This is a genomic window from Arthrobacter sp. BGA-UO-ETr-C19, assembly GCF_059568005.1.
The window spans coordinates 1-56147 of sequence record NZ_JCAQPC010000021.1 but is presented as its reverse complement, the minus strand read 5'-3'; the positions used below and the strand labels follow the sequence as shown (position 1 = coordinate 56147).

Sequence of the window (56147 nt, the reverse complement as noted above, 5' to 3'; positions counted from 1 at the left end):
GTGCCCAGCAGGGCGACCGACGCTGGAACCCCGGACTTCATCTGGTCCTGAGTGTCTGTCACTGCTGTGTCTGTCACTGTGCTCATGTTGTTAGAAGGGGATCAGGCCGGCCATGGCGGGCAGGAAGGTGCTGAACCATGGAACGGCGGCTAGAACCAGCAGCCCGATGAACACGGCGATGAGGTACGGCCAGAAATGCTTCAGGCTCTTTTCCACGGTCTCGAGTCCGGTTGCGCAGGCAACGTAGAAGCCGACCCCGGCCGGCGGGGCGAATGAACCGATGCCCATGGAAATGATCAGCACCATGGCGTACTGCACCGGGTTGACGCCGAATTCGGTGGCGATGGGCAGAAGCAGCGGCGCGAAAATCAGAACGGCGGGCAGGCCCTCAAGCAGCTGGCCCATGATGATCAGCAGCACCACCGTGAACAGCATGAAGAGAATGGGTGAGTCGCCCAGGCCGGACATGAGGTCGTGGATCTGCTGGGAGACACCGGCCAGTGCCAGAGTCTGGGCCAGCGGCGACGCGGCAGCGATGATGAACAGGACCATGCCCGCCGTCGTAGTTGTTTCCCGGAGGGTATCGCCCAGCAGCTTCTTGCTGCCGCGCCGGTAGGCGGCGGCAAGGACGAAGGCATAGGCGACGGCGACCGAGGACACCTCGGTGGGGGTGGCGAAGCCACTCAGGATGCCCACCACCATGCCTACCGGAAGCAGCAGCGTCGGGATGGCGAAGAACGTGGCGGAGCCGCGCGCACGCCAGGTGGCCTTGGGGCTGGCGACGCCGCCCTGCTTCTTGGCGCGGAAGAAGACGAGCGCCATGACGACGAGGGCCAGGAAGGCGGCCGGAACGAAGCCGGCGAGGAACAGTGTGGTGGTGGAGATCGTGGTGATGGAGCCCATGATGAGCAGGACGATGCTCGGCGGGATGGTCTCACCCATGATGGCCGAGGCGGACAGCACCGCCACCACCTCGCCGCGCGGGTACTTTCGTTCCTCGAGCATGCCGCGCATGGTGGTGCCTACGGCCGCGACGTCCGCGACCTTGGACCCGGAGATGCCGGAGAAGATGTACATGGTCACGACGACCACCTGGAGAAGACCGCCCCGAAGGTGGCCGATGAGCGCGTCCACGAGCTTGGCGAGTGGCAGCGTCAGGCCGGCGGAGTTCATGACGGTTCCGGCGAGGATGAAGAACGGGATGGCCAGCAGCACGAAGCCCTTGGCCCCGGAGGCCATGCCGATCGGGATGGCGCTGACCTCGGAGATGCCGCCGAGGTAGAGGTAAATGCCGGAAGCCAATGCGAGGACGAACGCGATTGGCAGGCCCAGGAAGAGCAGGGCGAACAGGGCAACCAGGACCACGCCGAGCAGGAGGTTGGGTGAGGCGTAGTAGAACAGCGGCTGGGACAGAACAACGACGGCGGCCAGGGCTGCGGTGATCCCGGCGCCGACCAGGACGGCGCGGCGCGGTTGGCGCCAGAGTTTCAGGACGGCGAACCAGGCGATGAGCACCATGCCGATTGAGAAGGGCAGCGACACCCAGAAGACCGGCAGCTGGAGGATCGGTGTTTTTTCCTCGAGCTGCTGGACGAGGGTGGGAACGAAGAGCGCAAAGGCGCCCGCACTCATGACGAAGACAAGGCAGTCGACGAGGGCCGCCAGGTAGGGCTTCCAGTTGGCCGGGAGCCGCATGATCAGGGCCTGGACGGCCATGTGCGCGCCCTTGGGATAGGCGATTGCACCGCCGATGAAGGCGATGGTCAGGAGTGCGATTTCCGACACTTCCTGGGTCCAGAGCACCGAATCACCCGTGACGATCCTGACCGTGATGTTCAGCAGGATCACGACGAGCTCTGCGAGGATCGCCGCGCCTACGGTCCATTCCAGGGCCTTGTCCAGCCAGATGGCCCCGCTCCAGCGCGGTGCGACGTGCCCGTGATGGAGAATCTCTTCCGCATCAGACGGAAGGACCTCTTCGAGTTCCTTGGGGGCGAGTGTATGTTCCATGTTCTTCCAGACTGTCAACGTTGAGAGCGGGATGCTGAGTGCGGGATGCTTGCTGAGGGCCGGAGCGCCGGACTGCGCTCCGGCCTCAAAAGGGGCTACTTGGCTGCGGCGATCGCCTGGTCGAAGAATTCCTTGCCGATCAGCTTCGAGAAGTCCGGGTACAGGCTCTTGGAGACGGCCTTGAACTGCTCGAGTCCGGCGGCGGTGGGCTCGTTGGCCTTCATGCCCTTGGCGGTGAGCTCGGCCAACTGCTTCTCTGACTGCTCGGCGTCGTATTCGGTCTTGAAGGTGGCGGTCTCAGCCGACGCGTCCGTCAGGATCTTCTTCTGGACCTCGTTCAGCGAGTCCCACTTCTTGGAGGACAGGGCCAGGACCCAGGCGTCGTTGATGTGGTGCGTCAGCGAGACGTACTTCTGGACTTCCGAGAACTTGTTGGTCCACGGCACCTCGATCGGGTTTTCCTGTCCGTCGATCGTTCCGGTCTGCAGGCCGGTGAAGACCTCGGAGAAGGCCATGGTGGTGGGGCTGGCGCCCAGCTTGCCGAAGAAGTCCGTCCACAGCGGGTTGCCGGGGACCCGAATTTTCAGGCCCTTGAGGTCCGACGGCTGCTCGATGGGTCGTTCGGAGTTGGTGATCTGGCGCCCGGTCCGGGTGAGGAAGGACAGCGCGACCGTGTTCTTCTCCTTGAGCTTTTCCTTCAGCACGTCGCCCGGCTTGCCGGCCAGGAATGCGGCCTCTTCCTTCGTGTCGTCGAAGAGGTAAGGGATGCTGATGGCGTTCATTTCGGGCACCACGGACGCGTAGACCGACGTCGAGAGGATCAGCGCGTCCAGCGAGCCGCCCTGCAGCCTCGTGACGGCGGCGTTCTGGTCCCCGCTGAAGCTGGTTCCGTTCGGTACCACCGTGACAACCACGGAGCCGTTGGAGGTCTTCTTCACCTGGTCGGCGAAGTGCTGGGCGGAGACGCCCACCGAGGAGGTCAGCGGGTCCGGGATGGACAGCTGGATCTTGGCCACCGGGGCGCCCCCGCCCGGAGCTCCGGAAGCACATCCGGCGAGGAGCGTAGCGGCGAGGGTTGTTGCCAGCACTCCGGTGAGGGCACGGGTCTTGGTGTTCATGTGATGCCTTTCTTCATTGGAAGGAGTCTTGTGAATTGCTCGGTGAGTTAGGAGGTCAGGGCAGCTTCAGTAACAAGCGCCTCGGTTTCGCGGCGCAGCTCGAGGGCCTGGGAGAGGGACTCGTCCATGATGACGTCTTCCCAGCGGACGGTGGCACCCTTGGCGATGTCGGCGCGCAGCTCGACGTGGTGCGCCAGGGCCACCGGCAGGGCGCCGATTTCCACGGAATGCTTGGCCGAGACGAGCTTGCCCCAGACGGTGAAGCCGCCCTCGCCATCGAGGAACTCGCCGGCCTTCAGGTCCTTCTTGGCGGTGGCAACAACGTCACCGAAGAAGCCGACGGGCGAGCCGGTTGCAATGCCGCGGAGGGCTGCGTTGGCAATGGACATGTTCAGCTCGAGGCCCACGTAGTGGTACGGGCGGTACAGCGCTGCGTACTGGCCGGTGGGGTCCGGGTGCCACGGGTATTCGTTGAAGCAGCCGGAAACATAGCCGTTCGTCGCCTTGACGACGACGAAGACGCCCTCCTGGGTGTTGTGGCTGATCCAGCTGCCGTCGCGGTTGACGCTGGACATGACGTCCACGCTTCCCTCGTGCGCCAGGGCACCCCCGACGGCGGCCGGGCGGCAGATGGTGGCGATCTCTTCCACGTCGCCCGGGGTGAAGGTCAGTCCGGCGTCCGAGGGCGTGAGGCCGGCGCCGTTGGCGACGGCGGCCATCTCGATGGATGCCTTGGTTCCGTCACGGAAGGAAGTGTGCATGTAAGGGTTCAGCTGGCCGGAGTCGGTGAGCTCCTTGGAGAACTCCCAGTTTTCCCACACGTTGTCCGGGTTCATCTCGTGGTAGTGCTCAAGGTACTTGGCGCCCTTGCCCGCGCAGACCACGTCGAAGCCGCTGGTCCGGGCCCAGTCCACCAGTTCCATAATGAGGGCGGGCTGGTCGCCGTACGCCATGGAATAGACGACGCCGGCCTCCTCCGCGCGCTTGGCGAGCGCCGGACCTGCAAGGGCGTCGGCCTCGACCGTGACCATGATGATGTGCTTCTTGGTTTCGATGGCCCGCAGCGCGTGCTTCACGCCGACGATCGGGTTGCCGGTGGCTTCGACGATGACGTCGATGTCGACGTCGAACAGTTCGTCCGCGTTTGCCACGATGGTGGTGGAGCGGTTCTCCAGCGCGGTGGCGATGTCCGGGGCGATCTGGTGCTGGGGCCAGCCGACCAGCTCGAAGGCGCCTTCTGCCCGCTTCACATTGATGTCAGCGATGGCAACAACATGGATGCCCGGGATGTTGTTTGCCTGGGCGAGGTACATGGTGCCGTACCGGCCGGCGCCGATGAGTCCGACGCGGATGGGGCGGCCCTGGTTCTCGCGGTCGCTAAGAAGCTTGTGAAGGTTCATGGGGATCTCTCTGATTCATGTCTGACCGATAAGAGATGGCCGTCCACCCTGTGGCGGAGCAACCTCTTCGTCGCACGGTCTGTGATCTGGGTTAGCAGATGTTGTGATCTGGATTACCGGAGTGGAACCGGTTCCACTTTTGTACCAGTCAGTGTTAAGCTGTGTCAACAGATGTCGGTGAAAGCCCACCGGCAGCAAGGAGGAGCATTGAAGAAGGCGCCCACTATCCGCGACGTGGCGGCAGCGGCGGGGGTCTCGGTGTCCGTGGTGTCGCGGGTACTGAACCCGGACTCCGGCCCCGTCGCGCCGGCCAAGCGCGAACAGGTACTGAATGTCATCAGCGACCTCGGGTACCGCCCCCGCGCTGCGGCGCGCGAGCTCAGCGCCGGCCACGCCCTCACCGTCGGCCTGGTGGTCACGGACCTTGCCAACCCGTTTTTCGCCCAGCTGGCGGACCGCGTGGTCTGGGAGGCCCGCAGCCACGGCGTGCAGGTGGTGGTCATGACCACACAGGAGGACCCGCACCTTGAAGCCGAATCCCTGGACACCCTCCTTGACCGTTCGGTGGGTGGCGTCATTGCCACACCAACGGGCGGAAACGTCGAGAAATGGGACCGCCTGCGGGACCTCGGGGTGAACGTGGTTTTCGTTGACCGGGCCATTGCGGAACTCAGCGACGTCGACGTCGTCAGCATCGAAAACTCCGACTCTGCCTGGCGCGCCACCGACCACCTCCTCGCGCTCGGCCATGAGCGGATCGGACTGATCACCGGCCCTGCAAGCACCTCCACAGGGCGTTCGCGGATCGGCGGCTACCGGGCCGCCCTCGAAAGCGCTTCGATAAGCCTCGACCCCACGCTGGTCCGGGACGTCCCCTTCCGCGGAGACGGCGGGGGCGACGCCGTCGGGTCCCTTCTGGCTCTCCCCGATGCCCCCACCGGCCTGATAGTCGCCAACACCGCCCAGGTGCAAAGCTCAGTCCGGCGCCTCGTCCAGATGGGCGTGCGGATACCCGGCGACCTCTCGGTGATCGTCTTCGACGACAACCCCTGGACCGAACTGACAAGCCCCCCGCTCAGCGTGATCCGGCAGCCGATCGGCATGCTTGCGGTGCATTCCCTCGAACTCGTCCTCGGACGGATGCAGGGCCGGCTTCCCGCCGGTGCCAGAACCATCGAAGTGCAGGCGGATTTCGTGCCGCGCAGCAGCTGCGCGGCACCTGTCCGCAATGTCGCCCGCAAGTCCGCAACCAGATAAGGAAAAGGAAAACCCATGACCGTAGTTGTCACCGCCATGTTCACGCCCAAGGAAGGGGCCTTCGACGACGTCGTGGCCGCCCTTTCCCCCGCCATCGCCGAGGTGCACGACGAGCCCGGCTGCATCCTGTATGCCATCCACGAAGCCCCGAACGGCCAAATCGTCATGATCGAAAAGTGGGAAAGCGCCGAGCTCCTGGATGCCCACGGAGCCGGCGACGCTGTCAAGCGCCTGAACGCCTCGCTCGAGGGACTCCTTGAGGAACCGGTGGAGGTAACCCGGCTGGCCGCGATCCCCGCGGGCACCAGCGCGCAGGGCGCGCTCTGATTTTTTGAAGAACGACGGCGGCCCCTCGCCTGAACAGTTCAGGCGGGGGGCGCCGTCGAGCCCCTGACCACCAGTTCCGGGTCCACGAGCTCGATCCGGACCGGCAGTTCCGGATCCTTCATACGGTCCAGCAGGGCCTTCGCAGCTCCGGCACCCACCTCGCCGTTGCGGCCGTCGATGGTGGTCAGGCGCAGCAGGTTCGCCGAGGCGAGCGGCGAATTGTCGTAGCCGATCAGGGAAAGATCCTCCGGGATCCGCCGCCCCCGGTCCCGTGCCGCCGCCGCCACGCCCATTGCCATCACGTCGTTGGCCGCAAAAATCGCCGTGAGCGCGGGGTTTTGGTCAAGCAGCTTCAGCGCGCCCTCGTAGCCGTCCGGCTCCATCGTCAGCCCGTGGCCCTGCACGATGTCCGGCCGCAGCCCATGTTCGCGCATCGCGGCTTCGAACCCCTGCGCGCGCAGACGGGCGGCGCCGCCCCCGCCGGTCACATGCCCGATTTCCCTGTGCCCCAGTCCAATCAGGTGCTCAGTGGCCAGGCGGCCACCTGCCTCGTCGTCATTGGCCACAATGTCCGCCCCCGGGACAACTACGTCGCGGTTGCCCGCCACCACCGCAGGAACGTCGACGGCAGCGAACATCTCCTCCGTGGGCTCGGTCGCGATCACGATGCCGTCCACCCGCAAAGACATGAGCCCGTCCACCGGCGTCCGGTCCAGGTGGGCGTTGAAGGACGGGTCGGCGACGGCCACCCGGAAACCGAGCGGGGCGAGTTCATCGTGCAGCCCGCCCAGCAGGCCTACAAACCAGAGGTTCCGGTAGTCGTCCAGGACGACGCCGATGGTCCGGGACCGGTTGCCGGCCAGGGTCGCCGCCGCCCGGCTCGGGCGGTAGTTCAGCCGTTCAATGGCTTCCTCGACGGCGGCGCGGCGGGCAGCGGAGACGCCGGGCGCACCGCGCAGGACCAACGAGACCAGGGATTTCGATACCCCGGCCGCGGAGGCAACGTCGTAAATGTTCGGGCGTTTGCCGGTCTCCTGGGCCACCCTGCAATTGTCACCCATCAGCGGACCGTTTCGGGATATTGACAGGACAAAGTCGCACCCCTATCGTGTTTATGGAGCGCTCCATTTTACGTTACACATCACAGCGGCTGAGTCCCGCAAAGCCCGTTTCAAAGGAGAAAACCAATGCCCAAAGATCTCGGCGTAGCCGTCATCGGGGCGGGCATGGCCGGCAAGGCCCACGCCGCCGCCTTCCGCACCGCTTCCGCCCTGTACAACCCCGTCCTGCCGCCCATCCGGCTGGTATCCATCGGGGACGTGAACCCGGAGTTCGGCTCCCTCGCCGCCCGGCGGTTCGGTTACGAGCGCAACGACACCTCATGGCAGGCCATCGCCGAGGCCGATGACATCGACGTCGTCAGTGTTGTCATCGCCAACTCACTGCACCGGGAAGTGGTGGAGGGCCTCCTCGCCGCCGGCAAGCACGTGCTGTGCGAGAAGCCGCTGAGCGATACCCTGGACGACGCCCGGGCCATGGCCGACGCCGCCCGCAACGCCTCCTCAATCGCCCGCATCGGGTTCACCTTCCGCCGAACCCCGGGCATCGCCTACATCCGGGAGCTCATCCGCAACGGGACCCTGGGCAAGGTGCTGCACTTCAGCGGCCGCTACTGGACTGACTACGGCTTCAGCCCGGAGGCCCCCATGAGCTGGCGCTACAAGGGCGGCCCCGGCTCTGGTGCGCTGGCCGACGTCGGAAGCCACCTGGCCTACGTCTCCGAGTTCCTTTGCGGCGACATCAAGTCCATCAGCGGCGGCCGCCTCAGCACGGCCATCGACAAGCGGCCCCTGCCGCTGGGCGCCGTCATGGGGCACGACCACGCCGCCGTCAGCGACACCTTCGAGGCCGTGGAGAATGACGACTACGCAGCTTTCTCCGCCGAGTTCGAAAACGGCGCGGGCAGCTTCGAGGTCTCCCGCGTCGCGGCAGGACACGCCAACAGCCTCAACTTCGAGGTCTTCTGCGAGAACGGCTCCGCGAAGTTCGATCAGCGCCGCCCTGCCGAGATCCAGCTGTTCCTCAACGACGGCTCCGGCCTCGAAAACGGCTACCGCCAGGTCATCCTCGGTCCGGGCCACCCCTACATCGCCGGCGGCCTGGCCATGGACGCCCCCGAGGTCGGCTTCGGCCAGAACGACGCGTTCGCCTACCAGTCCCGTGCGTTCCTCGAAGAGGTCGCAGGCCTCAGCGAAGACGAATCCCTGCCGCGCTGTGCCACCTTCGACGAAGGCGTCCGCAACATGGAACTGCTCGCCGCGGTCACCGAATCAGCCCTGAACAACGGAAAGAAGATCACGCTATGAAGCTCGGCGTCTACAACGCGATCCTGCACGACCGCCCGCTTCCCGAAGCCCTGAAAGTCGTCGCCGACCTGGGCCTGACCGGCATCGAAATCAACTCCGGCGGGTTCCTGCCCGCGGTGCACGTCCCCACCTTCGACGACATCCTCGAGAGCGACGCCGCCCGCGATGATTACCTGGCGATCTTCGAGGGCACCGGCGTCTCCATCGCCGGGCTGAACTGCAACGGTAACCCGCTGCACCCCAACCGCGCGATCGGTGACAAGCACGCCGGGGACATCCGCCGCTCCATCCGCCTGGCCCACCGCCTGGGACAGAACCGGGTGGTCACCATGTCCGGCCTCCCCGGCGGAGAACCCGGCGCCACCGTGCCGAACTGGATCGTGAACGCCTGGAACTCCGCGGCACTGGACGTCCTGGACTACCAGTGGGGCGTCGCCGCCGAGTTCTGGAAGGAAACCGACAGGCTCGCCGCCGACCTCGACGTCAAGGTCGCCGTGGAACTGCACCCGCAGAACCTCGTCTTCAACCCCGCCGACGTGTACAAGCTCGTCGAGCTGACCGGCGCCACGCACGTGGGCGTGGAACTCGACGCTTCCCACCTGTTCTGGCAGCAAATGGACCCGGTGGCCGTGGTCCGCGAACTCGGCCCGCTGGTGTTCCACGCCGCGGCCAAGGATGTGCGCGTCAACAAGGAAACCGCCGCGGTCTACGGCGTCCTGGACAGCCGCTTCCGCCGGCTGTCCCCGGAGGAGAACCGGACCAACCTCGGCGGCGACGAGTGGGCCAACGAATGGCCCAAGCCCGCCGCCTGGGACTTCGTCGCCCTCGGCAAAGGCCACGACACCGCCTACTGGACCGAGTTCCTGCGCGCCCTCCACGAAGTGGACCCCGACATGCTCGTCAACATCGAACACGAAGACGTCGAACTGGGCCGCATCGAAGGCCTGGAAGTGGCCTCGAAAGTTCTCAAAGAAGCAGACGCAGCCCTGGCCGCCTCCCTGGTCAGCCCCTAGCGCTGGTAAACACCCGTGAGCGTTGCCGTGCCCAGCAGATGGCGGGCGAGTTCGGAACCCAGACCGGCAGGCTTCGCACCTGCCCCGCCAGGCAGCTCCTCGACGTCCAGTGCGTAGGCTGTGATGATGTAGCGGTGCCGGCCGTGCCCCGGCGGCGGGGCCGCCCCAAGGTAGCCGCGGAAGCCGGCGTCGTTCTTCAGCTGCACGGCGCCTGGCGGGAGCTGCGGGCCGCCCTCGGCCCCGGCGCCCTCCGCCAGGGAGGTGGTGCCAGCGGGGATGTTGAGGACCGCCCAGTGCCAGAACCCGCCGGCGCCCGGTGCGTCCGGATCAAACACGGTCACGGCGTAGCTCCTGGTCGCGTCCGGCGCCCCGCTCCAGCTCAGCTGCGGGGACTCGTCGGCGCCGCCGGCGTGCATCCTGCCACTGCGCTGCGGCGGCGGCAGGGTCCCGCCATCCTCGAAGGACCGGCTGGTGAGCCCGAACGTGGGGACGTCCGGCAGGTTTGAAAACGGGCCCGGCGATGTCATGGCTGCTCCTCAGGTGGTAGGAACTTCGGCTTCCTCGTTTGCTGCTTCCGCGTCTGCTTCGACCCGGTTGAGCTCCGCCCGGGTGGGCGGATTGGCGCCTGCACGGGACACAGTAACTGCCGCGGCGCGGGAGGCATGGGCCAGGAGTGCCGTGAGCCCCTCTGCCGGGAGCGCCCGCAGGTCCGCCCGGTTCTGGGCGCCGTCCAGGCCGCGGTCCACCACGCCGGACAGCAGCGCCGCCATGAAGGAATCCCCCGCGCCCACGGTGTCCGCCACCTCCACACGGGGTGCGGCAAACTCGGCCTCGCCCGCGGCGGTGATCCCCCAGGGCCCGGCCGCGCCGCGCGTCACCACCACGACGGCCGGCCCTTCGGCCCCGCCAAGCTTCAGCCAGCGGCGCGCGGACTCCAATGGGTCCACGCCGGGGTAGAGCCAGGCGAGGTCCTCGTCGGAGGCCTTGACGACGTCCGCGAGGGTCACGAACTTTTCCGCCTGCCGGCGGGCGTAATCGGCGTCCGTGATGATGCTGGGGCGGCAGTTGGGGTCAAAACTGATGGTCGACGCCGGGTGGGCATGTTCGACGGCGGCCAGCACCTCCGCGGCGCCGGGCGCCAGCATGGTGGCGATGGAGCCGGTGTGCAGCAGCGTGTTCGCCTGCAGCATGAACGGCAGCCGTTCCCCCAGGCCGGGGAGCTCCCAGGCGAGGTCGAACGTGTAGGTGGCGGCGCCGTCGTCGTCCACCAGTGCGGTGGCCACGCTGGTGGGCAGCCCGTCCGGGGCCTGCGGAAGCATGACGGAACTCGCCCTCAGGTGGGCGGCCACCGACTCCCCGTACGCGTCCCGGCCGTACCGGCCGACGAACTGCACCGGGTGCCCCAGGCGGGCGAGCCCGACGGCGACGTTGAGCGGGCTGCCGCCCACATGGGCTTCGATTCCAGAGCTGCGCTGGACCACGTCCACGAGGCCCTCGCCGATAACAGTGAGCATGGTCATACTCTGCCAGAGAACGCCGCCCGGCGCTCGGCTTCACTGCAGCGGCTAGGCCTTCTTCCCGGGCAGGGCGAGCTTGAAGACCTTCGCCCAGGACGATCCCACCTGCTTCAGCAGCGGCCCGGTGGTGTACGGCAGGCCGTAGCGCCGGCAGATTTCCTGCACCTTCGGGGCCACTTCGCCGTACCTGTTGGACGGCAGGTCCGGGAAGAGATGGTGCTCGATCTGGTGGGACAGGTTCCCGGTCATGATGTGCATGAACTTGGAGCCGGAAATGTTGGCGGAGCCGATCATCTGCCGGACGTACCAGTCGCCGCGGGTCTCGCCCTCCACCATTTCCTCCGTGAAGGTGTCCGTCCCTTCGGGGAAGTGGCCGCAGAAAATCACTGCGTGCGCCCACACGTTGCGGACCGCATTGGCGGTGAGCGTGCCGTAGAGGGCCTGTTTTCCCGAACCGGTGAGCATGGCCACGGCCGGGGTGGCAGCATAGTCCTTGGTGAACTGCTTGAGCGCCTTGACGCCGAGGGCCTTGAGGTCCCGGACCATGGCCTCCTTGCTCTTCTTGCCCTCCTTGTATTCGACGAGCTCCAGGTCGTAGACCGCGATGCCCCATTCGAATATCGGGGCGAGGATCGCGTTGTACAGCGGATTGCCCAGGGCGCGCGGGGTCCAGGGCTGGTCCTCGTCCATGCGCAGCAGGTTGTATCCGACGTCGTTGTCCTTGCCCACCACGTTGGTCCAGCGGTGGTGCAGGTCGTTGTGGGTGTGCTGCCACGAACGCGCCGGGGTCACGAAGTCCCATTCCCACGTGGTGGAGTGGATGTCCGGATCGCGCATCCAGTCCCACTGGCCGTGGAGGATGTTGTGGCCGATCTCCATGTTTTCCAGGATCTTGGCGAGGCTGAGCAGACTGGTGCCGGTGACCCAGGCGGCCTTGTTGCGGCCCATCAGCAGCGCCGCCCTGCCGGCAATCTCCAGCCCCCGCTGGATTTTGATCACGCGGCGGATGTAGGCGGCGTCGGAGGCTCCGCGCTTGGCCAGGATCTCATCCTTAATGGCGTCCAGTTCCCGGCCGAGCTCTGCCACCTGCTCGTCGGTAAGGTGCGCTGCGGCGGGCGGGCGCACGGCCGGCCGGCCGGAGGCGGCCAGGGCCCCGGGCCGCGGTTTCGGGACCGGCTTGCCGGTGGTGGACTTCGTAGTCGCGTCTGTGCGATCGGATATTGCAGTCATGCTTGTGTTGCTCCTCAGATGTCGAGGTTAACGGGCCCGGCAGCTGCCGAAACGCACGTCTGGATTAGTTGGCCCGGTTCACCGTGGACTTCACCGGTGCGAAGGTCCCGGACCTGCCCTGCACGCAGGGGCAGCAGGCAGCTGTGGCAGATGCCCATGCGGCAGCCGCTGGGCATGAGGACGCCGGCGTCTTCGCCGACGTCGAGAAGGGGGGTGTCGCCGTCGGCCTCCACCTCGCGGTCGGAAGCCTCAAAGGTGACCAGGCCGCCGTCGTGCCCCGCACCACCCAGCAGGCTGGTGTTGAAACGTTCGATGATGAGGTTGACGGGGTCTGCCGCGAAGGGGCCTGTGGCTGCGGCCGCACGGGATGATTTGGGGTCCTTGGGATGGGCGGCAGCTTCGGCGGCCCACAAAGCTTCTGCGTCGTCGAGGAACGCTTCCGGGCCGCAGGCGTAGGCGGCGCGGCGGCGCCAGTCCGGGCAGAGGCTCTCCAGCCCGGCGGCCGTGCCGAAGTCCAGCCGGCCGCGCTCCCCCGTGTACCAGTGCGTGACGCGGAAGTTGGGAAACTGGTCGGCGAGCTCGGAAAGTTCTTCGCGGAAAATACTGTCCTCCGGCCGGCGGGCGGAGTGGATCAGCACCACATCGGCGTCGGGACGGTGCGGCACGAGCGTGCGGACCATGGACATCACAGGGGTGATGCCGCTGCCGGCGGTGAGCATCAGGAGCGGCCGGGGATGTTCGGGGAGGACGAAGTCGCCCTGCGGGGGCGCCAGGAACAGGACGTCCCCGGGCCGGGTGTTACGGACCAGGACGCCGGACACGGCACCCATGTCACTGACGGTAATGGCCGGGTCCTCGCCCGCCGGGGCGCTCAGCGAGTAGGAGCGCCAGTGCCGGACGCCGTCGAGCTCCACGCCAATACGGGCCCACTGGCCGGCCTTGTGGGCCTTCCAGCCGCGGCCGGGACGGAAATGGATGGTGGCTGAATCGGCCGTTTCGGGAACGACTTTGGTGACCACGCCGCGCAGCTGACGGGCGGAAAACACCGGATCAAAGAGCGCGAGAATATCCTCCGGGGCTAGAGGAGTTGTCAGTACAGACGCGGCGCGGGCCAGCTTTCGAAGCCGAATCATGCTGTCCACCCGATGTTGGGTTCACCCATGTGTATCTCCTAGTGAAACCCGGGATCGTAATATACAAAAGTACCTCAGTCCCGTCCTACAAGCGTCCTCCATGCCGGCGCCGGTAGCAACCGACGTCCGGGACAGGTGCGCTGTTGTTGACAAGGCATGTCCCTCCGTTGTGGCGTGTGCTGGCTTAGCGGTTGATGATAAGCATACTTACCGCCGGCGTGCATAGCGCGGCGGAACCCATATCAATGCAACGAACGCACGACGAAGGAGTTCCCGCGCTCCGGGCAGACGCCTAAAGCTGCAGCAGCTCCTGCACCAACTCGCGGCACTTCCGGTAGGACGGGGCCTTCGGGTCGATCAGCGAGAAGTGGTCGCCCGGGACCTTGACCACCTGGACCGGGGCACCGGCTGCGCGGGCCGCCGTGGCGTAGGCCTCGGACTGGCTGACCGGCACGGTGTCGTCGTCGAGCCCGTGGACAGCGTAGACCGGGATGGTCAGCGGCACGGCACTCATGGGGTCGGCGTACTTGTGGCGCTTGGGGTACCGCTCGGCGGAGCCGCCCAGCAGGTTGCTGACAGCGCCGTTGCTGAGATCGGCCCACTCGGCCTGCGCGAGGTTGAGCAACCCGGACTGGCTGACCACTCCGGTCAGGTGGACGGCTTCACCGTTGAGGTTCCGGCCTACCTGCCGGTCGGCGTCTGCCGCACCGAGCCCCGCAAGCCGGTCCCGGCCGGCCGCCCAGACGGCCAAATGCCCGCCGGCCGAGTGCCCCAGCGCCACCACCCGGTTCAGGTCGAGGTCGTGCTCGACGGCCACCTCGCGGAGTTTGTCGATCCCGGCGAGGACATCCTCGAACGTCCGCGGCCAGCCGCCGCCGTTGCCCGCCCGCCGGTACTCCAGGTTCCAGGCCACGATGCCGTGCGCTGCGAGGTCCTTCGCCAGCGGCTCGCCGAGTTCGGCGCCGTACTGCGAGCGCCAGTAGCCGCCATGGATCACCACAACAACGCCGCGAAGGGATGGCGGCTTGCCGTTGCGTGTGGCAGGTGTCTCCGGCAGGAAGAGCTCGCCCCACTGGCTGGGGTGGTCACCGTAGTGGTACTTCTGCCGCTTCACTGCATCCTCCTAGGATCCTTCGAACGGGGCGCCGGGCCCCTCCTTGCCGCCTCCTGCGCCCGGGATCCGGGGTTGCAGGGCACGACGGCGCACAACAGCCATGTGCCGAGCCTACAGGGAGGCCGCTTCCATGGGGCGGAAGGGGCTGCAGTGGCGGGGGTGTCACCGGCGCCGCTGTCCCACCGCCTTGATAGTTTGGAACCATGGCAAGCAACTGGGATCGCCTGGACGTCACGCAGCGCGACTCCGTGCAGGAAAGCGTGGAACTCTATGAGCGCGTCCGGCCTGCCCTGAAGCTTGTCACCAGGGAAGTCCTGCAGATACTGCGGACCATGCTCAAGGACACCGAGGTCACCCCGCTGTTTGTCACCGGCCGGACCAAGTCGGTGGATTCCTTCCGGGAGAAGATCTCCCGGACCGAGGAACCGCTGGAACCCGGCGGACCGCGGCTCCTGAAGTTCCCGGACCCGTTCCGGACCCTCAACGACATGGTGGGCGTCCGTGTGATTACCAAGCTGCCGGCGGAGAACGCACTGGTTGCGAACCTGATCAAGCGCCAAAGGCACCTGTTCGACTGCCGCGGGGACCGCGAAAAGGACATTGGCTCGATCGAGTCCGGAACGTACGGGTACTCCAGCCGGCACCTGATCCTTCGCACCATCCAGAACGACGTGGTGAAGAACTACCAGCAGGTGTTCAACTCCGAGGTCCCGCCCAACGGCAGCTACTTCTTCGAATGCCAGATCCGCACCGTCTTCGCGCATGCCTGGAGCGAGATCGAGCACGACATCCGGTTCAAGGCCGAGGACCCGCGGGCCTGGACGCCGCACTTCGACCGCCAGTTCACCGCCACCGCCGCCATGCTGGAGACCGTGGAGACCGCCTTCGCGGACCTGCACGAACGCTACGAGGAGGTCCGGAGCTACTGGGACGTGGACGGTGAGGGCGCCGCGCAGCTCACCCCCAACCGCATCCGTGACGTCTGGCGCACCCTGCTCCCGCACGTAGACCGTAAAGTAGATGACGACTGGGGATGGGCGGCCGAACTCCTGGCGGCCCACGGACTCAAGCAGACCGTCCAGCTTGCCGGACTGCTCAGCGCCAACCGGATCACCGAGGTCCGCCGGGCCCTGGACCACCGCTACTCCCCCGGACCGGACCGCCTGCTGGATGACCTCCTGCTGTGGCAGTACGGCACCAAACACATCGACCTCACCGCCGAGGCGCCCGACGCCGTTCCCCACCCGCGGCGCGACAGCCTCCTGCGGCGGCTGAAGCAGATCGAGCGCTACCGCCAGACCAAGAAATAGAGTTTCATGAAGCCCGAACAGCTCCAGTCCGTCCGGGCCACCCTCCGTTCCCCGCGGCGCCTCAAGACCGAGGCCCTCGCCGGACTGGTGGTGGCCCTCGCCCTCATTCCCGAAGCCATCGCGTTCTCCGTGATCGCCGGTGTGGATCCCCGGATCGGACTGTTCGCCTCCTTCACCATGGCGGTCACCATCTCCTTCGTGGGCGGCCGGCCCGCCATGATCTCGGCCGCGACAGGCGCCGTCGCCCTCGTGATCGCGCCGCTGATGCGCAGCCACGGGCTGGACCACCTGATAGCTGCGGTAATCCTCGCCGGGGTATTCCAGATCCTGCTTGCCATGCTGGGAGTCACCCGGCTCATGCGCTTCATCCCGCGCTCGGTGATGGTGGGCTTCGTGAACGCGCTGGCCATCCTCGTGTTCATGGCCCAACTGCCGGAACTGATCGGGGTTCCGTGGCCCGTCTACCCGCTGGTCGCCGCCGGCCTGTTGATCGTCGTCGGCTTCCGCCGGATTACGACGGCGGTGCCGTCACCGTTGGTGGCCATCGTCCTCCTGACGGTCCTCGCTATAGGGGCCGGGATCGACGTCCCCACCGTCCAGGACAAGGGACAACTGCCGGAAAGCCTGCCCACACTGTTCATCCCTCAGGTGCCTCTGACGTGGGAAACCTTCCAGACCATCGCCCCGTTCTCGCTGTCCATGGCGCTCGTGGGGCTGCTGGAATCCCTGATGACGGCCAAACTGGTGGACGACATCACCGATACCCGCTCCAACAAGACCCGCGAATCCTGGGGACAGGGCGTGGCCAACATCGTCACCGGCTTCCTGGGCGGCATGGGCGGCTGCGCCGTGATCGGGCAGACCATGATCAACGTCAAGGGCTCCGGCGCCAGGAGCCGGGTGTCCACATTCCTCGCGGGCGTCTTCCTGCTGGTACTGGTGGTGACCCTGGGCGACATCGTGGGCCTGATCCCCATGGCGGCGCTGGTGGCGGTGATGATCTTCGTCTCGGCCATCACGTTCGACTGGCACTCTGTTGCACCGGCAACGCTTAGGCGGATGCCAAAATCGGAAACCGCAGTCATGCTGATCACCGTCGGCACGGTGGTGGTCACGCACAACCTGGCGATCGGCGTCGGGGTCGGGGTGCTGGCAGCGATGGCGATGTTCGCCCGCCGGGTTGCCCATTTCGCCACCGTGGAGCGGACGGAAGTAGAGCTCAACGGCCGGACGCTGGCCACCTACACCGTGGACGGCGAACTGTTCTTCGCCTCTTCCAACGACCTCTACACCCAGTTCAACTACGCCCGCGACGCCGAGCCGGACATCGACGGCGTGGTAATCGACCTGCACGCCTCGCACCTGTGGGATGCCTCAACCATCGCCGTGCTGGACGCGGTCACGGAGAAATACCGCAGGCACGGCCGCGAGGTGGAACTGATCGGCCTCAACTCGGCCAGCATCCAGATGCGGGAGCGGCTGGCCGGCAAGCTCAACGCCGCAGAGTGAGGTTCACCACAAAAATCAGACCCCGATCCCTTACCTGACGCGGGCCAATACGAAATGAACGACACGGCCCCGTTACCTTAATGTGACATTGAGCGAAGCCTCCCGTACCGTGAAAAACGTGCCTTTTCACCGACGAGGCACTCCCGCGCTGATTGCCTAACTCTGCCGCAGCCCGAGGAATCAATCGAAGACCCATGTCCGGCAGAGACGGGGAAACCACTTTTCGGCCTGCTTGCAGCGGGCCTTGGGGTGAAGCCGCGCAGTTCCTGACCACGCTCAGGACCGCGGCCGGGTGCCTCCCATCCGAATCCGACAGCTCACCTCGCAGGCATCGGGAGAGGCTTCTTCATGTCGTTCCGCTTTATTTCTGGCCGCCGTGCTGCGGCCGCCCGCTCCAATCCGTTCACCCGCATTGCCTCCGCAAACTCCGGCATCGGCCGCCAGGCAGCCGTGATCCTCGCCGCCTCCGGGCTGGCATTCACGGGCACCGTTGCGGCCAACGCCGGCGGCGCCGCCCCGGCCCAGCCGGCTCCGGCCGCCGCCCCCGAGGCTGCCAGCCAGGTGCAGGCTCCCCTGAACGCTGCCTCCGGCGTCAAGATCGAGTTTGAACGCACCGCGGTCACGTCGGCCCCGGCTCCCGTGGTGGCGGCACCCGTCGTCGAAAAGCCGGTGGTGAAGAAGGCCGCGGCACCTGCCGCCGCCCCCGTCGCTGCCGCCGCGCCCGCCAAGGCTGCAGCAGCACCCGCACCGAAGGTCACCGTCAAGGCTGCGGCACCCGCACCGAAGGTCACCGTCAAGGCTGCGGCAGGTGCCAACGCAACCATGCTCGCTTCGGCCTACGCCCAGATTGGCATCACGCAGGACTGCACCGCCATGGTGGAGAAGGCCCTCGGCGCCGCCGGCATCCACGTGGGCGACCTCGCCCCGATGCAGTTCCTGAGCCACGGCAAGGTAGTCTCCACCCCGCAGCCCGGCGACATGGTGGTGCAGTCCGGCCACGTGGCCATCTACGCCGGCGCCGGCAAGGTCATCAGCGGCGGCATGAACGGCATCAATGCCACCATGGCGCACCCGCTGTCCTGGCTCACTGCCACCGGCCCCGTCACGTTCGTGCGCGCAGCCTAGCAGAGCTGAAAAACCGCCGTGTTCCGCTGCCTTGGGGGCGGCGGAACGCGGCCACCCCCAAGGTGCTCCCACCTTTCTACAAGGACGGTGGAACACACTGGCTATGCCTGATGAAAGACCGCAGCCTCCGGCTGCGAGTCAGGATCGCCGGGTCCGGATTGTCCCCCATGCATTCCGGATCCGGTGCCTGCGGCTCAGCCCCTGACCGTGCGGTTCCGCCCCTGTGATTTCGCTTCATAGAGGGCGACGTCGGCGGCCGCGATCACCTCATCAACATCACTGGTTTTCGCGTTGTAGGTGGAAATGCCGTAGCTGACGGTCGGCATCCGCAGCAGCTCCGGGATGTGCTGCCCTGCCAGCCTCCTGCTGATTTCACCCGCAATGATTTCCGCGCTCTTGGGGCCTGCCCCGGGGAGCAGGAGGATGAACTCCTCGCCGCCGTAGCGTCCGGCAACGTCCGTTGACCGGACCGATGCGCTGCACGCCTCGGCGAACGCCCGCAGTGCAAGGTCGCCTGCCGCGTGGCCGAAGGTGTCGTTGACCGACTTGAAGTGGTCCAGGTCAGCGAGGATCAGCGAGCCCCCGCTGTTGGCGGCCTTGCTGCGTTCCAGCTCTTCGGCCGCCGCCTCCAGGAACGCGCCGCGGTTAAGGAGGCCGGTAAGCCCGTCCTGGGTGGCCACCGTCCGCAGTGCCCGTGTCTGCTGCTCGGTGCTCAGCCCCGCCATGCTGAAGGACACCACAACCAGCAGCACCATGGTGACCATGGTGGTCACCGCGGACCCGAAGTAGGTGGCAAATACGGCACCGTTTGGCCCCTGGATAAGGAACACGACCAGACGGCATAAGTAGAAGAAGGCCACGCCGCCGGCCGCGATGGCCATGGGGATCCGCACCCGGGAGTAACCGGGCTCAAGCCGCCACAGCTCGTGCGAAGCCAGGCCAATGAGCACAGCCATGGACGCCAGGAAGACGGCGCCGCCGGCCCACGTGTTGGATCCCGGGCTGTCGACGCCGGCAGCGGCGCCGGTGATGACCGGCAGCGCAACGGACATCCAGAGGTTGTACTTCAGGTTCCGGAGGGAACGCGCCCCGGCCCAGACCGCTGCCGCGCCGGACACCAGCAGGAAGTTGCCCAGCGGATTCGCCCAGACCTGCTGCGGCGTGCCGTTGAGGAGGAAGGACGCCGAGCCTGACAGGAACAGGAGCAGCGCGGCGCACCACCAGGCGCTGTAGGGCGAGCGGGTGCTGCGGAAAGTTGAAAAGTAGAACAGCAGCGCCAGAACCAGGGCCATCGCAGCGAAGGCAACCCGAAGTGTCGCCGTGTCTAGGATCATTCCGTCCCCTTGAATCCCGATCCAGTGCAATCCAGTATCGCACTGGGAACGGCCGGGGTCCTGCTGTGCCGCGCGGAATTTTCCCGGCAACGACACATTTGTCTGACATCAGTCACGAATTGGGCCGCCGCGGCGCTCCGGTGCCAGCATTATTGAATGCTTGAGGCAACAAAAGACCACGTACCCGCACCCTCGGCCACGGAGGCCGACGCCACGCCCCTGAACCCGGCCCTCGCCGCGGAAGCCAGGATTGCGCGCGTCGCGGTGACCGTCTTCCCCCTCCTGGTGCTCGCAGCCGGCGTTGCCGGGTTCCTGCTTCCCGGCGCCTTCAAACCGCTCGGCCCGGCGGTCCCGTACCTGCTGGGAATCATCATGTTCTGCATGGGCCTGACACTGACGCCGCCCGACTTCGCGGCCGTTGCGCGCAGGCCGTGGGCCGTGGTGCTGGGCATCGTGGCCCATTACGTGATCATGCCCGGGGCCGGCTGGACGATCGCCACCCTCCTCCACCTGGAGCCCGCACTCGCCGTGGGCCTGATCCTCGTGGGCTGCGCGCCGTCCGGCACCGCCTCCAACGTGATGGCGTTCCTGGCCAAGGGCGATGTGGCCCTGTCCGTGGCGGTCGCCAGTGTTTCGACTCTCATCGCCCCGGTAGTCACGCCCGTCCTGGTGCTGTTCCTGGCCGGTTCGTTCCTGACCATTGACGCCGGCGGCATGGTGCTGGACATCGTCAAGACCGTGCTGCTGCCGGTGATCGCGGGCCTGCTGGCCCGGCTGTTCCTCAAGAAGCTCGTCGCGAAGGCGCTGCCGGCGCTCCCCTGGGCATCCGCCGTCGTTATTTCCCTGATCGTGGCTGTGGTGGTGGCGGGAAGCGCCAGCAAGATCCTGGCTGCCGGCGGCATTGTGTTCCTGGCCGTGGTGCTGCACAACGGCTTCGGCCTGGGGCTCGGCTACCTGGCCGGCAAGCTCGGCCGCCTCGATGCCAAGGCCCGCAGGGCACTGGCGTTCGAGGTCGGCATGCAGAACTCTGGCCTGGCCGCAACGCTGGCCACCGCCCACTTCACTCCGCTTGCGGCCCTGCCTTCCGCCGTCTTCTCGCTCTGGCACAACATCTCCGGTGCCATCGTCGCTGCCTGGCTGGCCCGGAAGCCCCTGCCGGAGCAGCAGGAGGCCTAGACAGCAGCGGGCACCGCCCGCTCTGTTGCCGCCGCCTCGGCGGCGTCAGCCGGGGCAAATCCGCTCTCGGGCCGCGGCAGTCCGTAGTGCTCACGCAGCGTGCGCCCCGTGTACTGCTGGCGGAACAGTCCGCGGGACCGGAGGATCGGGATGACATGGTCCACGAAGTTGTCCAGGCCCGAGGGCAGCACGGGCGGCATGATGTTGAAGCCGTCGGCCGCGCCCTGCTCAAACCACTCCTGGATGGCGTCCGCCACCTGCTCGGGCGTCCCGGGGAAGGTGCGGTGCCCGCGGCCGCCGCCCAGCCTGCCGATCAGCTGGCGGACGGTGAGCCGTTCGCGCCGGGCGAGTTCCACGATCAGCGTGTACCGGCTCTTGGCCCCCTCGATCGCATCCTCCGAGGGGAGGTCTTCGGGCAGCTGCGCATCGAGCAGGAGGGACTCCGGCGAAACCCGCAGCACGCCGGCCAGCTGCTTGCGCGCGTGCTCGGGGTGGATGAGCTCGTCGAGCTGCTTCTCCAGCCGCCGCGCCTCGTGCTCCGTGGAGCCGATGACCGGGACAATGCCGGGCAGGATCTTGATGTGTTCGGGGTTGCGGCCGACGGCGGCCGTCTTCCTCTTCAGGTCCGCATAGAAGCGCTGTGCCTCGGCCAGGGTCTGCTGCGCGGTGAACACTGCCTCGGCGTAGCGGGCGGCGAAGTCCTTGCCGTCTTCGGACGAGCCGGCCTGCACGATGACAGGGTGGCCCTGGGGTGAACGCGGCACGTCCAGGGGACCCTGGATCCGGAAGTAGCGGCCGGTGTGGTTGATGGGGTGGACGCGGGAGCTGTCCGCCCAGACCCCGGCTGCTTTGTCCCCCACCGCGGCGTCGTCTTCCCAGCTGCCCCAGAGCTTCCTGGCGGCGTCGAGGAACTCGGCGGCGCGCTCGTAGCGGCGCCAGTGCGCGGGCTGGTCCTCCAGGGAGAAGTTCCGCGCGGCGGCCTCGCCAGCGGTCGTCACCACGTTCCAGCCGGCCCGGCCGCCGCTGATGTGGTCCAGCGAGGCGAACCTGCGTGCCAGGTTGTAGGGGTCGTTGTAGGTGGTGGAGGCGGTGGCAATCAGTCCGATCCGCTTGGTCACGGCGGCGATGGCGCTGAGCAGGACCGTCGGCTCGAGGGTCCCGTAGGGGCGCTGGCGCACGTCGCCGTGCAGCACAGGCGAGTCCGCGAAGAAGATCGAGTCGAAGGTGCCGCGTTCGGCGGTGCGGGCGAGCTGCTGGAAGTGTGCCACCTGCGTTCCGGCGAAGCTGTCGCTTTCGGGAAGACGCCAGGACGCCTCATGGTGTCCGGTGCTCATCAGGAAGGCATTCAGGTGGAGCTGGCGTGCGCCGCCGTTTCCGGCTTTGGCTGGGGTACGTTCAGGCATGATGTGGTTCCTTGTGTGTAGCAGGTGGGCGGGCTAGGCGGTGCGGGATCCGACGGCGGTGCGCCAGCGGGAGAAATGACGTTCGACGCCGACCAGCAGGTAGTTGACCAGCAGGCCGAGCAGGGACACTGTCAGGATGCCCGCGTACATGTCCGGGATGAGGAAGCTCATCTGGGAATTGACGATCAGGTAGCCCAGGCCGGCCTTGGCACCGACCATCTCGGCGGCGATCAGGACGAGGATCGAGGATGTGCCTGCCATCCGGATGCCCGTGAAGATGGTGGGCACGGCGGACGGAAGGATCACCTTCTGGAACAGCTGGAAATTGGACAGCCCCAGTGATCGGGCGGCCCGGATCAGCAGCGGGTCAACGGTCCGGACGCCGGCGATGGTGTTCAGCAGCACCGGGAAGAACGCCGCGTAGGCCACAATGCTGATCTTGGACGTCTCCCCGATGCCCAGCAGCAGCGTGAACACCGGGAGCAGGGCAAGGGCGGCCGTATTCCGGAAGACTTCCAGCAGCGGGTTGAGGAAGCGGTCGAGTGCCCCGTACCAGGCCACGAGCAGCCCGAGTGCAACGGCGGACACAACGGCGATGCCGAATCCGCTCGCGGAGCGGCTCAGGCTCGCGGCGAGATGGTTCTGAAGCTGGCCGTTTGCCACGAGTGTGCCCAGTGCCTCGAGCACCACGTGCAGGGGCGGAAGGAACACCCTCGTCGAGGCCGGGGCCAGGTAGGTGGGTCCCAGTTCCCAGAGCAGCAGGAACAGGATGATGGCCCCGGCACCCCACACGGCTTTGCCGCCCTGCCGGGCGTACAGGCGCAGCGTGGCCGCAGGTGTCTTGCCGGGTCCGGGACGCAGCGCCGGATTCCGCCCCGTCGTTGCGTCCCCGGCAGCTGCCGCGGGACCGGGCTGCGTTTCCATTTCCTTGGTCAGGGTTGGCGTGCTCATCAGGCTGCCTTTCCGGTGGTGATGGTCCTGGTTTCGTCCGGTGCCGTTCCGTCGGGCTGGATCTTTGCATGCCCGGCTTGCTGGGCACGGCGTACCTCGTCATGCAGCAGCGACCACACCTTGTGGCGGTGTTCCACGAAGGCCGGGTTGGAGCGGACGTCCTCGTCGCCGGAGCGGTCCCCGAGGTCGATGTCCACGATTTCCTTCAGCCGTCCCGGCCGGGAGCTGAGCACGGCCACGCGCTGGCCGAGGTACACGGCCTCGTCGATGCCGTGGGTGATGAAGATGATGGTCTTGCCCGTGGTGGCCCAGATGCGGAGCAGTTCGGCCTGGAGCTGCTCGCGAGTTTGGGCGTCCAGCGCGGCGAAGGGTTCGTCCATCAGCAGGATGTCCGGTTCGTAGGCCAGGCTGCGGGCGATAGCCACGCGCTGTTTCATGCCGCCGGACAGCTCGTGCGGGTAACGGTCTTCAAATCCGCCGAGGCCCACAAGCTCGAGGTATTCGCGTGCCTTCCCGGCCCGCTCCTTGCGGCTGTAGCGCTTCCCGTCGCTGCCCGCGCCTTCCAGGCCGAAGGACACGTTGGCAGCGGCTGTGCGCCAGGGGAACAGCGCATACTGCTGGAAAACGACGGCGCGGTCCCGGCCCGGGCCTGCCACTTCCCGGCCGTCCACCAGCACCTTGCCGGTGTCCGGTTTGGTAAGGCCGGCCAGGAGGTCCAGGAGTGTGGTCTTCCCGGAGCCGCTGGGGCCCACCAGGGTGATGAATTCGCCTGCGGAGACGTCAAGGGAGATGCCGTCCAGGGCGGTCAGGACCGCCCCTTCCGGGTTGTCCTTGCTGGGCCGCACCGTGAACTTCTTGGTAATATTTTGAAGGCTGATTTTCGGTATCGGCCCGGTTCCGGAGGTCATGGCGTGCTTCCCTTCAGCAGGTCGTTCAAGGCGTTTGGTGTCCACCATGAGAGCAGAGATGGACCACCGCCTGAAGGGCGCGGTCACGAGGAGAAACGGGGCGTAACCTGCCGGCCTGGGCCGCGGATGGCGGCTCCGGGACGCGCGGGGACTTCAAAGTAAACAGTGCGTAACGGCGGGCGTCTTCCGGGGACACCGGATGACGCACGGCGACAGAAACGGGCCGCGAAATGCGGCTGATGTTGCGGCCGGCTACGGACCATGACGGGCCGGCGCCGCCCGCGCCTTCCACCGAACGCGGGCAGCCCGAAGGTCCGATTGTTACGCGGCTGCCGGCACCGGGCTCCGGAGCAGCTGGTTCCTAGAAGACGGGTTCCTAGAAGACGGGGATCTGCTCGGCAAACGCACCGGCGGCGGACAGCATCTCGTTCAGCAACTGGAGTGCCCCGCCGCCGAACAGGGCATGTCCGCTGAGCCGCTTCCAGGAGGCCGAGCTTTCTGCGGCCTTGGCCGCGTACCCCGCCATCCGGTCCATGAGCAGGGCGACCGCCTGTTCTGCATGCACCGATTCGGAGATGACCACCTGCGCGATGCCGCGCCTGGCCAGTTCCGCGATGGCGTGGTCCTCTTCCTCGGTAGTGGGCGAGACGCCCATGATGACGCCGTCTGCACCGCCGGCCAGCATGAACTGCCGCCACGACTGGCCGAGCAGGATAACCGGCTGGTAGCCGTGCCGCGGAAGTATCGCGGCGGCGGCCGTGGCCAGCGCCCGGTCCGGCGGCCATTCCAGGTCCTCGATGGCGATGGCCACCAGGTCCGTCCTGCCGCGGCGCATTCCCCGCGCCGCCTGGTTGGGCACGTAGCCCAGGTCATCGACGGCGGCCATGACGCGTTCCTGCGTGGACGGGCTGACCCGGGTGGTGCCTCCGCTCCTGCCCGACAGCACGTAGGACACCGTCGTCAGTGAGACCCCGGCCCGTTCGGCAACGTCCCGGATGGTGGGGCTGGACATGCTTCTCACTGTTTTCTCCTATCGTTCCTCCGCGCAGTTCTGGCTTGGAAGTGGTGCATCACTCCGTGTGCGGATGTATTGCCTGGCCTTCGAGCTGCTCCGCGTCCCACGGCGGTTCCGCGGCCATGTCCACGCCGGTTCCGGACGCGGACCGTGGCCCGACGTTCACCCCGGCGGCAGGAAGGTGCGCCTGCCTGCTGATGCCCTCGCGGACACTCTCGACGGTTTCGTCGCCGAGCAGCGGACCCGTGTAGCTGATGCTGAGCTGCCCGCCCTTCGCCACGGTGCTGTAGTTCCCGAGTGCGTCGGAGACTATGCCCTCCCTGTCCACGGCGGCCGATACTGCGGCGGGGTCCGCGGTGACAACGCTGAACCGCAGGTCATGCACCAGGACCGGCAGGACGTAGAAGTTCTTCACGCCCAGGCTGCCGGTGTCCTCCTCGGTGACTGCCCGCACAATGGTGCGTCCGTCGTCGGGAGTGGCAGTTGACGGAAGGGCCACGATGACCTCGGGGACCATCTGCTGCAGCACGGCGGGTTCAAGCACATCAGGCGAGATGGCGCTCAGGACGGTGCCCCGCGCCGCAGCGGCCGCGTCCAGCCGCTTGCGGATGCCGGCGATGTCGGCGTCCAGGCCGCTGTGGACGGCGATCACCACCCTGCGCCGGACCATGAGGCCGTCGAAGCTGACGGTGGGCCGGCCGTTGCCCAGGTCCTGCCCTTCCTCGGCCTGCGCGAGGACCCGGTTCGCGGCGTCCGCGGCGTTGGCTGGGCTGCTGGCGGGCGGGGTGGGAGCCGGGTTGGCCGCCGGACTGGCCTGGACACCACCGGTGCAGCCGGCCAGGGAGAAGGCCAGCAGCACCGCCGGTGCGATCAGCAGCGTCCGGTTCATGTCACGTCCCCGCCGGGTAGGCCAGCTTGTACTTCGAGGCGTAGTACCCCTCGGGCCGGGTTTCCAGCACGGGCTTGTCGGCGTTGATGGGATCGTTGTTACGCAGGTCGCCAACGGAGAACTGGACCATCATGTCGTGGTCCTCGTGCACGAGGTTGTGGCAGTGGACCATGTACCGGCCGCCGACGTGCTTGCCGGTGTCGAACTGCATGAGGACGGTGACCGATTCACTCTCGCCCGCATAGAAGACGTCCTTTGGCCCGCCTTCCCACGCGAATGGCTTGCCGCCGTTGGTGTTGCGCCCGATGATCTTGCCGTCGATCAGGTGGATGTGGACCGGATGGAACCAGCCGCCGGACTCGTTGACGATGGTCCACTGCTCCACCTGGTTGCGCTGCGGGTTGGCGAAGCACCGCGTGAAGTTGGATTTTTCCACGGTGTCCCAGGTTTCACCGTTGATGGTCCATTCCCCGCCCTGCCGCTGGACCCGGAGGATCCTCTTGGCCACGGCCATGTCCGGGGTCAGTGCCATAGTGTCCAGCCCGCCGATGGCCTTCGTGGGGTGCGGCCCTGGATCCAGCGTCGTGGGGATGGCGGCGATGGTCCGGGACCCGGGCTGCGCGGGGGAATCAGCCACCACCTGGAACTTCATGACCTTGCCCGTGTTGGCGAAGTTCACGTTGTTCTTGTTGCTCAGGTTCCGCAGCTCCACGGACTGGCCCGGCTTGTATTTCCGGAAGTCGATCAGCACCTCGTAGCGTTCGGCCGTGCCTTGCCGCCACGAGGACACCGCCTGCACCTTCGGGGTCATCCCGGCGTCGGTGCCCACCACATGGAACGGGTCGCCGTTGGACAGGGCGAAACGGTAGGAGCGGGTGATCGAACCAACCAGGAAGCGGAACCGGTAGATGCGCGGCTTGACCTTCATGGTGGGCCACGGCACTCCGTTGACCATGATGATGTCGCCCCACAGCCCGGCGTGGCCGTTGTCGTTGTAGCCGAGGGACCCGTCAGCGTTCAACATCACGTCCGAGACCAGGATGGGCACGTCGAACTCGCCCTGGGGCAACTGCGCCCGCTCACGCGCGTTGGTGATGGAGTAGATGGAGGCGAGCCCCGAGTACACGCCCTGCGCCGTCAGCATGTGGTTGTGGTCGTGGTACCAGAGCGTCCGCGCCGCCTGCCAGTTTGGATAGTGGTAGTTCTTCACCCTGCCGGGTGCGGTGCGGTCGTTGGCATATCCGTCGTACTGGGGCAGCGACGCCGAGCCGTGCAGGTGGGTGACGGTGTTGAACGTGTTTGGGTAGAGCAGGCCGGTCGCGGGCAGGCGGTTGCTGATCCTCAGCTCGCTCCGGGTGCCCTGCTGCACGCGGACGGTGGGGCCCGGGAAAATGCCGTTGTACCCCGCCAGGGTGGTGCTCAGCCCCCGTGCGATCTGGGCCTTGCCCAGCTTTTGGTTCAGGGCATATTTTGCGAAGGGCGTGCCGTCGCGGTCCCGGCCCGTGGCGTAGGGAAGCAGTTCCGGAGGCCGCCGGAAGGCGTTGAGGAACGGAACCGGCATGTTCGCCGGGGCGAGCGCGCTTGGCGCGACCACCGTTTCGTCGTCGTCCGCGCCCCGGCGCCCGGGGACACCCGCGAGGGCCGGCCCTCCGGTTGATGCTGTGACGGCGACAGCGCCGCCTAACAGGCTTAGTTTCAACACGTCCCTCCGTGTTGTTGCCATGACGTCCTCCCAGCTGGTTTTTGATGGCCACAGCGACGGCATTGGCGCTGGCCAAGTATTGAGACACAACTCATGGTGCGACGTTCTACTCCAGAAAACCTTGGGAAGCAGCGCCCGCAGGCGCCTGTCCCACCTGAATAGGTGGGAGGGCCGCCGTCGGGGGCGGAACCCCCTAGGTATGGCCGCCGCAGACGCGGCACAGCTGGCCGGCTCCCGGCTATTCACAATGGACCGGCGGCAGAATGCAGCGGGGAGCAAAGGAGCGTGGTCCCATGCAGGAGGAAGGTCTTCGGCGCCAGATCATGGGCGTCATCAGCCACGTCCTCGCTGACGAGGCGACAGACACGGACGTACGGATGGCGCTGCTCCGGCACCTTGGCGAGAACCCCGGAAGCCCGGAGCAGGCCCTGCTGGCGCACCTGCGCGAATGCCGGGGCCAGGACGCCGGTCCGGGCTGAGGGGTCCGCCGCGGCGGGTCCGTCCTGAGCCTGTGGTCCCCCCACCGGGGTGGACGGGGACTCTTTTGAGGGTGGACCCGCCGGGCATTTATCCAAGGTCTTTATTTGAAGCTTGACGTGGTTGGGGGCAATCACCTGGCTTGGCCTAAGAGGTTCTGGGGGCCATCTTGAGCACCGAAGGAGTCACCATGTTTTCGACATTCCACCATCATGAACGGTTCAAGTCCGGAGGGCGCAGCGGGCCCGGCCCGCGGCCGAACGAAGCAGGGGCAGGCCGCACACGGGTTAGGGGCGGACTGGCATCCGTAGCCGCCGGCGCGCTGCTAACCGCCGCCCTGTCGCCGCTGGCTGCGGCCCCGGCGAGCGCTGCCGCCGCCGGCGTGGGGCCCGTGGATCCGTCCAACGGCTTTCCCACCTGGTTTTCCGACGGCACCGTGAAGCTGCAGCTCTGCTACATGGCCGGTGCAGGCTGCCTCTCCGAGCCGCCCGACCCCGCTGCGCCGGCGTCGTATCCGGACAACTTCCCGGAGGAGGCGTTTTGGTTCAATGCCTCCGCCACCGGCGGCAACCTCCGCCTTTACGAGGCGGCGCTCGAAGGTGCCCACACCAACGGCGTTGTTGAGCCGGGAGAGCAGATGGGCTTCGGCAGGCTCCGGTTCCTCGTGGAGAACATCCTCCCGAACACCGCCTACACCATCACGCACCCGTACGGAGTGAACGTCATCACCTCGGAGGCCGATCCGAAGAATCCTGCACTGGGACGGATCAAGACCACCATTGATTCCGGCGTGTGTGCGCCCAGCCCCACCGCGCCCTGCAACTGGGCGGGAGTGGGCGCCGCCTTCCTGGGCGACTACAAAGCCGGCAGCACGGCTACCTTCCTTCGCCAGGTGGGCGCCGCGCCCGGAACGCTGGGCGACATCAACACCCCACGCGCCGTTACCGGCGCCCCCTCCGGCACCAACGCCGTCGTCATCACCGGCCCCAATGCCGGCGGCCCGGGGATCAACACCCTCACCGTCAGCACATTCACGGTGCAGGGGCTGATGGCGGAAGGGTCCGACGGCGCCCCGTCCACCCCGGATCTGGCGGCAGCCAGTGACAGCGGACGTTCGGCCACGGACAACATCACCAACGTCACGGCACCGACCTTCACCGGCGCTTTGCCGGCCGGAAGCACCGCCCCCGTGCAGCTGGTCGTGGACGGCGCAGCAACTCCCGTGGCAACCACCCTGGCAGGCGGAAACTACTCCGCCAGGCTGGCACCGCTCGGCCAGGGCGTCCACAGAGTCCAGTCCCGGACGGCGAACCCCGCCTACGTTCCCGACCCGCTGACGGGAGTAGTGCCCGCCGGCGTTCCTCAGTTCCTGACCTCCCCGACGCTGACATTCACCGTGGACAGTGCGGCCCCCGTGGCCACCGTCATCGCGCCGTTCCCGTCAACGCCGACCCTGGACAACACGCCGACGCTGAACTTCAGCAGCGAAGCCGGTGCCAGGTTTGAATGCCAACTGCTGCCCAGCAACACCGACTGGGATCCCACCTGCGCTTCGCCCAAAACCTGGGATGCCCAGGCCAACGGGACCTACGTATTCAACGTCCGGGCAACCGACGCCGCCGGCAACATCAGCACCGCCGCCAGCCGGACCGTCCAGATTGGCCCGGCGGACACGGTTGCTCCCACCGTCACCGGCCGGGCACCCGCCTCGGCCGCCACAGGCGTCGGTACCGGCACGAACGTCACCGCCACTTTCAGTGAGTTCGTCCAGGGCGTCTCCGGGAGCACGTTCACGCTGAAGAACGCTGCCGGGGCCACCATCGCGGCGACGGTGACCTACGACCCGGCAACCCGCCGGGCGACTCTCGACCCCACCGCCCTGCTCACCCCGAGCACTGCCTACACCGCGACCCTGACCGGCGGCACGGCCACCATCCGCGACCTGGCGAACCGGCCGCTTGCCTCAACCAGCTGGCGGTTCACCACAAGCGCCGCCCCCACCGTGTCCTCCCGGGCTCCGGGCGTGAACTCCACCGGGGCGCTCCGGACGGCCAACATCACGGCCACGTTCAGCAAGCCCGTCAACGGCGTCGGCACCGCCACCTTCACCCTGAAGAACGCCGCCACCGGCGCGGCGGTGGCAGCCACCGTCACCCGCAACGGGACCACAAACCAGTGGATCCTCAACCCGGCCGCCACCCTAGCGGCCAGCACCAGGTACACCGCCACCGTCACGGGCGGCCCCGCCGCGGTACGGGATGTTGCCGGCACTCCGCTTGCCAGCACGGCCTGGAGCTTCACCACCGGCACCCGCTAGGCGGCTGAACTGAAATAGCAGCAAGAGGAAGGCGCCGCCAGCACACAGCAGGCGGCGCCTTCCTGTGTGATCATGGCGCACGTGCGGCCCTCTGGCTACCGCTTGCCCTTCTTCCGCGAGCCGCGGCCCTTTCCCTTGTCCGGGTTGGGGGCGTAGCGCTGGGCAACTTTAGGCTTCTTGCCGCCCGCGCCTGCGCCGCCGCCGCGGCGGTCCGGCTTAGGTGCCTTCTTCGGCTTCTCCTGCTGCGCGGACGGCTGCCGTGAGCTCTGCGCCGTGCGGCCGCGGACAATGCCGATGAACTCTTCAATGACCTCGTCCGTGGCGTCGCTGGGCCAAGCGAGCGCAATCTGGGTTCCCGGCGCGCCTGTGAGGCGGCGGGCCACCGTGTCCTTGGTGTTGAAATGCCGGGCGACGGACATGGGAACTATCAGCAGGCCCGCACCTGTTGCCACCACCTGAAGAGCCATTTCCGGCCCGCCCAGCTCATCGGCGTCGAGGAAGTTTTCCTCGCCCAGGTCCGCCAGCGCCACGTCCTCGAACACGGTGATTTCATGGCCCTTGGGCGCCACCACCACGGGCTGTTCCTCGTACAGCGGGATGACGTTCAGGCCTTCGCGCTCCACCGGGAGGCGGACAAAGCTGAGGTCCGCCGAACCGTCACGAAGCACCGAAAGCTGCGAGCCGCCGTCGGACATGAATGAACGCAGGGGAACGTGCGGCATCCGTTCCTCCCAGCGCCGGATCCACTTCCCCGGCGTCACGCCGGGGACGTAGGCAAAGCGGAGCTCGCGCGGCGGGGAGTCCGGCGCGGCCGGGTCCAGGGTGGGTTCATCTTCAGCGGGCACACCTTCACAGTACTGCCACCGGCACGCACAGCGCGGCGCGCGTTGGCCACAGGCCTTGGTCAGGGGAGCAGGCCCAGCCGGATACCCTTAATGCATGACCTCCGCTAACTCCCAGTCCATGAAGCCGGCCACCGTTGCCAAGAAGCTTGGCATCTACCTGCCAGCGACGCCCCAGGAGTTCCAGGATTCAACCATCACCCGCGCAGAGTTCGCCGAGCTGCAGTCCAACCCGCCGGAGTGGCTGGCAGAACTGCGCCGCAACGGCCCGCACCCCCGCCCTGTGGTGGCGCAGAAGCTCAACATCTCCATCAGCGGCCTTGCCCGCGGCGGCGTTGAAGAGGCGCTGACGACGGCGGAAATCACCGCGCTGCTGCAGGCTCCCCCTGCGTGGCTCGTCGCCGAGCGTGCCACGCACGCCGCCGTCCGCGCCGAAGCCCAGCGCGTGAAGGAAGAGGCTGCCAAGAAGTCGGAAAAGAAGGCCCGCCAAGGCTAAAGCTGCCCCATTTCCGGCCATTCCCTTGGGGAAACCCGGAATTCTGATCCCCCAGCACTGGGGGAATTGGGGGTTCCAACCCGAGTGGGGGGTCTACGTCCCGGGAAGGGCTGAACGCGGGGAATCCCGGTGCTGACATGGGCAAATCACCCTGGTCCCCCTCGGGGCCCCTCCATGTGGGGGGACCAAAGAGTGCCGCCATTTTGGTGGCCCGGCTCGTTTCTCCAAGCCAAAACGCCCAGCGTTTCCCCAAGGGGCCCTGTTGATTCTGTGATTGTGCGTGAAGGTCGCGCACTCGGATCGATGAGGTCATCATGAAATCAGCACAAAGCGAGCCGGGAGCGCACACTTCTCGCCGTCCCGGCGCCCGCAAGGCCGGAATCTTTGCCACCGTCTCGGCCGTCATCTGCTCAACGTCCATGTTCGCCATTCCCGCCGCCAGCGCGGCCGTACCCACTTTTCCGGACAACATCGTTGTCTTCCCCAACCGTGACTTCGTCACCATCGAGGGCTACCAGAACCACATCGGAGAGACCGGCACGGTCGAGGTGCGCCGCGCCGGCAAGGTGATCGGCTCAGCCCAGGGCGTGGTGGCTGCCGGGGATGTCGCCTTCGAAGTCAACCATCCCGGCGGCTACTGCTGGGGTGCAGGAACCGGCCTGAACGTCACGCCGGACATCCTCCCGGGCGACGTCGTCTCCATCAAGTTCGGTGCCACTGACGGTGGCGAAACCACCGTCCAGGACGCCTACGTGACCGGCGATGCCACGCTCAGCGGCAGCACCCTCACCGTCAAGGGGCACATCGGCGCAGGGGTCAACCCCGCCCAGATGGAACAGCGCATCATTGAGCCTGCGCTCAAGGACACCACGGTGGCACGCCGGGACATCCGCGCCGTCCCCGGCGCGCTCACACCGGCCCCCAAGGGCGGCTACTCCTCAAGCCTGGAAGTCGCGGGCGACACCTTCACCGCCATCTACAACTTCGACGACGCCGCCACCGCTGAAATCGCCGCCAACGCCGGGCTCGGCGAGCGCGCCATGGCCTGGCAGTTCGAAGACGCAGACGCCAACCGGCAGGGCCTGACCATCGCCGAGTACGGCGAACCCGGCGGACCCGGCATGGGCGGCTGCCCCAACGGCCCGCTGCAGTCCGGGCCTCCTGCACCGTCCGGCATCACGGCCGCCAAGGTTTCCGGCGGGCTGAAGCTGAACTGGACGCCGGCCGAAGCCATCCCCGGAACCCCGGCCATCACCGGCTACCGCGCCGTCGCAGTCGGCAAGACCGTGACCGGCAACGAGCAGGTGGAGATCGGCAAGCGCATCTCCGGCCAGGCGGCCACCGGCACCACCATCACCGGCCTCTCCGCCACCGAGGACTACGACGTGTACGTCGTGGGCATCAGCAGCGTCGGCGAGACCTACCCCGCAGCCCACGCCATCCCGGTCACGGACAGCACGGCTCCGACCGTATCTGCGACGCCCAACGGCGGCACCTCCCCCGTGGCACAGCGGGTCACCCTGACCGCCAACGAAACGGGCAGCGACATCTACTACACCACCGACGGTTCCGATCCGGTCCTCTCCGGCGGCGTCCTCGGTGCGACGGCTATCCGCTACACCGCCCCGATGGACATCCCTGCCACCACCACCCTGCGGTTTGCCGCGTTCGACCCCTCGGGCAACGTCTCCACCATCAGCCAGGCCGTCTTCACCGTCACCAACGATCCGGTTCCCGCCGCACCGGCTTTCTCCGGGGCACCTGTGGTGGGCCAGGGCACGGCCACACTGACATGGACCGCGCCGAACCCCGGCGCCCCCGGCCTGACGATCACCGGTTACACCCTCCAGGCCTACACCGCTAACGGCACAGCATTCGGCGCGCCGCAGACGGCAGCAGGCACGGCAACATCGCTCGTCTACGGCGGGCTTGCGGGCGACACCGCCTACCAGTTCACCATCAAGGCCAGCAACGTCAACGGCACCGGACCCGAATCGGCCAAGACCGCCGCCGTCACCGCTCAGGGCGCCGTTGTCGCAGTGGCCGGCCCGGACCAGAACATTGTCCGACGCACCACGGCCACCCCGGTCACTCTTGACGGCACGGGCTCCACCACCACCGGAGCAACCTATCTGTGGGAGCAGGTCCTGACCGGGCCAACCGATCCGGACCAGGTCACGCTCACCGGGGCCAAAACGCTCAAGCCGACCTTCAGCCTCCCCGTCTTCAGGACACCGATGACCAACAATGCGCTCACGTTCCGCCTCACCGTAACGGTCGGCGCGACGGTCCGGACCGATGAAGTGAAGGTAGTGCCGGTCACGGACCGGGTAACCATCGGCGTCGCCCAGTGGAAGACCGGCGACCTCAGGATCGACGGCACCAGCTCCGTGGTTGGCGGCACCGTCACCATCCGCGTCGGCGGCCCCACCGGCCGGATCTTGGGCCAGCCAGCCGTTACCGCGGCTGTGGCACCGGCAACCGGTGGCGTGTTCACCCTGCGGCTCCGCAACGCGGCAGCCGGCACCACCAACCCGGGCACGGTATGGATTGAATCCACGCTCGGCGGCACCGCAGGTCCCAAGGCGGTAGCCAACAAGTAGAGAAAAACCAGCATCAACCACCGAGTCCGGTGCCTGGCGGCGATCAGCCGCCAGGCACCGGACTCGTTTGTGTTCCGGGATCGTTTGTTTCCAGGGTGGGTTAGGAGCTGCTGGTGGCGTCCTGCACCTCGCCCACCAGTTCCTCGATGATGTCCTCGAGGAAGAGCACACCGGTGGTGTTTCCCCGTGCGTCGAAGACCCTGGCCACGTGCGCGCCGGTGCGGCGCATGGTGGCCAGGGCATCCTCGAGCTCACTGCCGCGGAACGTCGAGGCCAGCCGGCGGATCCGTTTCTCCGGCACGGGCCGGGTGAACTTCTCCGGCGTGGTGAGGTCCATGACGTCCTTCAGGTGAAGGTAACCGGAGGGGTCGCCGTCGTCGTCGGTCAGGATGTAACGGGAGTAGCCGTGCTCGGCGACGGCCCGCTGGATGTCTGCCGGCGTCGACGACGCCGGCAGGAACACCATCTCGGCGACCGGAACCTCGACGTCGGCCACGGTCTTTTCCGTGAACTCGAAGGCCGCGGTGAGGGCGCCGGTGTTATCGGTCAGGACGCCTTCCCTCGTTGACTGCTCGACGATGCTGGCCACCTCGTCCAGGGTGTAGGCGCTGGTGGCCTCGTCCTTGGGCTCCACCCGGAACAGGCGGAGGATGGAGTTGGCGATGCCGTTCAGGGTCCAGATCACCGGTTTGAACAGGCGCGCCACCATCACCAGCGGCGGGGCCAGGATCAGCGCGGCGCGGGTGGGTACCGAGAACGAAATGTTCTTGGGGACCATCTCGCCGAGCACCACGTGCAGGAAGGTCACCAGCAGCAGCGCCGTGACGAAGGCGATGATTCCGATCGCTTCCCCGGACAGGGACGTCAGGCCAAGCGGGATCTCCAGCAGGTGGTGGATCGCCGGTTCGGAGACGTTCAGGATCACCAGCGAGCAGACCGTGATGCCCAGCTGGCTGGTGGCCAGCATGAGCGTTGCGTGCTCCATCGCCCAGAGCGTGGTTTTCGCAGCCTTGCTGCCCGCCTCCGCCTTGGGTTCGATCTGCGACCGGCGGGCGGAGATGACGGCGAACTCGGCGCCGACGAAGAAGCCGTTGACCACCAGCAGGACTGCGAGCCAGATGATGCCCGGAAGGTACTCACTCATGGGTCAGCTCCTGTGTGAGGCCATCGATGATCCTGTCATGGGCGCTCTTAGTCGCTTCTTGTGAGGCGTCCGGGGTGAAGCGGATCCGCTCCACGTGGGTTCCCAGGACCCGTTCCACGCGGAGGGTGCCGCCGTCGATCTTCACTTCATCGCCCAGTTCCGGGATGCGGTCCAGCTGGTCGGTGACGAAGCCGGCGAGGGTGTCGTATTCCTCGCCGTCGGGCACTGCGATGCCGGTCCGGTCCAGCAGTTCGTCGGGCCGCAGGGATGCATCAAAGGTGATGGACCGCCCGGTCCTGACAACGCCGGTGCGGGCACGGTCATGTTCGTCCTCAAGCTCGCCGACGATCTCTTCCACGAGGTCCTCAAGGGTGACGATGCCGGCGGTTCCGCCGTGTTCGTCTGAGACGATGGCCACCTGCAGCCCCTGTTTGCGCAGCAGGACCAACAGCGTGTCGACCCCCATGGATTCCGGCACCCGCAGCGGCTCGATCATCAGCTCCGAAGCAGTGAAGCGGGCCCGTTCTTCGATGGCCACAGCGAAGGCCTGCTTGACGTGCAGCACGCCGAGCACGTCGTCGCGGTCCTCCCCGATGACGGGAAAGCGGGAGTAGCCGGTGGTGGTGGCGAGGGCGACGATCTCTTCGGCCGTGTCATGGGCGTTTACTGCCGTCATCCGCACGCGGGGTGTCATGACGTCCGCGGCGGAGTGCTCAGAGAATCGCAGCGTGCGGTGCAGCAACACGGCGTGGTCCGCGTCCAGGACGCCTTCCATCGCGGACCGGCGTACCAGCGAACTCAGTTCCTCGGCGCTGCGGGCGCCGGAAAGCTCTTCCTTGGGCTCAATCCCGAAAGAGCGGATGATCCGGTTCGCGGTGTTGTTGAACAGCAGGATCACGGGCTTGAAGACGGTAGTGAAGAGGGTCTGGAACGGAACCACGACTTTGGCCGTGGCCAGCGGCAGGGCCAGGGCGAAGTTCTTGGGCACCAGCTCACCAATCACCATCGAAAAAATGGTGGCGATGAAGATGCCCGCCACTGCGCCGACGCCGGGAACAACGCCCTCAGGGATTCCCACGGAGAGCAGTGGGCCGTGCAGCATGGAGCTGATCGCCGGCTCAAACGTGTAGCCGGTCAGCAGGGTGGTCAGGGTGATGCCGAGCTGGGCACCGGACAGATGCGTCGAGGTGATCTTCAACGCCTTGATTGTGCTGGTGAGGCGCTTTTCCCCGCGGGCCTGGCGGGCTTCAAGATCGTTCCGGTCCAGATTGACCAGCGCGAACTCGGAAGCAACAAAGAAACCGGTACCGACCGTGAGAACGAGGCCGATGCCGAGCATGATCCATTCATACATTCGGGCGCCCCTCTCCCGTGGTGGCCGGCGAACCGGTCAGAAGGTGGAGGGGCCAGGGCATATGTGAAGGAGGGTCGTCCATAGTGCCCCCCAGTATATCGGGTGTTTGTTGAAGCTCCGTGGCCGCTGACTAGGCTTCCGCCTGGATGCCTCGCGGGTAGGCGGCCATCAGCGCGGCTGAGACAACCCAGACGGCACCGACCACAACAAGGCTGAGTGCGCCGCCGAGTCCTGTGGCGGAGGCGGCCAGGGCTGCGCCTCCGGCGGAGGCGCTGGCGCGAAAGCCCGCGCCGACGGTGAAGATCTGCGACCTGAGGTGGGGCGGGCTCAGCCGGTTGCGGAGGAAGAGCATCGCGGCGGCGGTGGATGCCGTGAAGACGCCGGACAGGCCGATGGCGACGACGGTCCAGGCCGTGCCCATGTCGACGGCGGCGCCGACGGTCAAGAGGCCGGTTGCGAGGAAGCCGGCCATCATGACAACGTGCGGCCGTGCCCGGCTGGGACGGACTGTCTCGCACAGCGCACCCAGCAGGCTGCCGACGGCGAAGGACGTCACCACGAGTGCCCCGTCGCTGGGTGAGCCGATCCGTTCGATGGAGAGGGCGACGGCGGCAATCGCCAGTCCGCCCTGGCCAACCTGGGTCAGCGTGGAGGCAGCGGTGACCACGGCCAGAGGGCGGTGGCTGAAAATACGGTGCAGCCCTGCCGCGACTGCCTGCCACGGTGAAACCCTGGGCGCTGAGTGCGGCTTCAGCCCGATGATGCTGACGCTCACTGCGCCTGCAGCGGCGGTGGCAGACAGCACCGCGAGCGCCGCCGAAGCGGGCAGGAACACAGCCATGACGGCCACGAAGGCCGGTCCCGCGACGGCTGAGACGTTATAGGAAAGGGCATCGAAGGCAAACGCCCGGCGGCCGTCGGGGATCACATCGGCGACGAAGCTGGAAAGTCCGCCCATGTAGAAGGGTGAGGCTGCGCCCGCCACAGCCAGGCAGGCGAACACAAGCGGCAGCGGGAGCTGGCCGAGGAATGCGGTTGCGGCGAAGGCCAGGGCGGTAAGTACTCCGGAAGCGGCCATCAGCAGGGCGGGGCGCCGGGCACGGTCGAGGGCAGCACCCGCCAGCGGTGCGGCGAGGACGCTCGGGCCGAGGGACACGGCAACCAGCGCACCCCCGACACCCACGTCGTTCAACTGCTGCACAGCGAGGATGGGGATTGCCACAGCGGAGCCGGCCATGGCCATCCTCGGGGGTATCGAAGCCGCAAGGTATCCGGGCGCACTCATGGGCCGGCAGGGACCGCCTCTCTGGGATGGGTTGCTTTGACCTTAGTCCATGGCACGCAGGCTGCCAGTCCGGCGTGGTCAGCATGTGGTGACCGTACAATGCGAGGGGACAGCAGCCAGCGAGCAGGAGCAGTAATGGCGGAGACAACAATTGACGGTTTGATGGCCGAACTGGCCGCGCTTGAGGATCCGGGGATGCGCGAGGCGAACCAGAGGCGCGGCGATGACCACGGTGTGAACCTGTCCGCATTGCGCGCCGTCGCGAAGCGGCTGAAGACCCAGCACGATCTTGCCCGTGATTTGTGGGCCACCGATAACACCGCGGCCCGGCTACTGTCACTGCTGATCTGCCGGCCGAAGGCCTTCGAACTGCAGGAACTGGACGCCATGCTGCGCCAGGCGCGCGCCCCCAAGGTGCATGACTGGCTGGTGAACTACGTGGTGAAGAAGAGCCCGCACGCTGAACAACTGCGCGTCGCGTGGACTGACGACCCCGACCCTGTGGTTGCGAGCGCCGGCTGGGCACTGACCACGGAGCGGGTCGGGAAAAAGCCCGAGGGCCTCGACCTGTCCGGACTCCTGGACACCATCGAGGCGGAAATGAAAGGCGCCCCGGAACGCCTGCAGTGGGCGATGAACCACACTCTGGCGCAGATCGGCATCGAGCATGCCGGCCACCGCGGCCGGGCCGTCGACATCGGCGAACGGCTGGAAGTACTCAAGGACTACCCGACCCCGCCGAACTGCACGTCGCCCTTCGCGCCGATCTGGATCAACGAGATGGTCAGCCGGCGGGGCGAAGCCTGACCGTATGGACAACCGAACCGAGGCACGGGAGTTCCTGGTTTCCCGCCGTTCCCGGATCACTCCGGCGCAGGCGGGCCTGGAACCGATTGGCGGCCGACGGCGTGTTCCCGGCCTTCGCCGGGAGGAAGTGGCGCGTCTCGCGGGGGTCAGCGTTGAGTACTACACCCGTCTCGAACGCGGCAACCTCAGCGGCGCCTCCGACAGCATCCTCGACGCGATCGCGCAGGCCCTTCAGCTTGACCGGGCCGAGCACGACCACCTCTACGACCTCGCCCGGGCAGCCAACACCACGGCCCGGAACCGGGCCAAGAGCACCCCTGTCAGCGTGCGGCCGGCCATGCAGTACCTGCTGGATGCGATAACGGGCGCCCCGGCGTTCATCGCCAACAACCGGATGGACATCGTGGCCGCGAATGACCTCGGCTACGCCATGTACTCCGACATGTACCGCGTCACGGCGCGCCCCGCGAACCACTCAAGATTCATCTTCCTGGACCCGCTCTCCCACGACTTCTACCCCGACTGGGACCGTGCAGCCAACGTCAACGTCGCGATCCTGCGCCGCGAGGCCGGCCGAAACCCGCACGACAAGCGCATCACCGAACTCGTCGGCGAACTCTCCATGCGCAGCGACGAGTTCCGCACCCGCTGGGCTGCACACAATGTCCGCCGCCACTACTCCGGAACCAAGACCTTCCGCCATCCCGTCGTCGGGCATCTGGAACTGACGTACGCGGCCATGGAGCTCGAAGACGACCCCGGCCACACGCTCACGGTCTATCCCGCCGTTCCGGGTAGCCCGTCCGACGAAGCACTGCGGCTCCTGGCCTCCTGGGCCGCAACGGAACGAATCGCCGAAACTGCACGGGCGGCCAGCCGGGTTCAGTAATTGCGAGGTTGCCGCCGAGCCGCGCCGAAGAGGCCGGCGCGTAACCTTCCCGCGGCACTTGACCGTGATTCCCGTCACTGCTTACTAAATGAACTTCATTCATTTATATCCGACACCACGGACCAGGACTCGCGTGAGCCCCGATGTCCCGGGCGGGAATGTGGCACTGACGGCGTTGCCTCAGCGGACTGTGATTCTCGCTGGGACTTTCCTGGGCAGCACTTGGCCTTGCCTATTTGGCCTACCTCACCCGCGGCTTCCGCCGCCCGACTCCACATCTGCAACTCGAGGAGGCCTGACCGGCGGGCGCGCATGCGCGTCCGCGTAGCATGCGAGCATCAAAAAGTTCTTGACCGCCGATATGTACCGATATATCGTTGAGTATCGCTTCAGAGAGGAGTGATGCTCAACGGAAGGACGATGCCCCATGAAAGGCATTCACGACCACCACAGATTTTCGGATTTCGGACCCGAGGCGGGACGCTTCGAGCGGGGAAGGAGCCGGCGCGGGCCGCACGGCCATGGCAGGTTTGGCCCCGGCCGCGGCTTTGGCCCGGGCTTTGGTCCGGGCGGTTCACGCCGGGCCAACAGGGGCGATGTCCGCTCCGCGATCCTCTCGCTCCTGGCGGAAGCTCCGTCCAACGGCTACGGGATCATCAAGACCATTGCCGAGAAGTCGTCCGGCGCCTGGCGGCCCAGCCCGGGCTCCGTCTACCCCACGCTCCAGCAGCTCGTCGACGAGGAACTCATTGCACCGGTGGGCGACGGCCGCCGCACCGAGTTCGCACTCACCGACCAAGGACGCAAGTATGTGGCTGACCACGCCGAGGAACTGGACCGAGCCTGGAACACCAGTGCCGAGGAGTCAGGACCTGCGTTTCACCAGAGCGTTGAAAAGCTCATGGGTGTCATTCATCAGTTCCGGTTCGCGGCAAACGACGAACAGCGTGCCGCCGCAATGGAAAAGATCGATGAGACCCGCCGGGCCCTGTACCAGATCCTCGCGGATTAAGGACGCGCCCGCATCCGGACTGAACAGGATCTGCGCTGGCAGGCGGGCCTAGTTGGCAGGCCCGGCCTGCTCCGCGTACTCAATAGCTTTCTCACCAACGTCGGCCAGGTACGCCTCGGACTGGTTGTAGGACCAGACGGCGTCATTCCACCCCTGGGGCGTGGTGAGGTCCCGGCCGCCGTCGCACAGGTAGCCGGCAGCGCTGAGAGCGGCGTCGTCAATATTGTGCGGATCGGTTACTCCATCGCCGTTCGCGTCCCGCCCTGCCAGCTTCCACGTGGAGGGGATGAACTGCATGGGTCCGACGGCGCGGTCCCAGAGGGCGTCGCCGTCCAGCGCGCCGCCGTCGGTATCGGCAATGGCAGCAAAGCCGTCCCCGTTGAGGCCAGGCCCGACGATCGGGCCACTTACGTCCCCCGACTCCGTGAGGCGGCCGCCCCCGAGTGCGCCGTGCGCGGATTCGACGAACCCGACGGCGGCCACCGTATTCCAGCCGATCCCGCACGCTGGCGCTGCGGCATTCGCCAGGCCGGCCGCGGCGACGTACGCCCGGAGGGCCCGCGCGGGGATTCCTGTCCGCGCGGCGGTGCGTGCCACCCAGCCCGGATCGACGGTCCTGGTGATGTTGACGGCATGCGCACTGCCACTTGCCGGCGGCACGAACTTTCCCGCCGCCTGCGGCGGGGCCGGCTGGGCTGCACGCACCCCCGCGCCGGAGTTCCCCGCGCCGGGCACGCCCGCATTGGTCGCGCCGAAGAGCCAGAACGCGCACGCGGTGATGGCGCAGAACGCGAAAAGGCTAAGAACCGCAAGGCGTTTCAGACGGAGCACGGAACAGCCTAACCCGGCGGCGGCCTCTCGCGGCCTTTCGCGGCCCTTCCCGGCCCCTCCGACCCAAAACGTTGACAAAGTGTTGGTCCCGCCGTTCTACTTTTATGCAGGCACCGAACATGATGCACGCGAACCGTACGCGTGGACAGGCTTACATCAGAGCCCGTGGGGGCGGTGCACCAGCGGCCTACAGGCCACACATATTGGCATCCGGTCGACGCTGCGTACGCAGACATCCCGGAGCGCCCTGCCGCTGGCTCGCGAGCGGCCCGAAACTCCGAACAGTTCAAGCGTTTCAACACCCCAAAGGACACCCATGCCCAGCACCACGAAGACCATCGACATCCAGGTAAACGACCGCCAGATCCTCGACGAGAGGCTGGATGCCGCCGTCAAGTGCCTTCAGGAGGCGGCCATTCTTACCGGGACACACGGGATCATGGTCACGCGCAACAGGCCCGGGAGCTACACCGCCACGCTCTCCGAGCAGGTTCCGTTCGGCATGACCCGCGAAATTATCCTCTAAACTTTGGGGACCTTAACCCGTCCCCGGTATCCGGGAATACCTGGCGGCGCCCGCTCGTTGAGTCCTGCGAATGCGCGCCGTCCGGCGCACAGCCGAAGGAGTAAAAACCATGGCAACTGACTACGACGCCCCTCGCGTGGCCCAAGAGGACCAGCCGGCCAACGAGTCGCTGGAGGCCATCCAGTCCCGCCAGGGCGGATCCCAGACTGCCCTGCTTGATGTGGAAGAAGCCGACACCGCCGAAGGCATCGACCTTCCCGGTGCCGACCTCTCGCACGAAGAGCTGCTGATCCAGGTTGTTCCGGTGCAGGAAGATGAGTTCACCTGTATGTCCTGCTTCCTGGTCCACCACCGCAGCCAGCTCGCGCGCGAAAAGGACGGCAAGAAGTACTGCTCGGAGTGTGAAGGCTAGCACCAGGGGGCTAGCTCTGAAGGGCCAGCACTGAGAAGATAGCGCTGTGCTGGCCCGGCTCCGATCGTCCTGGACCGCCGTCGTTCCCCTCGTCGGCCTGATCATGCTGGCTGTGACCTGGGGAGTTTCCCCAGGTCCGGTGCTGGCCACCGTCATCGCGGTGGTCCTGGTTGGCGCCGTGCTGGCGGCCGTGCATCATGCCGAAGTCGTGGCCGAGCGCGTCGGCGAGCCCTTCGGATCGCTCGTGCTGGCGGTCGCTGTGACCATCATCGAGGTGGCCCTGATCGTCACGCTGATCGCGTCCGGCGGCGAGGGAAGCCACTCGCTGGCACGGGACACAGTCTTCGCCGCCGTCATGATCACAGCCAACGGCATTGTGGGGATTGCCCTGCTGGTGGGCGCCCGAAGGTATGGCATTCCGCGGTTCAATCCGGAGGGAGCCGGTGCGGCCCTGGCTGTGGTCACAACCCTCGCCACGCTGACGCTTGTCCTGCCGACCTTCACGTCGGCGCGGCCGGGGCCTGAGTTTTCGCCCCTGCAGCTGGGCTTCGCGGCCGTGGCGTCGCTGTCGCTTTACGGCCTGTTTGTGCTGACCCAGACCGTGCGTCACCGCCACTTCTTCCTTCCGGTCGTGTCCGCCGACGACGGCGACGACGGACTGCACGGCCCCACCCCCACTAACCGGGCCACTTACACAAGCCTGGCGCTGCTTTGCGTGGCGCTGGTCGCCGTCGTCGGACTGGCCAAAACCGTATCCCCGGTCATCGAAGCGGGCGTGAGCCGCGCCGGGATCCCGGAGTCCTTTGTGGGCGTGGTCATCGCACTCCTGGTCCTGCTTCCGGAGGGACTTGCCGCCACCCGGGCCGCTTCGCGGAACAGGATCCAGATCAGCCTCAACCTGGCCTACGGCTCGGCGATCGCCAGCATCGGCCTGACGATTCCAGCAATCGCTATCGCCAGCATCTGGCTGCCGGGACCGCTGACGCTGGGCCTCGGCGGCACGCAGATCGTCCTGTTCCTGCTGAGCGTCATCGTGGGAACACTCACGGTCGTGCCGGGCCGCGCCACCCGCCTGCAGGGGGCCATCCACCTGGTGCTGTTCGCCGCATTCCTCTTCCTCGCCATGTTCCCGTAGGCACCGTGAGGGCTCGGGGCGGCGGTCAGCCGCCTCCAACTGCCACTTCGATATCATGGCTTCATGACTTCCCCCCCAGGGAGCGACGATGACCTCCTGCTCGAGCGGCAGCTCTGCTTCGCCCTCGCTGTCGCCTCACGCACCGTCATCGGCGCCTACCGGCCCGTGCTGCAGGAGCTCAACCTCACCCACCCGCAGTACCTGGTGATGCTGGCTCTGTGGGAGAAGAGCCCGCGTTCAGTCAAGGAAATCAGCGACGCCCTCCTCCTGGTCCCGGCCACCCTGTCTCCCCTGCTCAAGCGGCTCGAAGCCCTGGGATACGTCACCCGCCGCCGCGTTCCCGGGGATGAACGCTCCCTTGCAGTCGGCCTGACCCCCGACGGGACCGCGCTCCGCGACAGGGCGATGGGCGTGCCCGGCACCATGCTGGCCAAGCTCGGCCTCACCCGCACCCAGGCGGAGGACATCCACGTTGCCATGACGCAGCTCATCGAATCCGCCCAGATCGATCACACACTGCAGGCTGGCCCCACTGTGGACGACGAAGCCACGGCCTAGCCGGAGCGACAGAGAAAGCCGACGGCGGGTTCAGCCTCGCAGGCGATTCTGCTACCCCTTGCGGCAATCGAACGCACCTGTTTCCCTGAGTGCATGACGGACAGGGAAAAGAACGCCGACCTGCCCCGCGACCCACACCTGCGGGAAGATGTGGTGCCCGGTGCTGTGCAGGAAACCGAAGGCGGCGACGGGAAGAAGTTGCCTCCGGGCCAGACAAACGCGGACCAGCAAGTGGCCGGACTCGCTGCTGCCACCCACTACGGGGACGGCGTGGACCCCGAGGCAGAGGACGATCAGAACAAGCCGCTGTGAAGGACGCCGCATGCCCCAGCCGTACCCTTCGAGTTTTTGTGCAGATAATGGCCTCTAGCGCCCCGTAAAGTCGCGACAGCTGTACAAAAACTTCAGACTCCGTCGGCGATCAGCGCCTCATCACAGTTCTCCGGGGCCGTAGCCACCTCGGATGACTCTTCCGGCAGCCACGGCAGAATATTGCATGCCAGAGGTAGAATTCCCTGCCATGAGGACAGTCACAGACAACCTTGAAGATCCTGATGATGTCCGCACCCGTATTGTGGTCACCGCCTACCAATTGTTCTCCCACCGTGGAATCCGAGATGTCGGCGTCGACGAGCTGATCCGCGCCTCGGGCGTCGCCAAGGCGACGTTCTACCGGCATTTCCCGTCGAAGGACGACGTGGCGCTGGCCTTTTTGAAGCGCCGGGACGAGCTGTGGATGATGGGGTCGGTGGTCCCGGAAGCAAGAAGCAGGGCAGACAACCCCGAAGACCAGCTGTTGGCCATCTTCGACGTTTATGACGAGTGGTTTCAGGAGGATGATTTCGAAGCCTGCTCCTTTGTTAAGGTGCTGCTGGAAATGGGGGCCTCGCATCCGCTGGGGCGCGCGAGCATCGAGTACCTGGCCAGGATCCGCCAACAGGTACGGCTCTTGGCGGACGAAGCGGGCCTGGAGGACTCCGAGGCGTTCGCCCTCTCCTGGCACATCCTCATGAAGGGCTCGATCATCGCCGCCGCCGAAGGTGACAGGCTCTCGGCCCGCCGCGCCCGGCGGATGGCCAGCGGGCTGATCGCCACGCACCGGCCGGCATAGCTAATACCCAAACTTCCTCCGGAGTGGATCAACGCCGTCATCCCCCACAGTCCGGGCGGAGGCTTCCGGCTATCACGAGTTCTTCCCGGGGTTCTCGCAGGTGCCCGCCGACGAGGTTGACGTGCCTATGTGAAGTTGGTCGAAGGCATCCAGACCCGCCTCGCACTGGACTGAGCCAGACTAGAACCGGCCAGACCAGAAGCGGCCACCCAGAACCGAGCCACGGGAGAACCGAACCATCCTGACGCAGAGCCAGTTGTAAATGCGGTCCACCCCTAGAATGGCGGGGGTTCTGGCTCCTTGGGCGGGTAAAAGGCTTTGCCGAAATCCACGGCTTCGGTGCTGTATTCCCGGCCCAGCGGTGAACGCCACTCAAGATCCCCGCCTGGGGACGACTGTCTATAGCTCCAGGCACCGATGGACTTCAGGGCGTGGTGCTTTCGGCAGAGCATTGCCAGGTTGCCGGCGTCGGTGGTGCCACCGTCCTGCCATTCGATGGTGTGGTCGGGTTCGCAGGCAGTGGCCCGGCGGGTGCATCCCGGGAACCGGCAGGTACCGTCACGGCAATACAGGTACCGGCGCAGCATCTTCGGTGGACGGTAGGCCACACGGCCAACACCCAGCGCCTGGCCAGTGGTGCAGTCGGTGAAGAGCCGCTGCCATGTGGGGGCAAGTGCCGCCAGGCGGCGGGCCGTGACAGCGTCAACGGGACCGTAGCCTTCAAGTTCGGCTGTTTCGGAGCCGTCGTCGAGGACAAGGCCGTCGCCGAGGATGTGTCCGACGGGAATGGTCACCACGACCTCGGCGCGGAACGCTCCAGATTCCGGCTCATCAGATGCGCCCAAAAACCGGTATGTGAACGCATCAGCGCGAAGCTCCGACAGTGTGCTGGATTCGGTAGGTGCGCCGCGCCCAAGGGCAGTGCCGGGCCCAGGAAGGAAGGGAAGGGCCCCGGGCTCTGCAGCCCGCGCGCTAGCCTCCCGCGCATCGCGGTCGAGCCCATTAAAAATGGCCATCCCCACTTCCACCGTGAGGAACGCGGATAGCGTGCACATGCCGTCCGGCTCGGGCGAGAACCACACACCCCGTTCGCGCTGCGCAGACGCCTTCCGGGCCGCGAGGCTCTCAGGGTGGAGGCTCTCGCGCAGCCGACGCAGGCACGCGCGCAATTCGGCCGGGGTGCGGCGTCGGCCCTGCCGCGTCCGCGTGCGCCGCAGGGCCACTGCGGCGAATTTCTCGGCCTGCTCGGAAGGGAGAGAGCGTGCCTGGTCGAGAATGATCCGGGCGTGTGCCTCGGAGATCTCGCCCGCCTCAACCGCCTCAAGAACCTCCCACCGGGACGTCGTCAGATCCGCGGCGTCGTTCAGGAAGCGTGCGGCTGTGCCTTCCGTGAGCGCACAGCCGGTGGACACTTCACTGACGGCGAGCGCATGGGCCTCGTCCCCTCCAAACCGCACCGGCTGGTTCCCTCGGCGCCGGGGAGATTCTTCGCCAATCGCTTCTTCGACCCTGGCCAGGGCGCTCATTTTTATGGCTGTTGCCCAGGCGACGAGCCGGTCGGTCGACTCCACCACGGAGAGCGCCTCGTCGGCCGTGAGGAAGGAGGGGAGCGGAAAGCTCACCCTTCCGGTAAGCAGCGAATCCTCGTGATCTGTGAAGTCGACAGCCGGAACCCACGTTTCGTCGGTGACGAATGCTTGGACCTCCATGCCGCGCCCCCTCCCCGGGACCCTCGTCTTCTGAAATCACGCGCCTTCTGAAACCACTTGTCTTCTGAAACCACTTGCCGGCCTCTCCCTTACCGGACACTCTCAGACTAGGGGGAGGGCCTGACATTTAAGGGCCCATCGGGCACCGGGCAGGCGGAACTAATAAGTTTTTGCAAGTCCACCGGAGAACGAAAGTAGGTTGCAGCACGGTATTCCCAGCCCTCGGAACGCCCAGAAATGCTACCCAGTTAGGTGCCGTGGTGGGCGCGTGGGGACGACGCCCACCACCTTGCCTACGGCGCGGCAAAGGGCGGACGGCGACGGATATCTCCGCGCACATCTCGCCGGACGATCCGTTGCTCAGCGGCCTGCCCTGGGTGAGGTCACGGCGGGATCCTCTGGATCCGCTCATCGATTGAAGGACGCCGCCTTTCGAGAAGGCGGCGTCCTATGCGCTGAGGCTGATGCGTGCCAGGGCGTCCCTTCGGCTGATCTCGCATGCCAGTGGGGTGAGGCAGGTTTCGTAGTCGGCGATCTGCGCGATGCGGCGTTTGTGCCGGGAGTCATGGGTGAAAGGCTCCTGGAGGAAAAGGACCGCGAATTTGAGGCATTCCTCCGGCGTGTGTTCGCGGGCTCCGATGGCGATGACGTTCGCGTCATTGTGCTGCCGGGCCAACCTTGCAGTCGACTCGTTCCAGACCAAAGCGGCGCGAATGCCCCTGACTTTATTCGCCGCGATCTGTTCGCCGTTGCCGGAGCCGCCGATGACGATGCCGAGGCTTGGCCGGTTGACGTTGATGTCGCGGGCCACTCCCTCAGCGGCAGTGATGCAAAATCCGGGATAGTCGTCCTGGGCGTCGTACTCCGCCGGCCCGTGGTCCACCACGTCATATCCCAGGCTTGTCAGTTCCCGTTGCAGCGAACGGCTCAATTCAAGGCCCGCATGGTCGCTGCCTATGTGGACCCGGTACGCAGCCCCGGCTCCGAGACCAGTGGCTGATGATGGTTCAGTGCTCATGTGATCACTTTCAACGTGTAGTGGTGGTAATTGGCTAGAGGGTCTTGCCTGCCGAGCCCAGCTGCTGGGTTGCCTCAACCACGCGTGCTGCGAGGCCGGCTTCGGCGGAGGCGCCCCAGACGCGGGGGTCGTAGGTCTTCTTGTTGCCCACCTCCCCGTCGACCTTCAGCACGCCGTCGTAGTTGCGGAACATGTGGTCCGCCACCGGACGCGTGAACGCGTACTGGGTATCCGTGTCGATGTTCATCTTGATCGTGCCGTAAGACACAGCGTCCGCGATCTCCTGATCCGAGGAACCCGACCCGCCGTGGAAGACCAGGTCGAACGGGCTGTCCTTGCCGATCTTCGCCCCGACCTGGGCCTGGATGTCCTTCAGGATCTCCGGGCGCAGCTTCACCCCGCCCGGCTTGTACACGCCATGGACGTTACCGAAGGTCAGGGCAGTGATGTAGCGGCCGTTCTCGCCCGAACCCAGCGCCTCAACCGTGGCCAGCGCGTCCTCCACCGTGGTGTACAGCTTCTCGTTGATCTCGTGCTCGACACCGTCCTCCTCGCCGCCGACCGTGCCGATCTCGACCTCGAGGATGATCTTGGCGGCAGCGGTACGGTCCAGCAGCTCGCGGGCGATCCGCAGGTTTTCCTGCAGCGTCTCGGCCGAACCGTCCCACATGTGCGAGTTGAAGATCGGGTTGCGGCCGGCCTTGACCTCGGCCTCGGACGCGGCCAGCAGCGGCAGCACGAAACTGTCCAGCTTGTCCTTGGGGCAGTGGTCCGTGTGCAGGGCGATGTTCACGTTGTAGTTCCTGGCCACCTCACGGGCAAACGCCGCGAAGCCCAGCGACCCGGCAACCATGTCCTTCGTGGACGCACCGGACCAGTACGCCGCACCGCCGGTGGAAACCTGCACGATGCCGTCAGACTCGGCCTCCGCGAAACCGCGCAGCGCCGCGTTCAGCGTCTGCGAGGACGTCACGTTCACCGCGGGGAACGCGAAGCCGCCCTTCTTGGCACGGTCGATCATGTCGGCATAGATCTCTGGGGTTGCAATGGGCATGTTACTCGGCAACCTCGCCGGTGGACTCATAGGTGGCGATCTTGCCGATGCGGCGTTCGTGCCGTTCGGCATTCGTGAACGGTTCGGCCAGGAATGCCTTGATCAGTTCGGTGGCCTCTTCAACGGTGTGCTGGCGCCCGCCAACTGCGACCACGTTGGCGTTGTTGTGCTGACGGGCCAGTTTGGCCGTGTCCAGGTTCCAAGCCAGCGCAGCACGCACGCCCTTGACCTTGTTCGCGGAGATCTGCTCACCGTTGCCGGAACCGCCCAGCACAATCCCCAGGGCGTCCACGCCCGCGGCCTGGTCTGCCACGACGGCGGCCGCGGCGTTGATGCAGAATGCGGGGTAGTCGTCCTCGGCGTCGTAGGCGGCAGGCCCGTGGTCAACCATCTCGTAGCCGCTGGCTGACAGTGCCGTGATGAGGTGGGAGCTCAGCTCCATGCCGGCGTGGTCGGTTGCGATGTGAACGCGCATGAGTGGTCCTTCAGGCTTGTTGGAATACGACGTTGTTGGGGCGCGGCGTTGATGTGCCGAAGGCGAGTTGGCCCTTTGCCCGCAGCGACTCGATGGCATCCTCGGGTGACGGCTTGCCGTACACGGCCGATCCCGCTACGAAGACGTTGGCGCCGGCCTCAGCGGCACGGATGATGGTTTCTTCGGTGATGCCGCCGTCAACCTGGATGGCTACGTTCACTCCGGAACCCTCTACCGCCGCACGGGCGCGGCGGATCTTGGGCAGCATGACGTCCAGGAATGCCTGGCCGCCAAAGCCCGGCTCGACCGTCATGATCAACAGCATGTCCAGTTCGGGGAGCATGTCCAGATACGGTTCCACCGGGGTGGCCGGGCGCAGTGCCATGCCCGCCTTGGACCCGCGTGCGCGAAGTTCGCGGGCGAGCTTGATGGGGGCGTCGGACGCCTCGACGTGAAACGTCACCGAGCTCAGGCCGGCGTCGGCGAACTGGGGCGCCCAGCGGTCGGCATTGGAAATCATCAGGTGCGCGTCCAGCGGCACGGGGCTGACCTTCTGGATCCGCTCGACGACGGGCAGGCCAATGGTCAGGTTCGGCACGAAGTGGTTGTCCATGACATCCACGTGCACGGCGTCGGCGTTGCTGATGCGGGCCAACTCGGCTTCGAGGTTGACGAAGTCGGCCGAGAGGATGCTGGGGTTGATACAGCAATTCAGGGGTGAAATGGACATGATGTCTAGGATGCCTTCCGTGCGGTAGTGAGGGCACCGTTGACGTCGGCCAGCAGTTCCTTCCAGCTGGCAACAAACTTGTCCAGGCCTTCGGATTCCAGGAGGGCGACAACGTTGTTGTAGGAGATGCCGAGGTTCTCGAGGGCGTTGAGGACGGTGTTCGCTTCCCTGTAGGTACCGGTGATGGTGTCACCCGTGACCACGCCGTGGTCGAACGTGGCGTCCAGGGTCTTCTCCGGCATGGTGTTCACGATGCCGGCGGCAACGAGCTCAGTGACGTAGAGGGTGTCCGGGTAGGCCGGATCCTTCACGCCGGTGGAAGCCCACAGCGGCCGCTGCGGGCGCGCACCGGCCTCGGCCAGGACAGCCCAGCGTTCGGTGGAGAAGAGCTCTTCGTAGACCTGGTACGCGAGGCGGGCGTTGGCGACGCCGGCTTTGCCCTTGAGTGCCTTGGCTGCGTCGGTCCCGATCGCATCCAGTCGCTTGTCGATTTCGCTGTCCACGCGGGAGACGAAGAAGGATGCCACGGAATGGATCTTGGAGAGGTCGTGGCCGTTGTCCATGGCCTGCTTCAGGCCGGCCTGGAAGGCGTTGATGACTGCCCGGTAGCGCTCGAGGGAGAAGATCAGGGTCACGTTGACGCTGATGCCCTCGGCCAGCACCGCAGTAATGGCTTCCAGGCCTTCAATCGTGGCCGGGATCTTGATCAGGACGTTGTCCTTGTCGACCTTTTTGTAGAGGTTCTTGGCTTCGGCAATCGTGCCGGCGGTGTCCCAGGCGAGGCGGGGGTCGACTTCAATGGAGACGCGGCCGTCGACGCCGTGGGTTGCCGCGGCGATCGGGGCGAAGAGGTCGCAGGCGTCGGCGACGTCCGCCGTCGTGATCTCGAAGATCGTCTCCTCGACGCCGGCGCCCTGCGCTGCGAGTTCGGCGATCTTTGCGTCATAGTCCGTGCCGGACGTGATCGCAGCCTGGAAGATGGACGGGTTGGTGGTCACGCCCACCACGTTCTTCTGGTCGATGAGCTTCTGCAGGCTGCCGCTGTCGAGCCGCTCGCGGGAGAGGTCGTCCAGCCAGATGGACAAACCGGCGTCGGAAAGCTGTGCGGTGGGTGTTGCGTTGGTCATGGCTTCTGCTTCTTCCTTCGAAAATGGTGACAGTTTGCAGTGCCGCGGGACGCCGGTGGAGGCCGTCCCGCGGCACAGGCCGCAGCGCGGGTGGGAATTAGTTGCCGGCGGCGGCGAGGGAGTCCTTGGCGGCGGCAGCGACTGCTTCCGCGGTGATGCCGAACTCCTGGAACAGGCGCTTGTAGTCTGCCGAGGCGCCGTAGTGCTCGAGGCTGACGGAGCGGCCGGCGTCGCCGACGAATTCCTTCCAGCCCAGGGCAAGTCCTGCTTCGACAGAGACGCGGGCATTGACCGCTGCGGGCAGGACAGCCTCGCGGTAAGCAGCGTCCTGCTTGTTGAACCACTCCACGCACGGCATGGACACCACGCGGGCGGCGATGCCTTCGGCCTGGAGTGCTTCGCGGGCCTGGACGGCCAGCTGGACTTCCGAGCCGGTGGCGATCAGGATGACCTGAGCGTCCACGGTCTTGCCGTCCTTGGATGCCTCGGCCAGCACGTAGCCGCCCTTGGCCACACCGGCGGGGGAAGCGAAGGTGTCACCCTCGGCGGCGCCCCCGCCGCGGGCGAACGTCGGGACGTTCTGTCGGGTCAGGACGATGCCGGCCGGGTTCTCGTGGTTCTCCAGTATGGTCTTCCACGCGATGCCAACTTCGTTGGCGTCGGCGGGGCGGACGACGTCCAGGCCGACGATCGCACGGAGGGTGGCGAGCTGTTCCACCGGCTGGTGGGTGGGGCCGTCCTCGCCGAGGCCGATCGAGTCGTGCGACCACACGTAGATGGACGGAACGCCCATCAGGGCGCCGAGGCGGATGGCCGGCTTCTGGTAGTCGCTGAAGATCAGGAACGTGCCGGAGAACGCACGGGTCTTGCCGTGCAGGGAGATGCCGTTCACGATCGAGGCTGCGGCGTGCTCGCGGATACCGAAGTGCAGGACGCGGCCGTAGGGGTTGCCCTTCCACGCTTCCGTTGACCGGGAAGCCGGGATGAACGACGGCGAGCCCTCGATCGTGGTGTTGTTGGACTCCGCGAGGTCGGCCGAGCCGCCCCAGAGTTCCGGCATTACCGGGCCGATGGCGTTCAGGACCTTGCCGGACGCGGCGCGGGTGGACACATCCTTGCCTGCTTCGAAGACCGGCAGTGCGGCCTCGAGTTCAGCGGGCAGCCGGCGGGCCTCGACGCGCTCCAGCAGGGCAGCGGCTTCCGGGTTGGCGGACTGCCAGGCGGAGAAGGACTCTTCCCATTCCTTGCGGGCGGCCGCGCCGCGGTCCACGACCCGGCGGGCGTGGGCCAGCACGTCCTCGTCAACCTCGAAGGACTTCTCGGGGTCGAATCCCAGCACTTCCTTCAGGGCTGCGACTTCATCGGCGCCGAGGGCTGAACCGTGGATCTTGCCGGTGTTCTGCTTCTTCGGGGCCGGGTAGCCGATGATGGTGCGCAGCGAGATGATGGACGGCTTGGAGGTCTCAGCCTTGGCAGCCAGCAGCGCCGAGTAGAGCTCCTGGACGTCTTCGACGTATTCGCCCGACTCGGTCCAGTCCACGCGCTGGGTGTGCCAGCCGTAGGCTTCGTAGCGCTTCAGGACGTCCTCGGTGAAGGCGATGTCGGTGTCGTCCTCGATGGAGATGTGGTTCTCGTCGTAGATGACCACGAGGTTGCCCAGTTCCTGGTGGCCGGCCAGGGACGAAGCCTCAGAGGTCACGCCTTCCTGGATGTCGCCGTCGGAAGCGATAACCCAGATGGTGTGGTCGAACGGGCTCTCGCCGGCGGGAGCATCGGCGTCGAACAGGCCGCGCTGGCGGCGCTGGGAGTAGGCGAAGCCGACCGAGGAGGCCAGGCCCTGGCCCAGCGGGCCGGTGGTGATTTCCACGCCCGGGGTGTGCTTGTATTCCGGGTGGCCGGGGGTCAGCGCATCCCACGTGCGCAGCGCCTGAAGGTCCTTCAGTTCCAGGCCGTAGCCGGAGAGGAACAGCTGGCTGTACAGCGTCAGTGAGGAGTGACCCGGTGACAGGATGAACCGGTCACGGCCGATCCATTCCGGATCGCGCGGGTCGTGGCGCATCAGCTTCTGGAACAGAAGGTAGGCGGCCGGAGCCAGGCTCATCGCGGTGCCGGGGTGGCCGTTGCCGACCTTCTCGACAGCGTCTGCGGCCAAAACCCGGAGTGTGTCCACGGCCCGCTGGTCCTGGGAGGTCCAGTCGAGTGTTGTGGTGCTGTCTGCGATAAGCGTCGCGGTTGCTGTCGGATTCACAGTTAATCCCCTTTGATTCGGTTCGTCGGCCTGCAGCGGCCGAACGGATGCTTTCCGGTTGTTACCCATGCTCCCGAAACAAATGGGTAGGGGTAACACTGTTTTCTGACGGTTTTTACTACACTTTCGGACTGGGCGGCCGTAAACTGTTCGGATGAGCGCAGCCACCGACCAGCCCACGAAGGCGTCCACCATGCCCGTTTCAGACCTGCCGTGGCCGCTGCTGCATTCCGTGGCAGCAGTCGCCGATGCCCCCCTGCCCCAGATAGCGGAGCGGCTACGTGATGCGCTGCTTCCCTACCTGGGAAGCAGCGCACTGGTGATCTTCACCGAAGACTGCACGGGGCGGCCGCAGAAGAAGGCCGGTGCAGAAGAAATTATTTCCCGGGTTTCCATCGCCGAGCTTGACACGCTTCGCGCCACCCTTTCGGATGAGACCCCCTGGTTCGGGGAGGCCGAGCTTGCCGGCCGGCCCCGGGCCGCGCTGGCCCTGAAACATGCCTCCAGCCAGGCACTCCTCGTTATCACCGATCCCCAGCCCGCCGATTCCCAGGCTGTCGATTCAGGCCATACCGCCGGGCTGGACCTGGTGAGGTATCTCTGGAACCTTGCTGCCAAGCGGATCCAGGAGAAAGTGGCGGATGCACCGCCGTCGTACCTGCTGGAATCCCGGGCGGCCTCGGCTGAACGCATCCGTGTGACGGCGGAGCTGACCGACCTGCACTCCACTACTCTGGAGACCCTCCTGGCAGCCCTGCGCTCGTCCCAGTTGGACAATGCAGTAGCCCGCACAACCGTCACTGACCTCACCGCCAAGGCCTTGGTCAAGCTCCGCACCCTCAGCGACCGCACGACGGACCTGGTGGAGGAGCCGGTCGCCAAAGCATTTGAACGCCTGCGGGAGGACCTGCGACCGCTCACAAGCTACAGCGGCATTGAGGCAGAATTCATCGAACCGCCACTGAATGGACGGGCCCTCCCCGGCGAAGTTGCCCACGCGGCACGGGCAGTCGTCCGCGGACTGGTGCTGGCCATGATGGAGCAACCCGAGGTCAGCCGCATCCGGACGCAGTGGGACTGCGACGGCGAAAACCTGCTGATCAACGTGCGCGACGACGGCCGCGGTGCACTTGCCGCCGACGCGCCGAGCATCAGCCGCCTGGACCGCCGGGTCCAGGCGCTCACCGGCCAGCTGCGGATGGACGTCATGCCAGGCTGGGGTGCGGACGTGTTCGTCTCACTCCCCCTGGACCTGCCGACGCGCCCCGCCGGGGATGTCGCCGGATGGAACCTTGCCGCCCGGGAACTCGAAGTGCTCCAGCACCTCGCCGCCGGAAACCGCAACCGCACCATCGCCTCAGCGATGGGCATCAGCGAGAATACCGTCAAGTTCCATGTGCGGAACCTGTTCAAGAAGCTCGACGTCGGTTCCCGTACCGAAGCCATCGCCCTGGCACACAGCCACGGACTGCGGTGACAGTGTAGGAAGACGGCGGCACACTAAACGGCGGCACCCGAAGGGGTGCCGCCGTCTTCGTGTCTGGCTCTGCTGAGGTTATGCGGTCATGGTGGCGAACATGAGGGCCAGCTGTTTAGTGGCCGTTGCCGGTGCTGCAGTGGCCGCTGTTGGTGGTGCGGGTTTCGGTGGGGAGGTTCAGGGTGGGGTTTTGGTTGAAGAAGCCGTGGGGTTCGAGCATGAAGCCGATGTTCTGGCGGGGCATGACGGGCCAGTCTTCGAGGCGGACGACGTGGTGCATGCCGAAGGTGTACCAGACCACGAGGTCCTGATCGACGATGTTCCGGTCTTTCTGGGTCCAGATGTGCAGGCCGTCATCGGCGCCGGTGGCCTGGTTGGGGTATTCGCCGGCGGCGAAGCGTTCGGTCCGGTCGTAGGCGGTGACCCAGAGGTTGTTCCGGGCGAACTGGGCGCGTTTGGAGACGTAGGACTCGTCCCCGGCGGCGAGCTGGATCCCGTTGGTGGGGATCAGGCGGTAGGCGACGGGTTCGTCCACGATGTTCTTCTTCTCGTGGTTGGCGATCTTCCAGAACCGGTGCTTGGCGGAGTCGGTTTTGCGGATCGCGGCTTTCTCGGTTTCCAGGAGCCGGTCCACTGCCTTGAACGCGGTGTGGGTGGGGTTGTGCTCGGGGTATTCCATGTCCACTTCGTAGACGGCGTTGTT

Annotated in this window: 52 protein-coding genes and 1 riboswitch (1 of these 53 running past the window's edge); of the genes, 22 read left to right on the top strand and 30 right to left on the bottom strand. The window is 66.5% G+C overall.

The window, feature by feature from the left end:
- From AC57BR_RS13300 to AC57BR_RS13285, 4 genes are all read right to left on the bottom strand, one after another.
- Positions 1 to 86 carry the 5' end (the start) of an NAD(P)-dependent oxidoreductase gene (locus AC57BR_RS13300; protein ID WP_496361281.1) on the bottom strand. 850 nt of this gene lie to the left of the window's left edge, so the window shows 86 of its 936 coding nt (coding positions 1-86); it begins with the start codon at positions 84 to 86; its stop codon lies off the left edge, out of view.
- A 4-nt stretch (positions 87 to 90) separates the two neighbouring features.
- Positions 91 to 2010 (bottom strand): TRAP transporter large permease, encoded by a 1920-nt coding sequence (locus AC57BR_RS13295; RefSeq protein WP_496361279.1) that lies wholly within the window; start codon positions 2008 to 2010, stop codon positions 91 to 93.
- 95 nt (positions 2011 to 2105) lie between these two features.
- On the bottom strand, positions 2106 to 3128 hold the full coding sequence (locus tag AC57BR_RS13290; RefSeq protein WP_496361277.1) for a DctP family TRAP transporter solute-binding subunit: 1023 nt from the start codon (positions 3126 to 3128) through the stop codon (positions 2106 to 2108).
- 47 nt (positions 3129 to 3175) lie between these two features.
- A complete protein-coding gene (locus tag AC57BR_RS13285; protein WP_496361275.1) occupies positions 3176 to 4528 on the bottom strand; it encodes an NAD(P)H-dependent oxidoreductase in 1353 nt (450 codons plus the stop codon).
- Between the two features lie 207 nt (positions 4529 to 4735).
- On the opposite strand from AC57BR_RS13285, the gene AC57BR_RS13280 reads away from it, so the two are divergent.
- Together AC57BR_RS13280 and AC57BR_RS13275 are read left to right on the top strand one after the other, a co-directional pair.
- Positions 4736 to 5785: a LacI family DNA-binding transcriptional regulator gene (locus tag AC57BR_RS13280; protein WP_496361273.1), complete on the top strand. Its 1050-nt coding sequence runs from the start codon at positions 4736 to 4738 to the stop codon at positions 5783 to 5785.
- A 15-nt stretch (positions 5786 to 5800) separates the two neighbouring features.
- Positions 5801 to 6112, top strand: a complete 312-nt coding sequence (locus AC57BR_RS13275) for a putative quinol monooxygenase (RefSeq protein WP_496361271.1) — start codon at positions 5801 to 5803, stop codon at positions 6110 to 6112.
- Positions 6113 to 6150: 38 nt separating this feature from the next.
- On the opposite strand, the gene AC57BR_RS13270 is transcribed toward AC57BR_RS13275, so the two are convergent.
- Positions 6151 to 7173 carry a LacI family DNA-binding transcriptional regulator gene (locus AC57BR_RS13270; RefSeq protein WP_496361269.1) on the bottom strand — a complete coding sequence of 341 codons (1023 nt, stop codon included), beginning with the start codon at positions 7171 to 7173 and terminating at the stop codon, positions 6151 to 6153.
- 126 nt (positions 7174 to 7299) lie between these two features.
- On the opposite strand from AC57BR_RS13270, the gene AC57BR_RS13265 reads away from it, so the two are divergent.
- Positions 7300 to 8478, top strand: a complete 1179-nt coding sequence (locus tag AC57BR_RS13265) for a Gfo/Idh/MocA family protein (protein ID WP_496361267.1) — start codon at positions 7300 to 7302, stop codon at positions 8476 to 8478.
- Positions 8475 to 9491 (top strand): sugar phosphate isomerase/epimerase family protein, encoded by a 1017-nt coding sequence (locus AC57BR_RS13260; RefSeq protein WP_496361265.1) that lies wholly within the window; start codon positions 8475 to 8477, stop codon positions 9489 to 9491. Before AC57BR_RS13265 ends, AC57BR_RS13260 begins: the two co-directional genes overlap by 4 nt.
- Here the strand turns inward: AC57BR_RS13260 and AC57BR_RS13255 are convergent.
- From AC57BR_RS13255 to AC57BR_RS13235, 5 genes are all read right to left on the bottom strand, one after another.
- Positions 9488 to 10018 carry a YbhB/YbcL family Raf kinase inhibitor-like protein gene (locus AC57BR_RS13255; RefSeq protein WP_496361263.1) on the bottom strand — a complete coding sequence of 177 codons (531 nt, stop codon included), beginning with the start codon at positions 10016 to 10018 and terminating at the stop codon, positions 9488 to 9490. The two genes, AC57BR_RS13260 and AC57BR_RS13255, sit on opposite strands and share 4 nt — an antisense overlap.
- A 9-nt stretch (positions 10019 to 10027) precedes the next feature.
- Positions 10028 to 11005: a carbohydrate kinase family protein gene (locus AC57BR_RS13250; protein WP_496361261.1), complete on the bottom strand. Its 978-nt coding sequence runs from the start codon at positions 11003 to 11005 to the stop codon at positions 10028 to 10030.
- A 51-nt stretch (positions 11006 to 11056) separates the two neighbouring features.
- A complete protein-coding gene (locus AC57BR_RS13245; RefSeq protein WP_496361259.1) occupies positions 11057 to 12238 on the bottom strand; it encodes a fatty acid desaturase family protein in 1182 nt (393 codons plus the stop codon).
- A 14-nt stretch (positions 12239 to 12252) separates the two neighbouring features.
- Positions 12253 to 13371, bottom strand: a complete 1119-nt coding sequence (locus AC57BR_RS13240) for a ferredoxin reductase (protein ID WP_496361257.1) — start codon at positions 13369 to 13371, stop codon at positions 12253 to 12255.
- Between the two features lie 292 nt (positions 13372 to 13663).
- The gene (locus AC57BR_RS13235; RefSeq protein ID WP_496361255.1) at positions 13664 to 14485 is read right to left on the bottom strand and encodes an alpha/beta hydrolase; all 822 of its coding nucleotides are present in this window, start codon (positions 14483 to 14485) and stop codon (positions 13664 to 13666) included.
- 203 nt (positions 14486 to 14688) lie between these two features.
- Between AC57BR_RS13235 and AC57BR_RS13230 the strand changes: the two genes are divergently transcribed.
- From AC57BR_RS13230 to AC57BR_RS13220, 3 genes are all read left to right on the top strand, one after another.
- Positions 14689 to 15795: a GTP pyrophosphokinase gene (locus tag AC57BR_RS13230; RefSeq protein WP_496361253.1), complete on the top strand. Its 1107-nt coding sequence runs from the start codon at positions 14689 to 14691 to the stop codon at positions 15793 to 15795.
- 6 nt (positions 15796 to 15801) lie between these two features.
- Positions 15802 to 17304 (top strand): SulP family inorganic anion transporter, encoded by a 1503-nt coding sequence (locus AC57BR_RS13225; protein ID WP_496361251.1) that lies wholly within the window; start codon positions 15802 to 15804, stop codon positions 17302 to 17304.
- Between the two features lie 179 nt (positions 17305 to 17483).
- A riboswitch (cyclic di-AMP (ydaO/yuaA leader) is annotated at positions 17484 to 17649 on the top strand.
- Between the two features lie 3 nt (positions 17650 to 17652).
- The gene (locus AC57BR_RS13220) at positions 17653 to 18429 is read left to right on the top strand and encodes an NlpC/P60 family protein (protein ID WP_496361249.1); all 777 of its coding nucleotides are present in this window, start codon (positions 17653 to 17655) and stop codon (positions 18427 to 18429) included.
- Between the two features lie 194 nt (positions 18430 to 18623).
- Here AC57BR_RS13220 and AC57BR_RS13215 read toward each other — a convergent pair whose 3' ends face one another.
- The gene (locus AC57BR_RS13215; RefSeq protein ID WP_496361247.1) at positions 18624 to 19763 is read right to left on the bottom strand and encodes a GGDEF domain-containing protein; all 1140 of its coding nucleotides are present in this window, start codon (positions 19761 to 19763) and stop codon (positions 18624 to 18626) included.
- A gap of 156 nt (positions 19764 to 19919) precedes the next feature.
- On the opposite strand from AC57BR_RS13215, the gene AC57BR_RS13210 reads away from it, so the two are divergent.
- The gene (locus tag AC57BR_RS13210; RefSeq protein WP_496361245.1) at positions 19920 to 20939 is read left to right on the top strand and encodes a bile acid:sodium symporter family protein; all 1020 of its coding nucleotides are present in this window, start codon (positions 19920 to 19922) and stop codon (positions 20937 to 20939) included.
- Here AC57BR_RS13210 and AC57BR_RS13205 read toward each other — a convergent pair.
- The 6 genes from AC57BR_RS13205 to AC57BR_RS13180 all read right to left on the bottom strand — a co-directional run bounded on the left by AC57BR_RS13205 (position 20936) and on the right by AC57BR_RS13180 (position 27828).
- Positions 20936 to 22342 (bottom strand): LLM class flavin-dependent oxidoreductase, encoded by a 1407-nt coding sequence (locus AC57BR_RS13205; protein ID WP_496361243.1) that lies wholly within the window; start codon positions 22340 to 22342, stop codon positions 20936 to 20938. The genes AC57BR_RS13210 and AC57BR_RS13205 overlap by 4 nt on opposite strands.
- A 33-nt stretch (positions 22343 to 22375) precedes the next feature.
- Positions 22376 to 23293 carry an ABC transporter permease gene (locus tag AC57BR_RS13200; protein ID WP_496361241.1) on the bottom strand — a complete coding sequence of 306 codons (918 nt, stop codon included), beginning with the start codon at positions 23291 to 23293 and terminating at the stop codon, positions 22376 to 22378.
- Positions 23293 to 24201 carry an ABC transporter ATP-binding protein gene (locus AC57BR_RS13195; RefSeq protein ID WP_496361239.1) on the bottom strand — a complete coding sequence of 303 codons (909 nt, stop codon included), beginning with the start codon at positions 24199 to 24201 and terminating at the stop codon, positions 23293 to 23295. Before AC57BR_RS13195 ends, AC57BR_RS13200 begins: the two co-directional genes overlap by 1 nt.
- Positions 24202 to 24577: 376 nt before the next feature.
- Positions 24578 to 25213: a LacI family DNA-binding transcriptional regulator gene (locus AC57BR_RS13190; RefSeq protein WP_496361237.1), complete on the bottom strand. Its 636-nt coding sequence runs from the start codon at positions 25211 to 25213 to the stop codon at positions 24578 to 24580.
- 58 nt (positions 25214 to 25271) lie between these two features.
- Complete coding sequence (locus AC57BR_RS13185; protein WP_496361235.1) at positions 25272 to 26105, bottom strand: hypothetical protein; 834 nt, start codon at positions 26103 to 26105, stop codon at positions 25272 to 25274.
- Between the two features lies 1 nt (position 26106).
- The gene (locus tag AC57BR_RS13180; RefSeq protein ID WP_496361233.1) at positions 26107 to 27828 is read right to left on the bottom strand and encodes a multicopper oxidase family protein; all 1722 of its coding nucleotides are present in this window, start codon (positions 27826 to 27828) and stop codon (positions 26107 to 26109) included.
- 272 nt (positions 27829 to 28100) lie between these two features.
- Between AC57BR_RS13180 and AC57BR_RS13175 the strand changes: the two genes are divergently transcribed.
- On the top strand, positions 28101 to 28286 hold the full coding sequence (locus AC57BR_RS13175) for a hypothetical protein (RefSeq protein WP_496361231.1): 186 nt from the start codon (positions 28101 to 28103) through the stop codon (positions 28284 to 28286).
- 188 nt (positions 28287 to 28474) lie between these two features.
- On the top strand, positions 28475 to 30601 hold the full coding sequence (locus AC57BR_RS13170) for an Ig-like domain-containing protein (protein WP_496361229.1): 2127 nt from the start codon (positions 28475 to 28477) through the stop codon (positions 30599 to 30601).
- Positions 30602 to 30696: 95 nt separating this feature from the next.
- Here the strand turns inward: AC57BR_RS13170 and AC57BR_RS13165 are convergent, their stop codons facing one another.
- Positions 30697 to 31446, bottom strand: a complete 750-nt coding sequence (locus AC57BR_RS13165) for a LysR family transcriptional regulator substrate-binding protein (protein ID WP_496361227.1) — start codon at positions 31444 to 31446, stop codon at positions 30697 to 30699.
- A 94-nt stretch (positions 31447 to 31540) separates the two neighbouring features.
- On the opposite strand from AC57BR_RS13165, the gene AC57BR_RS13160 reads away from it, so the two are divergent.
- Positions 31541 to 31939 (top strand): DUF5997 family protein, encoded by a 399-nt coding sequence (locus tag AC57BR_RS13160; RefSeq protein WP_496361225.1) that lies wholly within the window; start codon positions 31541 to 31543, stop codon positions 31937 to 31939.
- A gap of 314 nt (positions 31940 to 32253) precedes the next feature.
- A complete protein-coding gene (locus AC57BR_RS13155) occupies positions 32254 to 34542 on the top strand; it encodes a fibronectin type III domain-containing protein (RefSeq protein WP_496361223.1) in 2289 nt (762 codons plus the stop codon).
- A gap of 100 nt (positions 34543 to 34642) precedes the next feature.
- On the opposite strand, the gene AC57BR_RS13150 is transcribed toward AC57BR_RS13155, so the two are convergent.
- The 3 genes from AC57BR_RS13150 to AC57BR_RS13140 form a co-directional block, all read right to left on the bottom strand.
- Complete coding sequence (locus AC57BR_RS13150; RefSeq protein ID WP_496361221.1) at positions 34643 to 35686, bottom strand: hemolysin family protein; 1044 nt, start codon at positions 35684 to 35686, stop codon at positions 34643 to 34645.
- Positions 35679 to 37040, bottom strand: a complete 1362-nt coding sequence (locus AC57BR_RS13145; RefSeq protein ID WP_496361219.1) for a hemolysin family protein — start codon at positions 37038 to 37040, stop codon at positions 35679 to 35681. Before AC57BR_RS13145 ends, AC57BR_RS13150 begins: the two co-directional genes overlap by 8 nt.
- A gap of 130 nt (positions 37041 to 37170) precedes the next feature.
- Positions 37171 to 38277 carry an MFS transporter gene (locus tag AC57BR_RS13140; RefSeq protein ID WP_496361217.1) on the bottom strand — a complete coding sequence of 369 codons (1107 nt, stop codon included), beginning with the start codon at positions 38275 to 38277 and terminating at the stop codon, positions 37171 to 37173.
- Between the two features lie 183 nt (positions 38278 to 38460).
- On the opposite strand from AC57BR_RS13140, the gene AC57BR_RS13135 reads away from it, so the two are divergent.
- From AC57BR_RS13135 to AC57BR_RS13125, 3 genes are all read left to right on the top strand, one after another.
- The gene (locus tag AC57BR_RS13135; protein ID WP_496361215.1) at positions 38461 to 39132 is read left to right on the top strand and encodes a DNA alkylation repair protein; all 672 of its coding nucleotides are present in this window, start codon (positions 38461 to 38463) and stop codon (positions 39130 to 39132) included.
- Positions 39133 to 39136: 4 nt separating this feature from the next.
- Positions 39137 to 40021: a helix-turn-helix transcriptional regulator gene (locus AC57BR_RS13130; protein ID WP_496361213.1), complete on the top strand. Its 885-nt coding sequence runs from the start codon at positions 39137 to 39139 to the stop codon at positions 40019 to 40021.
- Between the two features lie 427 nt (positions 40022 to 40448).
- The gene (locus tag AC57BR_RS13125; protein WP_496361211.1) at positions 40449 to 41033 is read left to right on the top strand and encodes a PadR family transcriptional regulator; all 585 of its coding nucleotides are present in this window, start codon (positions 40449 to 40451) and stop codon (positions 41031 to 41033) included.
- A gap of 48 nt (positions 41034 to 41081) precedes the next feature.
- On the opposite strand, the gene AC57BR_RS13120 is transcribed toward AC57BR_RS13125, so the two are convergent.
- Entirely contained in the window at positions 41082 to 41864 is a 783-nt protein-coding gene (locus AC57BR_RS13120) for a lytic transglycosylase domain-containing protein (RefSeq protein ID WP_496361209.1), read from the bottom strand.
- A 316-nt stretch (positions 41865 to 42180) separates the two neighbouring features.
- Here AC57BR_RS13120 and AC57BR_RS13115 point away from each other — a divergent pair, with 316 nt between their 5' ends.
- The 6 genes from AC57BR_RS13115 (at position 42181) to AC57BR_RS13090 (ending at position 45606) form a co-directional block, all read left to right on the top strand.
- Entirely contained in the window at positions 42181 to 42390 is a 210-nt protein-coding gene (locus tag AC57BR_RS13115) for a hypothetical protein (protein WP_496361207.1), read from the top strand.
- Between the two features lie 109 nt (positions 42391 to 42499).
- Entirely contained in the window at positions 42500 to 42802 is a 303-nt protein-coding gene (locus tag AC57BR_RS13110) for a DUF4193 domain-containing protein (protein WP_003802821.1), read from the top strand.
- Positions 42803 to 42848: 46 nt separating this feature from the next.
- Positions 42849 to 43937 carry a calcium:cation antiporter gene (locus tag AC57BR_RS13105; RefSeq protein WP_496361205.1) on the top strand — a complete coding sequence of 363 codons (1089 nt, stop codon included), beginning with the start codon at positions 42849 to 42851 and terminating at the stop codon, positions 43935 to 43937.
- Between the two features lie 63 nt (positions 43938 to 44000).
- Complete coding sequence (locus AC57BR_RS13100) at positions 44001 to 44495, top strand: MarR family winged helix-turn-helix transcriptional regulator (RefSeq protein WP_496361203.1); 495 nt, start codon at positions 44001 to 44003, stop codon at positions 44493 to 44495.
- Positions 44496 to 44588: 93 nt separating this feature from the next.
- On the top strand, positions 44589 to 44807 hold the full coding sequence (locus AC57BR_RS13095) for a hypothetical protein (protein WP_496361201.1): 219 nt from the start codon (positions 44589 to 44591) through the stop codon (positions 44805 to 44807).
- Between the two features lie 208 nt (positions 44808 to 45015).
- On the top strand, positions 45016 to 45606 hold the full coding sequence (locus tag AC57BR_RS13090; protein ID WP_496361199.1) for a TetR/AcrR family transcriptional regulator: 591 nt from the start codon (positions 45016 to 45018) through the stop codon (positions 45604 to 45606).
- 275 nt (positions 45607 to 45881) lie between these two features.
- Here the strand turns inward: AC57BR_RS13090 and AC57BR_RS13085 are convergent, their stop codons facing one another.
- The 7 genes from AC57BR_RS13085 to tkt form a co-directional block, all read right to left on the bottom strand.
- Positions 45882 to 47315, bottom strand: a complete 1434-nt coding sequence (locus tag AC57BR_RS13085; RefSeq protein ID WP_496361197.1) for an HNH endonuclease signature motif containing protein — start codon at positions 47313 to 47315, stop codon at positions 45882 to 45884.
- A 448-nt stretch (positions 47316 to 47763) separates the two neighbouring features.
- A complete protein-coding gene (locus tag AC57BR_RS13080; RefSeq protein WP_496361195.1) occupies positions 47764 to 48333 on the bottom strand; it encodes a ribose-5-phosphate isomerase in 570 nt (189 codons plus the stop codon).
- A gap of 34 nt (positions 48334 to 48367) precedes the next feature.
- Positions 48368 to 49387, bottom strand: a complete 1020-nt coding sequence (gene fbaA, locus AC57BR_RS13075) for a class II fructose-bisphosphate aldolase (protein ID WP_496361193.1) — start codon at positions 49385 to 49387, stop codon at positions 48368 to 48370.
- Position 49388: 1 nt separating this feature from the next.
- Positions 49389 to 49862: a ribose-5-phosphate isomerase gene (locus tag AC57BR_RS13070; RefSeq protein WP_496361191.1), complete on the bottom strand. Its 474-nt coding sequence runs from the start codon at positions 49860 to 49862 to the stop codon at positions 49389 to 49391.
- A 10-nt stretch (positions 49863 to 49872) separates the two neighbouring features.
- Positions 49873 to 50592: a ribulose-phosphate 3-epimerase gene (gene rpe / locus AC57BR_RS13065; RefSeq protein ID WP_496361189.1), complete on the bottom strand. Its 720-nt coding sequence runs from the start codon at positions 50590 to 50592 to the stop codon at positions 49873 to 49875.
- Between the two features lie 5 nt (positions 50593 to 50597).
- Positions 50598 to 51719 (bottom strand): transaldolase, encoded by a 1122-nt coding sequence (gene tal / locus AC57BR_RS13060; protein ID WP_496361187.1) that lies wholly within the window; start codon positions 51717 to 51719, stop codon positions 50598 to 50600.
- Between the two features lie 97 nt (positions 51720 to 51816).
- Positions 51817 to 53967, bottom strand: coding sequence for a transketolase (gene tkt, locus AC57BR_RS13055; RefSeq protein WP_496361185.1), 2151 nt, complete (start codon positions 53965 to 53967; stop codon positions 51817 to 51819).
- Positions 53968 to 54121: 154 nt separating this feature from the next.
- Here tkt and AC57BR_RS13050 point away from each other — a divergent pair, with 154 nt between their 5' ends.
- Positions 54122 to 55444, top strand: coding sequence for a helix-turn-helix transcriptional regulator (locus AC57BR_RS13050; protein ID WP_496361183.1), 1323 nt, complete (start codon positions 54122 to 54124; stop codon positions 55442 to 55444).
- Between the two features lie 115 nt (positions 55445 to 55559).
- Here the strand turns inward: AC57BR_RS13050 and AC57BR_RS13045 are convergent.
- On the bottom strand, positions 55560 to 56147 hold a 588-nt coding region (locus tag AC57BR_RS13045), incomplete at its 5' end, for a copper amine oxidase (protein WP_496361181.1).

What these genes read in the sequence shown, in the direction of transcription:
- AC57BR_RS13295 (WP_496361279.1), bottom strand. Translation starts at nt 2,010, where the DNA reads ATGGAACATACACTCGCCCCCAAGGAACTCGAAGAGGTCCTTCCGTCT.
- AC57BR_RS13290 (WP_496361277.1), bottom strand. Translation starts at nt 3,128, where the DNA reads ATGAACACCAAGACCCGTGCCCTCACCGGAGTGCTGGCAACAACCCTC.
- AC57BR_RS13285 (WP_496361275.1), bottom strand. Translation starts at nt 4,528, where the DNA reads ATGAACCTTCACAAGCTTCTTAGCGACCGCGAGAACCAGGGCCGCCCC.
- AC57BR_RS13275 (WP_496361271.1), top strand. Translation starts at nt 5,801, where the DNA reads ATGACCGTAGTTGTCACCGCCATGTTCACGCCCAAGGAAGGGGCCTTC.
- AC57BR_RS13270 (WP_496361269.1), bottom strand. Translation starts at nt 7,173, where the DNA reads ATGGGTGACAATTGCAGGGTGGCCCAGGAGACCGGCAAACGCCCGAAC.
- AC57BR_RS13265 (WP_496361267.1), top strand. Translation starts at nt 7,300, where the DNA reads ATGCCCAAAGATCTCGGCGTAGCCGTCATCGGGGCGGGCATGGCCGGC.
- AC57BR_RS13260 (WP_496361265.1), top strand. Translation starts at nt 8,475, where the DNA reads ATGAAGCTCGGCGTCTACAACGCGATCCTGCACGACCGCCCGCTTCCC.
- AC57BR_RS13255 (WP_496361263.1), bottom strand. Translation starts at nt 10,018, where the DNA reads ATGACATCGCCGGGCCCGTTTTCAAACCTGCCGGACGTCCCCACGTTC.
- AC57BR_RS13250 (WP_496361261.1), bottom strand. Translation starts at nt 11,005, where the DNA reads ATGCTCACTGTTATCGGCGAGGGCCTCGTGGACGTGGTCCAGCGCAGC.
- AC57BR_RS13245 (WP_496361259.1), bottom strand. Translation starts at nt 12,238, where the DNA reads ATGACTGCAATATCCGATCGCACAGACGCGACTACGAAGTCCACCACC.
- AC57BR_RS13240 (WP_496361257.1), bottom strand. Translation starts at nt 13,371, where the DNA reads ATGATTCGGCTTCGAAAGCTGGCCCGCGCCGCGTCTGTACTGACAACT.
- AC57BR_RS13230 (WP_496361253.1), top strand. Translation starts at nt 14,689, where the DNA reads ATGGCAAGCAACTGGGATCGCCTGGACGTCACGCAGCGCGACTCCGTG.
- AC57BR_RS13225 (WP_496361251.1), top strand. Translation starts at nt 15,802, where the DNA reads ATGAAGCCCGAACAGCTCCAGTCCGTCCGGGCCACCCTCCGTTCCCCG.
- AC57BR_RS13220 (WP_496361249.1), top strand. Translation starts at nt 17,653, where the DNA reads ATGTCGTTCCGCTTTATTTCTGGCCGCCGTGCTGCGGCCGCCCGCTCC.
- AC57BR_RS13215 (WP_496361247.1), bottom strand. Translation starts at nt 19,763, where the DNA reads ATGATCCTAGACACGGCGACACTTCGGGTTGCCTTCGCTGCGATGGCC.
- AC57BR_RS13210 (WP_496361245.1), top strand. Translation starts at nt 19,920, where the DNA reads ATGCTTGAGGCAACAAAAGACCACGTACCCGCACCCTCGGCCACGGAG.
- AC57BR_RS13205 (WP_496361243.1), bottom strand. Translation starts at nt 22,342, where the DNA reads ATGCCTGAACGTACCCCAGCCAAAGCCGGAAACGGCGGCGCACGCCAG.
- AC57BR_RS13200 (WP_496361241.1), bottom strand. Translation starts at nt 23,293, where the DNA reads ATGAGCACGCCAACCCTGACCAAGGAAATGGAAACGCAGCCCGGTCCC.
- AC57BR_RS13195 (WP_496361239.1), bottom strand. Translation starts at nt 24,201, where the DNA reads ATGACCTCCGGAACCGGGCCGATACCGAAAATCAGCCTTCAAAATATT.
- AC57BR_RS13190 (WP_496361237.1), bottom strand. Translation starts at nt 25,213, where the DNA reads ATGTCCAGCCCCACCATCCGGGACGTTGCCGAACGGGCCGGGGTCTCA.
- AC57BR_RS13185 (WP_496361235.1), bottom strand. Translation starts at nt 26,105, where the DNA reads ATGAACCGGACGCTGCTGATCGCACCGGCGGTGCTGCTGGCCTTCTCC.
- AC57BR_RS13180 (WP_496361233.1), bottom strand. Translation starts at nt 27,828, where the DNA reads ATGGCAACAACACGGAGGGACGTGTTGAAACTAAGCCTGTTAGGCGGC.
- AC57BR_RS13175 (WP_496361231.1), top strand. Translation starts at nt 28,101, where the DNA reads ATGCAGGAGGAAGGTCTTCGGCGCCAGATCATGGGCGTCATCAGCCAC.
- AC57BR_RS13170 (WP_496361229.1), top strand. Translation starts at nt 28,475, where the DNA reads ATGTTTTCGACATTCCACCATCATGAACGGTTCAAGTCCGGAGGGCGC.
- AC57BR_RS13160 (WP_496361225.1), top strand. Translation starts at nt 31,541, where the DNA reads ATGACCTCCGCTAACTCCCAGTCCATGAAGCCGGCCACCGTTGCCAAG.
- AC57BR_RS13155 (WP_496361223.1), top strand. Translation starts at nt 32,254, where the DNA reads ATGAAATCAGCACAAAGCGAGCCGGGAGCGCACACTTCTCGCCGTCCC.
- AC57BR_RS13150 (WP_496361221.1), bottom strand. Translation starts at nt 35,686, where the DNA reads ATGAGTGAGTACCTTCCGGGCATCATCTGGCTCGCAGTCCTGCTGGTG.
- AC57BR_RS13145 (WP_496361219.1), bottom strand. Translation starts at nt 37,040, where the DNA reads ATGTATGAATGGATCATGCTCGGCATCGGCCTCGTTCTCACGGTCGGT.
- AC57BR_RS13140 (WP_496361217.1), bottom strand. Translation starts at nt 38,277, where the DNA reads ATGGCCGGCTCCGCTGTGGCAATCCCCATCCTCGCTGTGCAGCAGTTG.
- AC57BR_RS13135 (WP_496361215.1), top strand. Translation starts at nt 38,461, where the DNA reads ATGGCGGAGACAACAATTGACGGTTTGATGGCCGAACTGGCCGCGCTT.
- AC57BR_RS13130 (WP_496361213.1), top strand. Translation starts at nt 39,137, where the DNA reads ATGGACAACCGAACCGAGGCACGGGAGTTCCTGGTTTCCCGCCGTTCC.
- AC57BR_RS13125 (WP_496361211.1), top strand. Translation starts at nt 40,449, where the DNA reads ATGAAAGGCATTCACGACCACCACAGATTTTCGGATTTCGGACCCGAG.
- AC57BR_RS13115 (WP_496361207.1), top strand. Translation starts at nt 42,181, where the DNA reads ATGCCCAGCACCACGAAGACCATCGACATCCAGGTAAACGACCGCCAG.
- AC57BR_RS13110 (WP_003802821.1), top strand. Translation starts at nt 42,500, where the DNA reads ATGGCAACTGACTACGACGCCCCTCGCGTGGCCCAAGAGGACCAGCCG.
- AC57BR_RS13100 (WP_496361203.1), top strand. Translation starts at nt 44,001, where the DNA reads ATGACTTCCCCCCCAGGGAGCGACGATGACCTCCTGCTCGAGCGGCAG.
- AC57BR_RS13095 (WP_496361201.1), top strand. Translation starts at nt 44,589, where the DNA reads ATGACGGACAGGGAAAAGAACGCCGACCTGCCCCGCGACCCACACCTG.
- AC57BR_RS13090 (WP_496361199.1), top strand. Translation starts at nt 45,016, where the DNA reads ATGAGGACAGTCACAGACAACCTTGAAGATCCTGATGATGTCCGCACC.
- AC57BR_RS13085 (WP_496361197.1), bottom strand. Translation starts at nt 47,315, where the DNA reads ATGGAGGTCCAAGCATTCGTCACCGACGAAACGTGGGTTCCGGCTGTC.
- AC57BR_RS13080 (WP_496361195.1), bottom strand. Translation starts at nt 48,333, where the DNA reads ATGAGCACTGAACCATCATCAGCCACTGGTCTCGGAGCCGGGGCTGCG.
- fbaA (WP_496361193.1), bottom strand. Translation starts at nt 49,387, where the DNA reads ATGCCCATTGCAACCCCAGAGATCTATGCCGACATGATCGACCGTGCC.
- AC57BR_RS13070 (WP_496361191.1), bottom strand. Translation starts at nt 49,862, where the DNA reads ATGCGCGTTCACATCGCAACCGACCACGCCGGCATGGAGCTGAGCTCC.
- rpe (WP_496361189.1), bottom strand. Translation starts at nt 50,592, where the DNA reads ATGTCCATTTCACCCCTGAATTGCTGTATCAACCCCAGCATCCTCTCG.
- tal (WP_496361187.1), bottom strand. Translation starts at nt 51,719, where the DNA reads ATGACCAACGCAACACCCACCGCACAGCTTTCCGACGCCGGTTTGTCC.
- AC57BR_RS13050 (WP_496361183.1), top strand. Translation starts at nt 54,122, where the DNA reads ATGAGCGCAGCCACCGACCAGCCCACGAAGGCGTCCACCATGCCCGTT.